This window comes from Kitasatospora sp. NPDC088861 (genome assembly GCF_044750105.1).
Lineage (GTDB): Bacteria > Actinomycetota > Actinomycetes > Streptomycetales > Streptomycetaceae > Kitasatospora.
In genome coordinates this window covers 366,973-423,428 of sequence record NZ_JBIVJF010000001.1, presented here as the reverse complement: position 1 = coordinate 423,428, position 56,456 = coordinate 366,973, and the positions used below count along the sequence as shown (strand labels likewise).

The window sequence follows — 56,456 nt, the reverse complement described above, 5'->3', positions numbered from 1 at the left end:
GCCCGGAGCCGTCGGTGTTCGGCGGTACGGTTGCGCTCCGACAGCGCACCACGTGCCCGGGCCCGGGAAGGACGGCCCGGCCGGGGCGGCGACCGCGGCAACCGGAGGAGAGGGCGCGCGATGGCGGCGGAGGAGGAGGGCCTGACCGGCCCGGGCGAGGCCTGGCCTGCACCGGAGCCGGTTCCGCGATCCGGGCCGGACGCCCGCCGGGAGCCGGCGGAGCACCGGCCCGAGCCGAAGTCCGTGCCCGAGCTGCTGCTCGGCCGCCCGCCGATGGCCCGCCCGCTGCCGACCTTCGACGCCGAGGCCGCGCCCGCCGAGCCCGGCCCGCTGTTCGTGGACTGGCTCGCCACCGCGCTGGCCGCCGGCGTGCCGGACCCGCAGGTGGTCACCCTCTCCACGGTCGACGCGGACGGCCTGCCGGACGCCCGGGTGCTGGTGCTGCGCGACGTCGACGCGGCCGGCACCGGCTGGGTCTTCTCCGCCGCCGCCGACAGCCCCAAGGGCCGCCAGCTGGCCGACCACCCGGCCGCCGCGCTGACCGTCTACTGGCCCCAGCTGGGCCGCCAGGTACGGGTCCGCGGCACCGTCGAGCGGGCCGCCGACCTGGTCGCCGCCGCCGAGTTCGCCACCCGCTCCCCGGACGCCCGGGTCGGCGCGCTGGTCGGGCGGCAGAGCGAGCCGATGGCCTCGCTCGCCGAGTACGACGAGGCCGTCGCCGTCGCCCGCCGCCGCCTGGAGGCCACCCCGGACGCCGTCGCGGCCGGGCACGCGGTCTACACCCTGTGGGCGCACGAGGTGGAGTACTGGCAGGGCGACGCGCAGCGCCGGCACGTCCGGCTGCGCTACACCCGCACCGGACCGGTCCGGACCCCGGAGTGGTCGCGCACCCTGCTGTGGCCGTGACGACCTGACGGTCCAAGGGCCCGGCCCTCGGACCGACCGTGCTGCCCTACCGCCGCCCGGTCAGCGTGGCTCCCACGCTGGCCGCCACCACACAGCCGATCCCGGCCAGCTGCGGCACGCCCAGCAGCTGGCCGAGCACCACCAGGCCGACCAGCGCGCTGACCGCCGGCTCCAGACTGACCAGCACGCTGAACACCCGCTGCGGCATCCGCCGCAGCGCGGTCATCTCCAGCGCGTACGGGATCACCGGCAGCAGCAGCGACACCCCGGCCACCGCGGCCAGCAGCCCCAGCGGCGAGGCGCCGGGCGCGGTCAGCCCGTCCCAGGCCTGGCCGAGTCCGAACGGCGCCAGGGCGAGCGCGCCGACCGTCATCGACACCGCCAGGCCCTGGAAGCCCTGGAAGGCGGCGCCGACCTTGTCGGTGAACAGGATGTACGCGGCGTAGCAGGCGGCCGCCCCGAAGGCGTAGAGCAGTCCGACCGGGTCGAGCCCGCCCCCGTCGCCGCCCTCGCCGAGCAGGGTCAGCAGGACGACGCCGCCGGCGGCGAGCAGCGCCCAGAGCAGGTGGCTGGCACGCCGGGCGAAGACCAGGGCGACCGCGAGCGGGCCGAGGAACTCGATGGTCGCGGCGGTGCCCATCGGCAGCCGGTCGATCGCCCCGGCGAACAGGAAGGTCATCCCGGCCGAGGCCACGCCCAGCAGGGCCGCCGCGGCGAGGTCGCGCGGGCGCTTGTCGCGCAGCCGGGGCCGGGTGACGGCGAGCAGGATGACCGCCGCGAAGCCCAGCCGCAGGAAGGTGGTGCCGCTGACCCCGAGCGGGCCGAACAGCGGCTTGGACAGGGCGATCCCGGTCTGCACCAGGAACATCGCGGTCAGACAGAGAAGCGGCGCCGGGATCCTCTCCGGGCGCCGCAGGACCTTCGGGAGTCGGCCGGTGGGCTGGCCGGGGGGCGCGTCGGGCGGTGCCGTGGAGCCGGGTGCCCCGCCTCGTCGCCAGCTGCCCCGCTCGCCGGCGGGCTCGCCCTGGGGGGCGGGCGGCATGGCAAGCGCCTCGGCGACGGCGGCAGCCGGCATCGGGGCGGTGGTTTCGCTGGGATGGGAGGTGGGCATATGGGCGAGTTTGCCGTAAGGAGTGATGAACGGGCAAGCTCGTTACAACTATCGGGACGGATGTGGACGGGTGCGGCCGAAAGGGTGGGCTCTCCCGGTGCGCCCGGCGTGGTTGCCGCATTCGTCCGATGGTCCGTCAGTAGCAAGGGCGGGTGCGCTATCTCCGCCCCGTGGCCCTGCTCGCCGCCTCCCTCGTGCTCCTGCTGGCCACCGACGGGACGGGCGTGAGCGCCGGGGCCGCCGCCCTACCCCGCATCCGGGCCCTCACCCTGCCCGACCGGTTCGGCCCGCCCAGGATCCACGACGACTTCACCGGCTCCGCCTTCGACGCCTGCACCGCGCCGCCCCTCGACACCCTGCGGGCCTGGCACGGGGCCTCCCCGTACGGCGCGCTCGGCATCTACGTCAGCGGCGCCCAGCGCGGCTGCGGCCAGCCCCGGCTCACCGCCGAGTGGGTGCGCCAGGCCCGCGCACTGGGCTGGCGCTTCCTGCCGGCCCACGTCGGGCTCCAGGCGCCGTGCAGCGAACTCGGCAACAAGCCGCGCCGGATCGACCCCGCCCACGCGGTCGAGCAGGGCCGGGACGAGGCCACCGAAGCCGTCCACGCGATGGGCTCGCTCGGATTCGGCAAGGGCGGCCCGGTCTACCTCGACATCGAGGCCTACCCGATGCGCGACCCCGCCTGCGGCCAGGCGGTGGTCGACTTCGCCGTCGGCTGGACCCAGGCCCTGCACGCCGCCGGCTACCGCTCCGGCTTCTACTCCAGCCTCGACTCCGGCATCGCCGACCTGGTCGCCGCCGCCCGGGCCGGCAGCTTCCCGCTGCCCGACGCCCTCTGGTACGCCCGCTGGGACGACCGGGCCGACACCGCCGACTCCGGCGCCCTAGGCTCCGACCTCTGGGGCTACCACCAGCGCGTCCACCAGTACCGCGGCAACGTCGAGGAGACCTACGGCGGCGCCGCCCTCACGATCGACCGCAACCACGTCGACGGCCCGACCGCGGGCTGACGCGTCGCCGATCCGTGATGCGGGCAACGGGGCCGGGATACTGACAGCGGGCGGGGCGGGGCGGCACAATCGGGCACGTCCGCGCGCATTACCGCCCGGTAGGTGCCGCAGGCGCAGCCGCCAGTGCCGCCAGGTCAAGGAGGACCCGTGTTCAGCACGATGCAGGACGTCCCGCTCACCGTCGCCCGGATTCTTGAGCACGGGTCCACCATCCACGGCCGGTCCACCGTCACCACCTGGGACGGCACCGGGCCGGTCGTGCGGACGTACGCCGAGGTGGGGGCGCGGGCCGCGCAGCTCGCCCACGCGCTCCGCGACGAACTGGGGGTGACCGGGGACGACCGGGTCGCGACCCTGATGTGGAATAACTCGGTCCACCTGGAGGCCTACCTCGCCGTCCCCGCGATGGGGTCCGTGCTGCACACGCTCAACCTGCGGCTGCCCGCCCACCAGCTCTCGTTCATCGTCAACCACGCCGCCGACCACGCGGTGATCGTGGACGGCAGCGTGCTCCCGCTGCTCGCCGCCGTCCTGCCGGACCTCGCCCCGACGCTCCGGCACATCGTGGTGAACGGCCCCGGCGACCGCTCGCTGCTGGCCGGCTTCCCGGGCACCGTGCACGACTACGAGGAGCTGATCGCGGGCCGGCCCACCGCCTACCCGTGGCGCGGCGACCTCGACGAGCGCGAGGCCGCCGTGCTCTGCTACACCTCCGGCACCACCGGGGACCCGAAGGGCGTGCTCTACAGCCACCGCTCGGTGTACCTGCACTGCCTCCAGGTCAACACCGGCGACAACTTCGCCTTCACCCCGCGTGACACCGCGCTGCCGGTGGTCCCGATGTTCCACGTGAACGCCTGGGGCATCCCGCACGCCGCCTTCATGTCCGGCGCCAACCTGCTCATGCCGGATCGTTTCCTCCAGCCCAAGCCGATGGCCGAGATGATCGCCGCCGTCCGGCCCACCGTCGGCGCCGCCGTCCCGACCATCTGGAGCGGCCTGCTGGACGAGCTCGACGCGGGCGACTACGACACCTCCAGCCTGCGCATGGTGGTCATCGGCGGCAGCGCCTGCCCGCCCTCGCTGATGAAGGGCTTCGAGGAGCGCCACGGCATCCGCGTGCTGCACGCCTGGGGCATGACCGAGACCTCGCCGCTCGGCTCCTTCGCCCAGCCGCCCGGTGGCCTCACCCCGGAGGAGGAGTGGCCCTACCGGGTCACCCAGGGCATCTTCCCGGCCTCCGTCGAGGCCCGGCTGGTCGGCCCGTCCGGCGAGCGGATGCCGCACGACGGCGTCGCGGCGGGCGAGCTGGAGGTGCGCGGCCCGTGGATCGCCGGGGCCTACTACGGCGGTGCCGGGCAGGACCCGCTCCGGCCGGACGACAAGTTCTCCGAGGACGGCTGGCTGCGCACCGGCGACGTCGGCACCATCACCGCCGACGGCTACCTGACCCTCACCGACCGGGCCAAGGACGTGATCAAGTCCGGCGGCGAGTGGATCTCCTCGGTCGAACTGGAGAACCAGTTGATGGCCCACCCCGAGGTGGCCGAGGCCGCCGTGGTCGCCGTCCCGGACGAGAAGTGGGGCGAGCGCCCGCTGGCCACGGTCGTGCTGCGCCCGGGTGCCACGGCCGGGCTGAGCGAGCTGCGGGCCTTCCTGGCCGGACGGATCGCCTCCTGGCAGCTGCCGGAGCGCTGGTCGATCGTCGAGTCGGTGCCGAAGACCTCGGTCGGCAAGTTCGACAAGAAGGTGATCCGCGCCAGCTACGCGGCGGACGAACTGGACGTGACGGTGCTCGGCAAGGAGTAGCCGCCCGCCCGACCGCCGAGGGCCGGCCACCCCCGTTCCAGCGGGGTGGTCGGCCCTCGGCGCGTGCCGTGTGGATCTCGCCGGGCCCTCGGCGTCAGGGCGCGGTCAGCCCGCCGCGGCGACGCCCGCCTCGCCCATCGCGCCGATCCGCCCGAGCAGGTCGACGATCCGGGACTGGACGTCGGCGCTGGTCGAGCGCTCGGAGAGGAACAGCACCGTCTCGCCGGTGCGCAGCCGGGGCAGTTCGCGCGGGTCGAGGTCCACCGAGGTGTAGACCACCAGCGGGGTGCGGTGCAGCCGGTCGTTGGCGCGCAGCCAGTCCAGCAGGCCGACCCGGCGGCGGCGGATCTGGAGCAGGTCCATCACCACCAGGTTGGGCTGCACGCTGCTGGCCCGGGCGACGGCGTCGTTCTCGTCCACCGCGTGCTCGACGTGCATGCCGCGCCGCTCCAGGCTGCTGATCATGGCGGCGGCGATGTCCGGGTCGCCCTCGACCAGCAGGACGCGCGGGGCGTGGTGCTCGCCGTCGCGCGGCGCGAGGGCGCGCAGCAGCACGGCCGGGTCGGCGCCGTACGCGGCGTCCCGGGTGGCCTGGCCGAGACCGGCGGTGACCAGCACCGGGACGCGGCTGTTGAGCGCGGCGGTGCGCAGCGACTGCAGCGCGGTGCGGGTGATCGGGCTGGTCAGCGGGTCGACGAAGAGCGCCGCGGGGAAGCCGGCGACCTGGGCGTCCACCTCCTCGCGGGAGCGGACGATCACCGGGCGGTAGCCGCGTTCCTGGAGGGCCTGCCGGGTGGCCGGATCGGGCTCGGGCCAGACCAGCAGCCGACGGGCGCTGCCGCCCTCGCCGGTCGAGCCGTTCGGGCCGGCCATGGCCGGCGGCTGCTCCTCGGTCCGGTCGCCGGCGGCGGCGGGCAGTTCGGCCATCGGGCGCGGGGCGGTCCTGGCCTCGGCCGGGACGGGCGGCTGCGGCCCGGCGGCGGGGGTCGGCGAACCGCCGAGCGGGCGCGGCGGCGCGAGTTCGGCGAGGCCGGTGCCGACCGGGCGCGGGCCGGACGGGTCCTCGGCGGCGGGCAGCGCCGGGCGGGCGGCCGGCAGCGCGGCGGGGCCGCCGGGCGCGGGCCGGTCCTCCTGCGGGGCCTGGTCGGACGGCGCGGCCGGGGCCTCCTGGCCGGGGCCGGGCGGCACGGCCAGCCGGCGACGGCGGCCGGTCGGTGGGGCGGCGGGCTCGGGCTGCGCGGGTGCCGGGCCGGTCGGCAGGGCGTGCTCCAGGCCGGGGTACACCGGGGTGTCGGTGGCGCCGGGGAGGGCGAAGCCGCCGGAGGAGTCCTCGGTGGAGGGCAGGGCGCGGCGCCGGCGGGGCTTGGCCTCGGCGCCGTCGGCGGCCGGGGCGCCTTCCGCGGCGGGCGTGCCGCCCGCCGGGGTGCCGTCGGCGGGGGCGGCACCGGTGCCGGGGCCGAGCGCGAGCGGTTCGCGCCCGCCGGTCCGGTGCTGCTGCGGGCGCTCGCCCTCGACGGGGACGGCGTAGGCGGGGCCGGAGCGGCCGTCGTCCTTGCCCCAGGGGTCGCGCTGCGCGCCGTCCGGACCGGCCAGGCCCTGGCGGCCGTACGCGGGGTCGTTGCCGGTGCCGTTCCACTGTTCGGGGACGGCCCGTTCGATCCGGGCGGGGGCGTTCGGCCACTGGTCGGCGGGGGCGCTGGGGGCGGTCCGGGTCGGCGGCGCCGGTTCCTCGGCGGCGGGGCGGCCTCGGCGGCCGCGCCGCTCGGCGGCGGGTTCCTCGGCGGGCTGCTCCGCCTCCGCGGCCGCGGCCGGGGTCTCGCGGTCGGCCTGCTCGCCGCCGTCGGCGACCGGCTCGGGGGCTTCGTCGCTGCTGGGCAGCTGCGGGATGCCCGGCAGGTCGGGCAGGACGGCGCTGTCGCCTTCCTTGGGCCGGTCGGAGCGGCCCTCGGCGGCCGCGCGCTCGGCGGCGGCCTTCGCGGCGGCCGGGTCCAACGGCAGCTCGACGACGTACGTGGTGCCGGCCTTGCCGGGCAGCTCGTGCGGCTGGAGCACGCCACCGTGGCGCTCGACCACCGCGCGGGCTATCGGCAGGTGGACGGGGCTGCCGCCGAGGCCGGGCCCGCGGATCTCGACCCGGGCGACCTCGCCGCGCTGGGCGGCGGCCAGGACGACGGTAGGCGGCTCGCCGCCGGAGGGCAGCGCGGCGGGCGCGCCGGGGGCGGCCAGGCCGGGGGAGGGGGCGGTCGGGGCGTCCAGGGCGAGGCCGATGCCGCTGACGTCGGCGACCAGGTGGGCCAGCGCCTGGGCGAGCCGGCGCTCGTCGGCGATCACCTCGACGGCGGCGGCGTGCACCGAGAACCGCACCCGGCCCGGGCCGACCAGCTCGCCGGCCGCCTCGACGGCCCGTCGGACCACCTTGTCCAGGGCGACCGGCACCCGCCGCTCGGTCGGCTTGCGGCGGTCCTTGCCGTCCTTGCCGTCCTTCGCGTCCGGGCCGTCCGCCGGGGCGGTCTCGCCGGTCTCGCCGGCCTCGGAGCGCTGGTGCGCGAGCACGCCGTCGATCAGCCGGCTGAACCGGCGGCACTCGTCGGCGAGCCGACGCAGCGTCCAGTTGGCCTCCGGCCACAGCTGCCCGGCCGGGTCGGCGGCGAGCGCGTCCAGCCGCTGGTTCAGCGCGGTCAGCGCGCCGCCGAGTTCGCTCTCCAGGACGGCGGTGAGGTGTTCGTTGCGGGCGACCAGGGCGAGTTCGCGGCTGCGGTCGGTGAAGGTCATCACCGCGCCGACCAGTTGGTCGCCGTCCCGCACCGGCGCGGTGGTGAGGTCGACGGTGACCGGGCGGCCGTCCTTGCGCCACAGCACGGTGCCGCGCACCCGGTGCTTGCGTCCGGAGGTCAGGGTGTCCAGCAGCGCGGACTCCTCCAGCGCCAGCGGTGTGCCGTCGGCCCGGGAGTGCTGGATCAGCGGGTGCAGTTCGCGCCCGCCCAGCTCGCTCGCCCGGTACTCCAGGATGTGCGCGGCGGCAGGGTTGACCAGCACGCAGCGGCCTTCGAGGTCGACGCCGAGCACGCCCTCGGCGGCGGCGCGCAGGATCATCTCGGTCTGCTTGTGCTGGCGGCGCAGCTCGGCCTCGACGCCGAGCCGGCTGGAGAGGTCGCGGACCAGCAGCAGGAGCAGGTCGCTCGCGGAGGACGGGCGGGAGCGCTCGCGGTACGAGTCGTACGAGGTGAGTCCGTAGCCGCGGCCCTCGCCGGTGCCGTCGTCGGGGAAGTCGTTGCCGGAGACCTCGACCGGGAAGCTGGTGCCGTCGGTGCGCCGGGCGGTCATCCGGACCGGGCGGTCGGGTTCGTCGCCGTCGCGGGCGGCCGGGCGCATCGAGCCGGGGATCCGGCTGGGGTCGAACTCGGGCAGGAGGTCCAGCACGCCCATGCCGACCAGCGAGGTGCCGGGCGTCTGGAGCGCCTGGACGGCTGCGCTGTTGGCGTCCACGACGGTGCCGTTGCTGTTCACCAGCAACAACGCGTCGGGCAGGGCGTCGAGTATGGCGGCGAGGCGAGCAGCGCCTCGGATCGGCCTGCTGCTCACGTCGACAGGTCTCCTCGGCTCAGGGCAGCTCCTCCGGAGACGGCAGTATCTCATTCTTCTTTGCGGCGGGGTCGACCCGCCTAGTAACGTGGGCGGTGGTTGGTGCCGAGCCCCACGGTTGTGGCATCATCTCAGGCACACGGAACGGGTCCGCTCACGCGGACGTGGTCCCTGTGGAGGAGGCTTCGCCTAGTCCGGTCTATGGCGCCGCACTGCTAATGCGGTTTCGGGGTTATTCCTGATCGAGGGTTCAAATCCCTCAGCCTCCGCAGCCGGAAAGCCCCGTCGACGATCTTGTCGGCGGGGCTTTCCCCATCCCCGGGGAGGTTCCGGGCCCACCCCGCCACCCGCCTCCCCGACCTGTCCCGCGGGCCGGGCCCGTCGGGGGCCCCGAGCGGCCTCCAGGGGGTCGGCCCGGAGGGAGGGAGCAATCGATTTCGTCCCGCGTCGCAGGTCATGTAATGTTGTCCCCGCACCGCCCCGCTGGCACCGTTCATCAGGGCGAGCGCTCATAGCTCAACGGATAGAGCACTTGACTACGGATCAAGAGGTTGCAGGTTCGAATCCTGCTGAGCGCACCAATCTCCGCAAGATCGGGTTCGCCCGTTCCTTGCGCTCATAGCTCAACGGATAGAGCACTTGACTACGGATCAAGAGGTTGCAGGTTCGAATCCTGCTGAGCGCACCAGCGAGAAGCCCCCGGCCACCGGCCGGGGGCTTCTCCCGTTTCCGGGCCCGGACAGGGCGCCGGGTGCCTGGTCCGTTCTGGATTGCGGGCCTAATGGATGAAATGCATCTGTTTCGGGTATATCCCGTCCTGTCGCTCGGATGACCGCCAAACGGGTGGGACCCGGCTATAAGCCCAGGTGTCGCAGTATGACCGGCTCAGGATCGTGATTCCTTTTTGTCAGATCTTGTGCCCAGGCTGCCCGGCACCCCGGCAGCCGACCGCGAAGGAGAGCCGGATGGGCCGACAGTTTCCCCGCACGGCCGTCGCCCTGACCGTCCTCGTGGCCGGGCTGCTGACCGGCTGGAACGCCCCACGCTCGGTGGCCCAGCAGTCCCCTGACGCCTGGTCGGGGGAGCACCGGGCGGTCCTGCCCTCCGGCCTCTCCGTCCAGCTCGAATTCGCCGCCACCCCGGGTACCGAGGTGGCCGCCGCGGCCGGCGAACTGGCCGACCGCCCCGGCGGGGGGCGTGCGGCCGGGCCGTACACGGACGGAATGCACCCCGGGAACCCCGCGCAGACCTTCAGCGTCACCGAGAACCGCCCGCAGACGGACGGATCCTGGCGCACCGTCGGAACGCTCCGGCTCGCCTTCTCCCGACCGGTCCGCAACCCCCGGCTGCACCTCAGCGGATTGGTCGCGCTCGCCACCGGGAAGTCGGGCACCACCAGCACCGCGGCCCGGCTGACCCTCACCGGCGGCTCACCCGCCGCCCCCACCCTGGTCAACCGCACCGACTGGCCCGGCTGGACGGTCGACGCCAACGCCCTCGCGCCCGTCGGAGCCGACGGCAGCTCCGACGGCGCGGCCGGCTCCGCCTCCGAGGGCACCCTGGAACTCGTCGGCACCCTGCGCACCGCGGTCTTCCGGATCGAGCAGCGCTCCACCGCCCGGGCCGGCAGCACCACCGCCCCGCCCGTCCTGCGCCAGGCCTACACCGTCACCGTCGACGAGGACCTCGGCACCGCCCCGCAGAACTACGGCAACGCCTCGCACGTGCTCTCCGACCTGTTCCTCGGCGCGGACGCCGCCAACGCTGCGCACCGCACCCGCCCCCGGTCCGCCGACGACCGGGGCACGGCCGACCGGCCGACCGGCGAGCCGCTGGTCCAGCTCGACCACGGAGCCGGCCGGCGCAGCGTCTTCGCCAGCCCGCCGCCGCCCAAGCTCCAGCCCGGCCGCGGCGAGTACCAGGGCGCCGACCCGTCGATCGGCTTCCCCACCGAGGCCGCGATCGGCCGCTACTACCGGCTCACCGTCCCGGTGGCGGTCGGCGACCAGCCCGCGACCCTGGCCGGCTGGATCGACTTCGACCACAGCGGGCGCTTCGACCCCGCCGAGCGGGTGCAGACCGAGATCCCGGCCGGCGCCGACACCGCGACCCTGGAATGGACCGTCCCGACCGGCGCCGGCTCCGGCGACACCTGGGCCCGGCTGCGGATCGCCCGCGACGCCAGCCAACTCGTCCCCTCCGGCGGCTTCGCCGACTCCGGGCAGGTCACCGACCAGCGGATCAAACTGACCGTCGGCGCCGCCCGGCCCGAGATCGCCGAACCCGTCGACGGCGCCGTCCTCGCCGAAGCCCGTCCGCGGGTCCACGGCGACGGAGCGGTCGCCGGCGCCTCGGTGGAGATCCGGGACGGTGACGCCACGGCCTGCCGGGCCCGGGTCGAGCGCGGCGGCGGCTGGTCCTGCCGGCCCGGTGAAGCGCTCACCGCGGGCCCGCACTCCCTCACCCCGGTCGAGATCACCAGCGGTGGTGTGGTGCTGCGCGGCGAGGCCGTCCGGGTCACCGTGAAGACGGCGCCGCCCGCAGCGCCCGTCCTCACCCTCCCGGAGTACACCAACGACCCGGGGATCCAGCTCACCGGCACCGGCGAGGCGGGCAGCACCGTCGCGGTCACCGACCAGGCCGCCGAACTGTGCCGCAGCGCCGTCCGGGCGGACGGCCAGTGGTCCTGCCTGCCGGTCGAGAACCTGGTGGACGGGCGCCACCTGCTCACCCCCGTCGCGGTCGACGCGGCCGGGAACCGGACGGCCGGGCAGGCGGTCGTGCTGGTCGTCGACACCGTCCCGCCGGACAAGCCGGTGCTCGGCTCGCCGGCCGCCGGGGAGACCCTGCGGGTCAGTCGGCCGACGTTCACCGGGCGGGCCGAGCCGGGCTCGAAGGTGCTGGTCACGGCGCGGGCGGGCGGCTCGGCGGCCTCGGGGCCGGCTTCGGGTTCGGTCTCGGGCGAGCGGACGGTGCTGTGCGGGGCGACGGCGGCCCTCGACGGCAGCTGGACCTGCACCGCCAACCGGGACCTGACGGACGGGCAGCAGTGGCTGGTCGTCACGGCGACCGACCTGGCGGGGAACGGGGCGGCGGCGGACGCGGTGCCGGTGCGCGTCGCGGCGGCGCCGAGCCCGTCGGCGTCGGCGTCGACTTCCGCGGTGCCGAGTTCGGGGGCGTCGGTTCCCGTGCGGCCCAGCCCCGCGGCCTCGGTGTCGACCGTGCCGACCGTGCCGAGCCCGTCGGCGTCGGCGTCGACTTCCGCGGTGCCGAGTTCGGGGGCGTCGGTTCCCGTGCGGCCCAGCCCCGCGGCCTCGGTGTCGACCGTGGCAACCGTGCCGAGCCCGTCGGCGTCGGCTTCGGTGCCGATCGGGCCGAGTCCGAGCGTGGCGGTGCCGGTGCTGCCCTCGGCCGGTGCTTCCGCGCCGGTGGCCTCCTCCGTACCGTCCCGTCCCGCGATGTCGCCCACGCCCGCGTCCACGTTCCCGTCCACGCCTTCGATCCCGGTCACCTCGTCGCCGAGCCCGGTTGTGGGGGCGGCGCCCGATGCGTCCGTGCTCGCACCGGTGCCGGTGGGCGTGCTGCCGATTGCCGTTCCGGCAGCGGCCGGGCCGTCCGCTGCTTCAGTCACCCCGACCGTCCCGACCGCCCCCACCACCACCTCCGCCGGTTCCGTCCCTCCGACGCTCCGTACCGTTCCGTCCCTGGGCGCCAGTCCGTCCCGGGCGGCCGTCGGCGTCGTGGCGTCGTCACCGTCACCGTCACTGCCACCGCCCCTGTCATCGCCTCCGTCACTGTCACCGTCATCGACGCCGGTGGCGGCCGAACCGCTCGGGTCCGCCGGGGAGAGTGCCGGGCAGCTGCCGGCGCCGCCCAGTGCGTCGCCCGTGGGGGCGGCCGCGGAGGCCTCGCAGGCGGCGGCCGCGCGGTCCACCGCGAGCGGTTGGCGCGGTGGGGTCGCCGGTGGCCTGCTGGTGCTCGCCGCCATCGGGCTGATCACCCGCCGGGTGTTCGCCCGTGATGGCGGTGTCCGGCGGCGCTGACCTGCGCTGAACCATCCCGACCATCCATTCATGTGCCTGCGCGTCAGGTCGGCTTCGGACGATTCGTCAGCAAATGTCGACACACCTCACCTCAAATGTCGCATTTGATGACGTATGAACTTAGCCTGATCTTGGCACTGCCCGTCAGATCCGGGCCGCCCGTTGCGCGACACACCGACCCCGAGGATCCGTGCATGGACGTCACCCGCGATTCTTCGCAGCGACCCGACCACCTGCCCAAGGCGCTCCCACCGGCCTTGCCGGAACGTTCCGCCTCCGGCGCCAGCCCGCTGGCCACCGCCACAGCCACCGTCACGGCCGCCAAGACGGCCAAGCTGCTCGGCCCGGTCGACGGCGGCCCCGCGACCACTCCGTTGGTCGTCGTCCCCGGCCCGGCCTCCGGCGCCTCCGCCGACCTGCGCGATCCGCTGGAGGCGGCCGCCCCGGAGACCGCCGAGATCCCGGAAGCCATCCAGGTCGGCGCCCCCGCGGCCGCCACCTCCCGCCGCCCCCCGCGCGCCGACCAGGCGGTCCGCGAGCACGGCGCCACCGCCCTGCCCGGCTGGATCGCCCTGCTGGTGGTGCTGGTCGGCGTGGCCGGCGTGCTGCTGATGCTGCTGCGCGACGGCGTCATCCCGTACTGGGACGCGCTGCCCGACCTGCGCAGCGCCGCCGCGCAGGCGAGCGGCCAGGCCGAGGTGGACGCCAAGTCGGTCGCCGCGGTCAGCGCGGTCGGCCTGCTCGTGGTGTTCGCGCTTGCCGGGCTGCTGGCCAACGCGGGCGGCGAGACCCGGGTGCTGACCCGCTGGGGCCGCTACCGGGGCACCGTCCGCCGCACCGGCCTGGTCTGGGTCAACCCGCTGCTGCGCCGGCGCCGGGTGGACGTGCGACTGCGGCACTGGCGCAGCGAGCCGGTCAAGGCGGTCGACCGGACCGGCACGCCGATCGTCGTCCGGCTGCTGATCGTCTGGCGGGTCAAGGACACCGCGCGGGCGCTGCTGGCGATCGAGGACCACGAGAGCTACCTGCGCGAGCAGGTCCAGGCGGTACTCACCCGCACCGCGTCCATCCTGCCGTGCGACAGCAACGCGGCGCCCGGGCCCGCGCTGCGTGACGGGCAGTGGTTCGCCGACGAGCTGACCAGAGCACTGGCCGCCGAGGTCGCCCCGGCGGGCCTGGAGGTCTACTCGGCGCAGCCGCTGGCGCTGGACTACGCGCCCGAGGTCGCCGAGTCGATGCGCCGCCGCCGGCTGGCCGACCTGGACGCGGGCCTGCGGACGGTGCTGGTGGACGACGCGGTCGAGGCGGCGGCGCTCGCCGTCCGGCGGCTGGAGCGCGCCACCGCCCACGAACTGGACGAGGCCGCCCGCAGTGCGCTGATGGAGCAGTTGCTGGTCGCCTTCGTCGCCCCGGCCGGAGTGGCCGCCTCGGTACCGCCCCCGGCCGCACGGGCCGGGCGGAAGGAAGGACGACCCGCATGAGGATAGCCACCGGCGCGTACGCCGATCCCGGCCTCGACCTCGACGCCGATTTCGACGCCGCCCTCGACCGGGGCCTGATCGGCTTCGAGGAGAGCACCGGCAGCATCCCCGCGATCGCGGGGTGCGGCTGCCCGAACTGCGCGGCCCGGCCGCGCACCGCCCGCCCCGCGGCGGGGACCGGCGGCAGCCGAATACACCGCGCCGTGCGAAGTACCTGCCTGGCAACCACCGTGCTGGCGGGCGCCGGCGTGGTCGGCCTGACGGCCGGTGCCGGGTCCGCGCACGCCGCGGCCGGGAAGCAGGGCTGGGACGGGTCGAAGTACTGGTTCAAGAACGGCAGCGGCGAGTGGCGGTGGACCAGCCACTACGACGTCTACGCGGGCCGCACCGGCCAGTCCGGCGGCTCGGGCGGCTCGGGCGGTGCCAGTGGCAAGGCGGCCGCCGTGTCCAACGGTTCGGCCTCCTCCGCTTCCTCCTCCGGACTGCGCCAGGGCTGGGACGGGTCGAAGTACTGGTTCAAGAACGGCAGCGGCGAGTGGCGGTGGACCAGCCACTACGACGTCTACGCGAGCCGCACCGGCCAGTCCGGCGGCGGCGCTGATCCCACTCCCGCCCGGCCCGCGGCCACGCCGTCGGCGGACCAGGCACCGGCCTCCGGCAGCATGGAGGCGGCCATCGACTACGCGCTCGCCCAGCTGGGCAAGCCGTACGTCTGGGGCGGCAACGGCCCGTCAGGCTACGACTGCTCGGGGCTCGTCCAGCAGGCCTACCGGCGCAGCGGGATCAGCCTGCCGCGGGTGGCCGACGACCAGTACGCGGCCACCACGCCGATCAGCGCGGGGCAGCTGCGCCGCGGCGACCTGGTGTTCTGGTCGGACAGCGGCCGGGCCTCCGGGATCCACCACGTGGGGATCTACCTGGGCGGTGGCAAGTTCGTCGAGGCGCCCCGGCCCGGCAAGACGGTTCGGGTCTCCACTCTCAACTCGGGCTACTACCCGACCCACTTCGGGCGGCCGTAGCGCCGGGGCGCACTGGGCCCCCGACGGCACGCCGCTGTCGGGGGCCCGAAGCGTGACCGTGGCCACCTGGTCGTCCCCGCGGATACATCGGGTGCGCAGTTCGGGCCCGATCTGCCAATGGGCCGGTGCGCCAAGCGCGTTGGCCGTCCTTTTCCGGGCCGATTCGCCGACCGCCCGGAAAATCGCCCGGATTTCGTCGACGGTGCCGGCGCGGGCCCTCAGATCGGCGGGGCCGACGGTCATCCTGCGGGTGTTACCGCCCGGGCCCGGATTGTCTGCGGAATCGAGGGCCGGGCGCGCGTACTTCTTCCGGTCCTCGTCGTCGAAGAGCCCGTCCCGGGCGGGATTCCCGGCGATGCCGCCGCCGTGGTGGATTCGGCGTTGAAGTCCCGCTCCGCGTCAGGTCGTTCGTGGACCAAGTCTGATCACTGCGGACGGCGTTCCCAACCGGGCGGGGTTCGCCGGGAACGGGCGCAGGCTGCGAACGGGCCCGGGTGGGGGCGGGTTCGCAGCCTGCGGGTGGGGCGGGGTCAGGCGGAGGCGGCGTCGAGGAGGGCGGTCTGTTCGGGGGTGAGTCGGAGCGTGGTGGCTGCCAGCAGGGGCGGGAGCTGCTCGACGGTGCGGGCGCTGGCGATGGGGGCGGCGACCGTCGGCCGCCCGGCCAGCCAGGAGAGGGCGACCGTGGCGAGGGCGACGCCGTGCTCCCCGGCGACGGTGTCCAGGGCTGCCAGCACCTTCGGGCCGCGCGGGTCGTCCAGGTAGCGGGCGGCGCCCTCGGAGCGGGCGCTGTCGACGCCGGGGCCGCCGGGGCGGTACTTGCCGGTGAGGAACCCGGAGGCGAGCGCGTAGTACGGGACGGTGGCGAGGCCGTGCTCGGCGACCACGTCGGCCAGCGGGCCCTCGAAGGTGCCGCGCGAGACCAGGTTGTAGTGCGGCTGGACGGCGACGTACTTGGCCAGGCCCTCGCGGTCGGCGAAGGCCAGCGCCTCGGACAGCCGCTCGGCGCCGATGTTGGAGGCGCCGACCGCGGCGACCTTGCCCTCGCGGACCAGCTCGTCCAGTGCGGTGACGAACTCCTCGACCGGGGTGTCGTCGTCCCGGTGGGTGTAGTACAGGTCGATCCGCTCGACGCCCAGGCGGCGCAGCGAACCCTCAGCCGCGGCCTTGATGTTGGCCGCGCCCAGACCGCCGGCCTCGGGATGCATGCCGACCTTGGTGGCGATCACGACGTCGTCGCGGTTGCCGCGGCTGCGCAGCCAGTTGCCGAGGACGGTCTCGGACTCGCCGCCGGTGTTGCCCGGGGCCCAGGCCGAGTAGACGTCGGCGGTGTCGACGAAGTTGCCGCCGGCCGCGGCGTAGGCGTCCAGGACGGCGAAGGACTGCTGCTCGTCGGCCGTCCAGCCGAAGACGTTGCCGCCGAGGGAGAGCGGGAAGACGGACAGGTCGGAGGCGCCGAGGCGGACCCGGCCCGGGGCGTCGCTGTGGTTTCCGGTCATGGTCGGATTCAACCGGATCGCACTGGGCGGCATTCCGCGTGTCGGGCGGACTTCACGAGGATGTCGTACCGCCGTTGCGCGACCGGGTGGTGGGGGTCGCGCAGGAGGGGTCCGGGGTGTCCGTGAGGTGGGCGGATTCGTTAGAGTCCGTGCCATGGCTGACAACGACTACGACCCCGCCGGCAGCACCCAGATGTTCCGGGCGTTCGTCGACGAGACCCCGGCGGCCCCGCAGGCGCCGGGCACCGTCTCCACCTACGGCCGCAGCAACAGCGGTGGTGGTGGCCGCACCGGCGTGATCGCGCTGGTCGCCGTCATCGTGCTGGCCGTGTTGGGCGGCGTCATCTGGCTGGCGGTCAAGTGATCCTCGCGCGGGTGACCCGGACGAGGGTCACCCGCGCGACGGAAACCGGTGCGTCGAGAACCGGTGCGCCGGTGCTCAGCAGGGCTTGCGCCAGGCGTCCAGGTCGAGCTTCTTCTGCATCGAACTGAAGCCGAGCGACTTGGCCTTGGCGCAGAACTGGTCCGTGCCGAGCTTGTACTCGACGTGGAAGACCGCCTTGCCTGCCTTGACGAACGGCGCGACCCGGTCGCACTCGTCGAACTGCGAGCACTCCTCGTTGACCGCGAAGTCGAAGTCCGGCAGCAGCGCCGGGATCTGGTCGAGGTCGTTCTTCAGACCGATGGCCAGGCCGCGTTCGTGGGCGAGCTGGGCCAGCATGCGGTTGTACTTGATCTGGTCGTCAGGAGTGAGCGGGAAACCGCTGTTCTGGTTGTAGGCCTCGATGGTGTCCGGCTCGATGGCGTCGAAGCCCTTGCTCTTGCACATGTCGAAGCGGGCCGCCATCAGCGGCTTGAGCTGGTCGAGCTTGCGGATGTCGAACCACTTCTCGCCCTTCCAGCCGGTGTCGGAGCCCTGCAAGGACTTGGCGAAGGCCGCGGAGTCGGGGCGGAAGTTCTCCCAGGAGCCGGCGTTGATGTAGCAGATCACCTTGCGGCCCTTGGCGTGCAGCGCGGCCACCACCGAGGCGTCGTTCTCGAAGCCGTCGATGTCGTAGACCGGGACGTCCACGGACTGGTCGACGGTGCCGCCGAGCTGCCACTGCCAGGCGAGGCCCGGGGTGGGCTGCCAGCGGGCGCCGGCGGGCTGCGGGGCGGTGGTGCCGCCGGGAGTTCCGCCTGGGGTCCCGGGGGTGCCCGGGGCGGTGGTGGCGCCCGGGGGCGTGGTGGCGGCGGGCGCGGTGGGCGAGCCGGGGGCGCTGGGCGTGCCGGGGGCCGGGGGTGTGGTGCCGGCGTCCGACGGGGTGCCCGGGGTTGCGCTGCCGTCCGGGGTGGTCGGGGCGGTGGCCGCGGGCGGGCTGCTCGGGGAGCCGTCGGCCGAGGAGCCGTCGTCGTCCGAGCCTGAGCTGCTGCACGAGGTCGCCAGCAGGGCGGCGGCGATGGTGATGGCGGCCGGCAGGAGCCGGGTACGGCGGTTCACGGTAGTCGAACTCCGGATCGGGTCAGGTCAGTTCAGCAGCGGTCAGGCCGTAGGGCAGGGTGCGCCAGGGGTTCTCCCCGGCGCCCGGTACGGCGCAGCCGACGCCGGCCCGGCGGGCGGCGATCAGCGCGGTGGCGTCCTCGGCGTGTTCGGCGGGGACGTCGTACACCAGGTGGCAGAAGCGGGAGGCCGCGTGGCGGCCGGTCCACAGCGGGAGCGTCATCGCGCGGTACGTGTCCCAGTCGCCCTCGAAGGTGACCAGCAGGTCGGCCAGGCCGACTTCGGCGTACCCCGGGTCGGGGTGCTCGCCGTGGCCGAAGACCACGGTGCCGCAGCCGGCCGCGCGCGCGGCCGTGGCCAGCCGCCGGTAGTGCGCGAGGGCGCCCGGGTGGGTGGCCACCTGGTCGAGGTAGACGCCGGTGATGTCGTGGCGTTGACGGTAGGTCAGGATGTCGGCGACCACCGCCGCGTGCGGTCGGCGGCCGTAGTCGGTGTCGGTGTAGCCGACCAATGGCACTCCGGCCGCGCGGAGTCGGTCGGCGGCCTCGGCGAAGACGTTGTCCGGGTTCTCGCCGGGCCCGTCGGCGAGGTTGAGCACGACGGCGGCGATCCGGCCCGGGTCGGCGGCGGCGACCGCCTGCCAGGCCGCCGGGTCCACCGCGGGGTGGACGTACAGCGGCACCAGCAGGCGGCCGTCGGGGATGATCCCGCCGGTCATGCGACGACCGGTGGGGAGGCGGGCTGGGCGGTGCTGAGCCACAGGTCGCGCAGGGTGTCGGCGAGGTCCGTCTCCGGGTGCCAGTCGAGCTCCCGGGCGGCGGCCGACACGTCGGCCTGCTGCCAGGAGACCGCGGCCGAGCGCTCGGAGCCCGCCCCGCTCTCGTCGATCCGGCCGGTGAAGCCGGCCGCGGCGGCCAGCCCGTCCGCGATCGCCCGGACCTGCCGGGCCTGCCCGGAGGCGAGGTTGAGCACCCGGGGGAGCGGACGGTCCGCGGCGGCGGCCAGGCCGACCGCGCGGGCGATGTCCCGGGCGTCGACGAAGTCGCGGTAGGCGGAGAGGTCGCCGACCGTGATCACGCCGTCGGCGCCCTCGGGCGCCACCCGGAGCAGCTCGGCGGCCAGCCGGCCGGGCAGCGAGCCCACCGGTGCCCCCGGGCCGACCGGGTTGAACACCCGCAGGACCACGGCGTCCAGCGCCGAGCCGGCCACCGCGAGGGAGCCGGCCAGCTTGGTCGCGCCGTACACGCCGACCGGGCGGGCGTCGGAGTCCTCGGACAGCGAGCTGCCCGCCGGACAGACGCCGTACTCGCCGGCCGAACCGATGTGCACCAGCCGGGTCTTCGGGGCGCCGAGCTGCAGCGCCTCGCAGAGCACGGCCGGGCCGCGCGCGTTCACCTCGGCGAGCTTGACCGCGCTGCCGGCCACCGCGCCGGCGAAGTTGACCACCACGTCGGGTGCCAGCGCGGCGAGTTCCTCGCCGAGCGGGCCGGCCTGGGCGGTGGCCAGGTCCAGCCGGAGGTCGTGGGCGGGCCGCCGGCCCGCGGTCAGCACGGTGGCACCGGGCAGTGACCGCAGGACGGCGGTGGCGTGACGGCCGAGGAAGCCGTCGCCGCCGAGGAGCAGGATTCTCACGCGGCCCGTCCGTCGCTCTGGGCGCCCGCGGTGGCGGGAGCCTCGGCCGTGTCGTCCGGGGCGGTGCGGGCGGCCGGGATCGGCAGCTCCGCCACGCCCTGGCCGGCGGCGGCCGACTCGAAGGGCATCAGCACCGGTCGGATGGACGAGAACTCGGCGTTCGCCCGGTCGTAGTCGTCCGGGCGGCCGATGTCCAGCCAGTAGCCGCCGAAGTCGTACGCGGCGGGCGGGGTCTTGGCGGCGAGCAGGTCCAGCACCAGCTCGTCGAAGCCCAGCGGCAGGCCGGGGGTGTACTTGGCGAGTGCCGAACGGGACACGCCGTACACGCCCATCGAGACGCGGTAGTCGATGCTCGGCTTCTCCTGGAAGCCGGTGATGCTGCCGGACTCGGCGGTCAGCACACCGAAGTCGATCTTCACCTGACGGGCGTAGGTGGCGATGGTGAGCGGCGCCCCGGACGCCTCGTGGTGCTTGAGCACCCCGGCGAAGTCCAGGTCGGTGAGGATGTCGCCGTTCATCACCAGGAAGTGCTCCGGCAGGCGGTCCTGCATGGTGAGCAGCGGGCCCATGGTGCCGAGCGGGCTGTCCTCGACGGCGTAGCCGACCCGCAGCCCCCACTGGGAGCCGTTGCCGACGTACGCGCGGATGATGTGGCCGAGGTGGCCGATGGCCAGGGTGACGGTCTTGAAGCCCGCGGCGGCGAGCTGGCGCATCACGATCTCCAGGATCGCGTGCTGGTCGCCGATCGGGACGAGCGGCTTGGGAAGCGCGGTGGTGTACGGGCGGAGGCGGACGCCCTTACCGCCGGCCAGGATCACTGCATGCATGGTGTTTCCCCCACGGAAAGGATGTGCAGGACACGAACCTTGGTTACCAGGACGGGCATTGATCGCTACGGCGGTCAGACGTTGTAGATGTCGGTCTTGTAGCGGGCCAGGTTGGCCGGGTCGCGGAAGAACTCGATGGTCTGCTCCAGGCCCTGCTCCAGGGTGAACTGGGGGGCCCAGCCGGTGGCCTCGCGCAGCCGGGTGGCGTCCGCGACCAGGCGCATGACCTCGGAGTTGGCCGGGCGGATGCGCTGCTCGTCCTCCTTCACCAGGAGGTCGACGCCCATCAGCTTGCCGACCAGGGAGACGAGGTCGCCGACCGAGATCTCGCCGCCGGTGCCGGCGTTGAAGGTCCTGCCGACCACGGTCTCGGCGGGAGCGGTGCCGACCGTGCGGAACGCGTGCGCGGTGTCCTTGACGAACGTGAAGTCGCGGGTCGGGCGCAGGTCGCCGAGGGTGATCTCGGTCTCGCCGGCGGCGACCTGGGCGATCACGGTCGGGATGACGGCGCGCATCGACTGACGCGGGCCGAAGGTGTTGAACGGGCGCAGGGTGACGACCGGGGTCTCGAAGCTGGCGTGGTAGCTGTCGGCCAGCCGGTCCCCGCCGGCCTTGGAGGCGGCGTACGGGGACTGGGTGTTGATCGGGTGGTCCTCGGTGATCGGCACGGTCTGCGCGGTGCCGTACGTCTCGCTGGTGGAGGTGTGCACCAGGCGCGGGATCTCCTGGTGGCGCACCGCCTCCAGCACGTTCAGGGTGCCGGTGACGTTGGTGTCGACGTACGAGTGCGGGGCCCGGTAGGAGTACGGGATCGCTATCAGGGCGGCCAGGTGGTAGACCGCCTCGGTGCCCTTGACCAGGCCGTTGACCGAGCCCGGGTCCCGGACGTCGCCGAGGACGATCTCGACCGAGTCCAGCACCTCCTTGGGCAGGGTCTCCAGCCAGCCGAAGGACGAGAAGGAGTTGTACTGGACCATGGCCCGGACCTGGTGCCCGTCGGCAACCAAGGACTCGACGAGGTGGGAGCCGATGAAGCCCTCGGCTCCGGTGACCGCGACGCTGCTCATGCGTGATTCGCTCTCTCGATTTTGGGAACGGCCGGACTCCCGGTGGCGACCGGCCGGTGGTGGTTCAGCTGTGCCGTGAAGCGTGTGCGGGTGAAGCGTGTTGCGGTGAAGCGCGTTGTGGAGCGTGTTCAGGTGGAGCGGGTCCAGCGGTGCACGCGAATTGGGCGTGCGTGATTTCGGTGTTCAGCGGTGCTGGGTGGTGCGGCCGAGCGCAGGCCCGGCGATGGCGGTGAGGAGCAAGGCGGCCGCCCCGCAGCCGATCAGCTGCAGGACGATCGGATCCGCACCGGTCAGCAGCCCGGCGCTCTCGGCACCCGCGGCGGCCAGACAGATGAGGGCGGTGCTCCAGCTGAACCCGAAGGCGTTCAGCAGCAGCGCCAGCCAGAGCGAGCCGCCGAGGAGCAGCATCGCGCCGAGCTGCGGCACGCCGAGCGCGGGGGCGCCGGGCCACAGCACGGTCGTGGCGGCGTCCAGCGCGGCCACGGTGGTGAGGTAGATGAACAGGCAGCCGAGCAGGATCCCGCCGGTGCGGCGGGTGAACTGTCCGCTGGTGTGACTGGTGCGCAGCGCGGCCACGGCCATCGCCCGGTAGCGGAAGAGCAGCCACTCGGCGAGGCCGAGACTGAGCGTCAGCGCGATCATGGCCGGTCCGGTCGGGGTGGCCTTCGCGCCGTGCGCGGCGCCGGTCTGCACGGCCTGGTGGATGGTCTCGCCGAGGCCGGCGATCAGCGTGAGGGTGCCGCAGGCCAGGCCGAACAGCAGGTGCGGGACCTCCTGGCGGATCGGCAGCTTCAGCTCGACGGACTCCTTCTCGCCGCCGCGGATGCAGAACAGCAGCTCCCGGGCGGCCAGGCCGACCGCCAGCACCAGCGAGACGAGCAGCACGACCGTCCGCACGACCTGCGGGACGTCCGCGGCCAGCACCACGCCCGCGCCCACCGAGGCCGGAACCAGGGCCAGCAGCAGGAACTTCTCCCGCCCCAGCACCAGCAGGACGGTGGCCGCGCCCAGGTACAGCGACTGCCCGGCGGCGAAGAAGAGCGCGCCCAGCGGCCCGCCGACCACGTACGCCGCGGTGGACGCGACCAGTGCGCCCAGCGGCGCCCCGAGGGCCAGGCAGATCGCGGCCTCGCGGCGCCGCAGCCGGCCGAGCCAGCGGTACGAGCGGTGTGCCAGCGCCTGGTTGAAGCCCCAGCTGACCAGCGTCGCGACGGACAGCGCGAGCATGCCGGAGGGCAGGCCGAACCGCATCCGGGTGGCCGCGAACAGGTTGGCGCCGAGCAGGTAGCCGAGCCCGGGCAGGGCGAACACCAGGCCGCGCACGACGCAGCGCCAGGGGTCGGCCCGCCACGGGTTGGCGAACTCGGAGCTCGGGCCGGGATAGCGGCGCTCGACCTTCTCGAACAGCTCCTCGGCGAGGGTGAACGAGTCGGGGCGGCCGTACAACAGGGCGGCCTGCTCGTCGGAAAGGCCGTCGGACTCCAGGAACGCGGCGATCTCGTACGGGTGGACGGCATCGGCGCAGATGTCGTGCAGCCGCTCGGCGAGCTCGTCCAGCGGGTCCGCGGAGAGGTCGAGCTGCTCCTCGGGCTCGGGCTGGGCCGGCAGGGCGGGGCGGCGACGCTTGAGCGGCAGGGTGCGCAGCTGCATCGTCCGCTCGGAGCCGCCCTCGTCCTCCACGAGCCGCAGGGGGCCACTCATGCTGCCACCTCGCTGCGCTCGGCGGCCGCTTCGCGGTACACGCACCTGTCGATGGTTCTCTCGCTCCGCTCGTTCACGCGCCCCCCGCTGCGCTCGGCGGCCGCTTCGCGGTACACGCGCCTGTCGCTGGTTCTCTCGCTCCGCTCGTTCACGCGCCCCCCGCTGTGCTCGGCGGCCGCTTCGCGGTACACGCGCCTGTCGCTGGTTCTCTCGCTCCGCTCGTTCACGCGCCCCCCGCTGTGCTCGGCGGCCACTTCGCGGTACACGCACCTCTCGATGGTTCTCTCGCTCCGCTCGTTCACGCGCCCACCTCGCTGTGCTGGGGCTGGGCGGCGGCGAGCTGCTGGTCCCAGTCGGTGGTGGGGGTCTGGTCGGTGACGGCCACCACGCCGTCCGGCATCCAGCGGGCGGTGCCGAGGAGTTCGGTGTAGATGCCCCGGAAGCCGTCGATGTTCTGGCGGAGCGTGAACTGTTCGATGACCCGCAGCCGGGCCTGTTCGCCCAGGCGGGCGCGCCGTTCGGCGTCGCGCAGCAGCTCGATCGCGGCGGCCGCCATCGGTTCGGGTTCGCGGGGAGGGACGACGAGTCCGGTGTCGCCGACGGCTTCGCGGACGCCGCCGACGTCGGTCGAGACGGTCGCGCGGCCGCAGGACATCGCCTCGATCAGGGTGAACGGGAAGCCCTCGCTGATGCTGGAGAGCATGACCACGTTGCCCGCCGCGTACGCGTCGGTGATGTCGGCGACGCGGCCCTCGAAGGCCACCGAGTCGGCGATGCCGAGTTCGGCGGCCAGGGCTATGCAGCCGTCCCGGTAGGCCTCGCCGCCCTTGGGGGTTCCGCCGAAGAGCCGCAGCCGCGCCTCGGGGATCTCACGGTGGACGATGGCGAAGGCCCGGATCAGCGTCTCCAGGTCCTTGATCGGGTCGACCCGGCCGGCCCAGCTGAGGGTCGGCGTCTCGGGTTCGGGCCCGGCGGGCGGGAAGGCCGCCGGGTCCACGCCGTTGTAGACGGTGCGGATGTGGGCGGACGGCGTGCCGCCGCGCTCCTCCCAGCGCCGGTTGTACCGGTTGCCGGGGGTGACCAGCGCGGCCTGCCGGTAGCTCTCCTCGGCCAGCATCCGGTAGAAGCCGAGCAGCAGCGCCTTGACCGGCCAGCGATACGGGCCGGTGCGGTAGCCGAGGTAGCGCTCGCGCAGGTAGATGCCGTGCTCGGTGAGCAGAAACGGTACGCCGTACTGCTGGGCGGCGATCAGCCCCGGCAGGGTGGCCAGCCCGCCGCTGGCGGCGTGCGCGACGCCGCCGGTGGGCGGTTCGACCGAGAGCGGCCGCAGGGCGTGCTCCAGCAGGTCGGTGGCGTTCAGGGCGTCGTGCATGGTGGGCCGGGAGACGGCGGTGGGCAGGTAGTCACGGGTCCAGACGTGCTGGAGGGTGCGCAGGGCGCGCTCGCTGCGCAGCGCCGGGCTGAGCAGCCCGCGCCGGGCGAGGTCGGCGAAGCCGTACAGCTCGGTGCCGAAGTGGGTGGTGTAGACCGGATCGAGGATGGAGTGGAGGAAGCGCTCGTACGCGTTGAGGAAGCGCCGCATCTCCTTGCCGCGGGGCGGTCCGGCCTCGGAGGCCGGGCCCCACAGCGGTGCGGTCGTGACCGACCGCACGTTGGCGGGCAGTTCCCAGGCCAGCGGTTCCTGGCCGGTACCAGTGACGGCGATGACGTCGAAGTCGACGTCCGGCATGCCTTGAACGAGCTGGTCGCACCAGACACTCACACCGCCGTGCTGGTGCGGATACGTCCCCTCGGTGAGCAGGGTGACGCGCATCTCCTGTCCCCCCTCCTGTTCCTTGCTTCGGTGTCCGGTCTGGGTGGCCGGAACGGGACCCGAGGCAGGGCCGGACCGGGCGACCGGCCTGGCCCCGCCATCGGGTGCTGCGGGCTACCGGTTGCCGGAGCGTCCGGTGGTACTGGTGCCGAGCGAGGCCGCCCCCCCGGTGGCCTTACCGCTCTTGGCGGCAGCGGCGGTGCCGCCGCTGCCGTCGGTGGCGACGCCCTTGCCGGGCACCGGGGTTCCGCTACCGGGGACCAGGGTCGGGGCGCTGGTACGACCGGTGTCGCTCGGGCCCACCGGGACGGGAGTGGCGACGCCCTGCGGGACGACCTTCTTGTCCGCCGGGGCCGGGGCCGGGACGGACTTGGCCGCGACGCCGGGGGCGACGGCGGCCGGGGCGGCCGGGGTGCCGGCCGAGGGGAGCTGCAGGGAGACGCTGCTCTGCAGGGTGCCCGGGGACACCCAACCGGAGAGCGTACCGGCGTAGGACGAACCGAAGGCGGTCGATCCGATGACCAGCTTCTGAGAAGTTCCGGTCGGCATGGTGGCCTGGACCTGAACACCGGCCGGAGCGTTGACCGTGATGGTGTTGCCGACCCGGTAGCCGGTGACCTGGCCGGCCGAGATGGCCGAGTTCCAGGCGGCGCGGCGCTGGAACTCCAGGCCGATCTCGCGCTCGCCGAGGTTCACGATCGGGGTGTTGTCGGCGTGCAGCGACCGGTAGGTGCCGAGGATCTTCTCCAGCACCGGGTAGAGGATCCGGTCCTCGGACAGGTTCGACTGGTGGATGAAGTGTGGCCGCGGGTCGTTGCTCAGCACGTGCCCGAGGTCGATCCGGGCCTCCAGCGGCACGATGTACGACTGGAATCCGGTGTTGGCGTCCAGCGGCTGCGTCAGGCAGGTGGAGTTGGCGTTGTTCTCACAGACGCCGCTGCCGCCGTTGGCCTTGCTGGTGTAGATCCAGTTGTACTCGTCGGCCTCCTCCTTCGCCGTGCCGGCGTTGTAGAAGACGTTCATCGGGTAGCGCGGCACGGTCAGCGTGGACGAGCCGACGGTCCGCTGGGCGGGCTCGCGGGAGGCGTCGCTGCCGGTGAACTTGATGCCGTTGGCGGCCAGCGCCGGCGCCAGGTTCGGGTTGTCGCTGGTCTCCTGCGGGGCGGTCAGCAGACCGGAGTGCTCGCCGGTGACCAGGGCCTGCGGGTCGACCTTCAGGCCGTTCTTGGCGGCCCAGTCGAAGTTGTCCTTGATCTGGCCCGAGATGGTGTTCTGGTCGGTCCAGACGGTCTTGCCCGAGGAGTCCTTGGTGCAGCGCCACGGCACCACGGTGACGTCCTGGACGCAGCCCAGGTACGGGTGGGTGTAGGTGTGGTTGACCCAGCGGTAGCTGTTCTGGTCGGCGATCATCTGGTTGGCCGTGGGGTCCACCGTGGTCTGGTGGTCGGCCTTCCAGTCCTCGCTGCCGCCGCCGTTGAACACCATGTCCAGGGTGAAGTTGTTGGCGGTCTGCCACTGCTTGAGGTGCTGGGCGTCGTCCGGCGTCATCCGGATCGGGCTGGCCGTGTCCGGGGTGCCGGGCGGGCAGGTGACGTCGCCGGGGGTGCACTTGAGCACGGTGTCCCAGCGGTCGTCGGCCAGGAAGACGTCGTCCACGTGGGCCGCGAAGTAGTTGCGGTCGTAGCCGAGGTGGACGCCCTGGGTGATCCAGTCGACCATGCCGCGGGCCAGCAGGCGGTACTGCTGCTGGTACTGGTTGTAGACGAACGTGACGACCAGTTCCTTGCGGCCGTCGTGGGTGTACTCGCCGACCAGCGAACCGCGCGAGGTGGTGCTCGGGATCGCGGCGTCGACCAGCGGGACGAACGAGGCGCCGGCCGGCAGGTTGGCCAGTGGCGTGGCCAGGTAACCGTAACTCTCGCTGACGGTCGGGTCGTTGTCCTCGAACGGAACGCTGCCCTTCAGGTACCCGAACGGGCCCGAAGTGCCGGCCGTGGTGGTGGCGCCCTGGAATCCGTCCAGCGTGCCGTAGTAACCGGGATTCACCGCGTAGTTCAGCCCCACCGCAGGACTGGCGAACGTGTACGCGTCGATCTGCCGGATTCCGAATGCGGCTTCGTAGCCCGCGATGGCCGTCATCTCGGCCGCACTGTTGGGGAAGGGGTTTTCGTTGGGAAGGACGATGCCCTGGTACTTCCCGCGGGGCTGGCCGTTCACCGTGTCGCTGAGGAAAGCGGAGTTGATGATGGGACGGTTGGTGTCGTTGAGGTTGACGACCTTGTACGGGGTGCCCTGGTTCTTGAGTTCGGCGGTGATCGCCGCGACCGACGGGCCTCCGTCGTCGATGACCAGGATGGTGAGGTCGATCCTGGGCGGCGTGTCGCCGTGGGCCAGGGTGGTCTGCAGGCCGCTGGCCAGCAGAACTGCCGCCGCGCACGCGGCAACTCTTCGGGTCGCTCGACCCATGGTGATCCTCCCCTTGGGTAGGCGCCTCGCTGCTCAGCGCTCGCCTGCCCTGTAGCTGTTCGCGGGCAGCAGGCTGCCCGGCGCCCATCCTGGTCGAGGGGGGCCTCTGCGAGGGACCAATTGGGCGAGAGTGCAGCGAACCTGTTACCAACGTTCATGGCGAAGCCATGAAGGCGCCGATTGTGACCGGAACCGGACCGGCCATGCAAATAATGAATTGAGAATGAAAAAGCGGAAGCTGAGAGCTACACCTGGTTACCGCCCGTGCGGCTTGGGCGGACCACCGGACACCTACACTGTCGTCGTCGCGCATGACACTCTTGCACATCTTGCCGACGCCTTGGGCAGGTTCATGCAATATCGGGCACCGCTGTGCCATGTGACAGTCCGAATATGCAATGGAGGTGCTCGTGCGGCCGATCGGCGGACCGAGTCCGGTGCAATCGGGGCCGGGCGGAAAGCGGCGCCGGAACCGGTCGAACGGCGCTGGTCGGGCGCAGTCCCGGACTGCGCGGTGCGCTCAACGACCGTGATCCCGACGGCTATTGGACGGTCGGCGGGCGGGCGCCGCGGCCCTGTGCAGTGATGGCCTGAACCATGTCATTACCGACGAGTTCGGCCCGCTGCGCGCACGCCGTCGGCGCCGACCGCGGAACTGTCCTCGCCGACTACCTGCGCACCGTCGAGCGCGCCCGTCGAACGCGCCACCGCAGTGGCCGGCCCGGGCGATGGACGACGCCGTCCTGGCAGGCTGACGCGCAGCCTGCCAGGACGGCGACGGAGGGCTTCCCTGGGCTTGTCAGCCCTCGCTGATCAGGCCCTCACGGAGCTGGGTCAGCGTCCTGGTGAGCAGCCGGGAGACGTGCATCTGGGAGATGCCGATCTCCTCGCCGATCTGCGACTGGGTGAGGTTGCCGAAGAACCGCAGCATGATGATCCGGCGCTCGCGCGGCGGCAGCTTGGCCAGCAGCGGCTTCAGCGACTCCCGGTACTCGACGCCTTCCAGCGCGAGGTCCTCGTAGCCGAGCCGCTCGGCCAGCGGTCCGTCGCCGTCCTCCTCGCTGGGGCTGGAGTCGAGCGAGCTGGCGGTGTACGCGTTGCCCACCGCGAGGCCCTCGACCACGTCCTCCTCGCTGACCCCCAGGCAGGTGGCCAGCTCGGCGACGGTGGGGGAGCGGTCCAGCCGCTGGGACAGGTCGTCACCGACCTTGGTGAGCGCCAGTCGCAGCTCCTGGAGCCGCCGGGGCACCCGGACCGACCAGCTGGTGTCCCGGAAGAAGCGCTTGATCTCGCCCACCACGGTGGGCATCGCGAAGGTGGGGAACTCCACCCCGCGCTCGGGGTCGAACCGGTCGATCGCCTTGATCAGGCCGATGGTGCCGACCTGGACGATGTCCTCCATCGGCTCGTTGCGGCTGCGGAAGCGCGCCGAGGCGTACCGGACCAGCGGCAGGTTGAGCTCGATCAGGGTGTCGCGGACGTACGTGTGCTCCGCGCTGCCCGGTTCCAGGGCGGCCAGCCGCAGGAACAGCGAGCGCGACAGCGTCCGGGTGTCCAGCCCGGAGCCGGGCGGCGCCTCGGGCCCGGGCGGCGCGGCGGCCGGGACCCGCTGGAGCGGGATCCGGTCCTCGGCGACAGCCGTACCGTTGGCCTGACCAGCGTGGATCTCCGCAGTGCCCAGCTCTCCGGACATGCGCCCACCCCCTTGTGACTGACAGTTGAACGGGGGCCGTCGCACGGAGGTTCCCGGCGGGGGCCCTCCCCCTCCATACCGGAACACGGTCCACGGCAAACCCGAACGTCGCAAGATGTCACGCGAGGGTAACGCGCTGCAATCTCAGTCTTCCCAGGAGTTGCCGGTCCGAAGCCTCGTCAGGATGCGGGAGAGCAGCCGCGAGACGTGCATCTGGGACATCCCCAGCTCGGTGCTGATCTGCGACTGGGTCAGGTTGGCGAAGAACCGCAGCATCACGATCCGCCGCTCCCGCTCGGGCAGCTGGACCAGCAGGTGGCGGACCATGTCCCGGTGCTCGACCTCGGCCAGCGCGGAGTCCTCGTAGCCGAGCCGGTCCAGCAGGGCGAGCCCGCCCTCGTGCTCCTGCGCCGCTTCCAGCGAGGCCGCGTTGTAGGCCCGCCCGGCGTCCAGGCAGGCCCGGACGTCCTCCTCGGGGATCCGCAGGCTGGCGGCGATCTCCGGCACCTTGGGGGCCCGGCCGTGCAGCACCGTCAGCTCCTCCATCGCGCCGCTGACCTGGACCCACAGCTCCTGGAGCCGGCGCGGGACGTGCATGGTGCGGACGTTGTCCCGGAAGTAGCGCTTGATCTCGCCGAGGATGGTCGGCAGTGCGTAGGTGGGGAACTGGACGCCGCGGGTGGGGTCGAAGCGGTCGATCGCGTTGATCAGGCCGATGGTGCCGACCTGGACGACGTCCTCCATCGGCTCGCTGCGGCTGCGGAAGCGGGTGGCCGCGTAGCGGACCAGGGGGATGTTCACCTCGATCAGGGCGGCCCGGACCCGCTCCCGCTCTGGGGTGCCCGGGGGCAGCTCCGCGAGCCGTTCGAACAGCACCCGGGTCAGCGTCCGGACGTCCACCGCGGGGCGGCCGCCGGGGCCGCGCAGACCGTCCGGGCGGAGCTCGCCGGCCGGGCTGATGATCGACGCCAGTACCTCGTCGGACACGTCACCCCTCCCTCAGTCGATAACGAAGGGCCCTGCGGATCGGGTGTCGCGGCTGCTTCACCACCTCGCCATGTCCGGCAAAACCGGTCATAGCATCACAAGGCGGGCGCAGGTCGGGCAAGCACCCGGCGGAGGTGTGTTGGTGCGGGGTCGGGGCTTCACCGGGCTTCCCGCCCAGGCGCCGCACGGATCGTTCCGGGGTGGAGCAAGGCGCCCCGTCCGGTGGCCGGACGGGGCGCGGCGGGCCGTCCGAGGGACGGACCCGGGTGCCTCGGGTGTCAGACCTCGATGTCGGCGATCACCCAGGTGGCGAATTCGCGCCACTGACCGGCCGCGGCCTGATGGGCCGGGTGGGTCAGGTACGCGTGCAGGGCGTCGCGGTCCTCGACCAGGCTGTTGATCGCGTAGTCGTGGGCGATGTCCCGCTCGGTGGTGTTCCAGCCGCACTCCCACTCGCGCAGCTCGGGGATCAGCGAACCCAGCTCGGCGAACGCCTTGGCGCCGGCGAGCGCGCGCTCGTCGTCCTTGCGGACGCCTTCGTTGAGCTTGAACAGGACCAGATGCCGGATCACGATTGCCGCTCCTCGCGGACGGGGACAGAGGGTCCCGCACACCGTAGCCGGTGCGCCGGGGCGGGACGACGGGCCCTACGCGACCGGACGGCTCACTTGATCAGCCCGGTCATGAAGGTGCCGACCGCCTTGGCCGCGTTCGAGATGCCCTCGAAGCCCAGTTGGACGAGCTGGGCGGAGCGGGCCGGCGAGCTGATGATCGAGTAGAGGACGAAGATGAGCAGGAGGGCCATGCCGATCTTCTTCGCCTGCGCCATCGGGTGTCGTCCTCTCCTGCTGTGGGCCGCCGCCATCCGGGTCCCCGAGCGGCCCTGCGGAAGCAGCTTATCCATCGGACGGGCTATCAAGTGTGCGACGCGTTCGCCCGGCGGGACGAAGGTCCCCGTGAGTGGGGCCTTTCTCCGGATGCCCGGAAACGTCCCGGGCGGCAGGATGGGAGACGTGCCGAGGATCTGGCAGGAATCCCCGGTGCGTGGATCCGGAGTTCCCCGCTGTGGGACCGGGCGCCGCGGCTTCCCCCCGACGCGGCGCCGGTTGTGGGACTCCGCCGGGGGAGCGGTCGTCCCCCCGAGCCGCTCCCCCTTTCCAGGCTCCGTACTCTCCGGGCGTTGGTGGTCATCAGCCCGGAGTACGGAGCCCTTTTCGCGTTCGAGGGTGCGCGGAAACGCCGAGGGCCCGTCCGGATCGGACGGGCCCTCGGGCTCTACAGCGGTAGCGGTGGGATTCGAACCCACGGTGGAGTTGCCCCCACACACGCTTTCGAGGCGTGCTCCTTTGGCCGCTCGGACACGCTACCGAGGGGAACTCTACCGGACGGGTGGCGCGGTCACGAAATCCGTATGGCCGGGCGGCCGACGGGGGAGCCGGCGGCGGAAGTCGGCGCCGGACGTCAGCGGTGGGACTCGAAGAACTCGCGCAGCTGCTCGCCGCACTCGTCGGCGAGGACGCCCCAGACCACCTCGGGGCGGTGGTTGAGCCGGCGGTCGCGCATCACGTCGAAGAGCGAGCCGGCCGCGCCGGCCTTCTCGTCGAGGGCGCCGTAGACCACCCGGTCGATCCGGGACAGCACGATGGCGCCGGCGCACATCGTGCAGGGCTCCAGGGTGACGACCAGGGTGCAGCCGCTGAGCCGCCACTCCCCGATCCGTTCGGCCGCCTGCCGGATCGCGACCACCTCGGCGTGCGCGGTCGGGTCGCCGACCGCCTCGCGCTCGTTGTGGCCGCGCCCGACCACCTCGCCGCCCGGGCCCAGGACGAGCGCCCCGACCGGGACGTCGCCGGTGGCCGGCGCCAGGGCGGCCTCGGCGATGGCGAGGCGCATCGGCGCCGCCCAGCGGTCACGGACCGGGTCGGGGCGGACGGGGGCGGGCAGCGGGGCGATGCGGGGGACGGCCTGCGGGGCGGATGCGGACTGCATGGCATCCAGTGTCGGGTATCCGGCGGTGGGCACCGGCCTGGTCACCGCCCGCTACCGGACCGCCTCCAGGACCTCGCCGCAGCCGAGGGCCTCGGCGATCTCCTCCAGGGCGTCGCCCGGGACGGCGCCCTCGCCGCTGAGGGCGAGCAGCTCCTCGGCGGCCAGGCCGAACTCGGTGAGCAGGTGGGCGTCGCCGAGCGGGCCGACCGGGACGCCGCTGCGGGCGTCCTCGTCCTGCTCCTGCGTCTCCTCGTCCTCCTCCAGCTCGACGACCAGGTGGTCCAGGTCGCCGAACTCGCTCTCACCGGCCTGGTCGACCAGCTCGTCGGTGAGGACGGAGCCGTAGGAGCTGCGGGCGGCGGCGGCGCCGTCGGACACGAAGATCCGCGGGTCCTCCTCGCCGTCCACCCGGACGATGGCGAACCAGGCGTCCTCCTGTTCGATGAAGATCAGGACGCTGTCGTCGTCCTGCGTGGAGTCGCGGGCCAGTTCGGTCAGGTCGGCGAGGGTTTCGACGTCGTCGAGCTCCGTCTCGCTCACATCCCACCCGTCCTCGGTGCGAGCAAGCACTGCAGCGAAGTACGCCACCAGGGACACTCCCAAGATCTCGGTCTCGGCTGTCGGCGCGCTCGGGCAACGCGAAAATCTGGCCGCCCCCGCGCCAGAGGCGGTCCGCTCGTTCGGACCGTCCCATCGGAATCGTGACAGAAAGCCCGCCCTTGCGGGGGGTGTTCGGCAGCGCGTCTTTGCAGGTCGTGTCGGAAGGTCCGGCCGGCGGCCGGTGTGGCGCCGGCGCCACCGCCCGGGGCCCGTCGGATCCGGACCGGCCGGTCGGCGGAGCCGCGGGGGGAGCTGCGGAGGGCGCCGCGCCGGAACCGCTTCGGATGCTCGTCAGATCCGGAAGGTTCGCATCCGCATGGCTTCGCGCATCCGCCGTTCCTTGGTCCGCCGGGGCTGGACCCGCTCCCGGAGTTCGCGGGCCTCGGTGAGCTCGCGCAGGAAGACGGCCCGCCGCCTGCGGCGGTCCGCCTCGGTCTCCGGGGGGTCCTGTGGCGGGCCGGGGCGATTGCCCGACCGGCCTGCGGGCTCGTCCGCCGAGCCGTCCCCGGCGTTCGGGTTGCTCGTCATAAGACGTGACATTCCCAGATCAGCCCGGTTGATACCACAGGAGGCGCTTCCGTCCGGACATTCGCGGGGCGCCACGGCGCGGCACGGCCGGGTGCACCCCGGCGACGGGGCGGTCGGCACGCGGCGAGTCGTACAGGCGTGCAGACCCGGGCTAACCTCGATACATGCGTCTCCACGTCGTCGACCACCCCCTGGTGGCCCACAAGCTCTCCACCCTGCGCGACGAGCGCACCGACTCGCCGACCTTCCGTCGCCTGACCGACGAGCTGGTGACCCTCCTCGCCTATGAGGCCACCCGGGACGTCCGCACCGACGAGGTGGAGATCACCACCCCCGTGGCGGTCACGCTCGGCACCCGCCTCAGCTACCCCCGCCCCCTGGTCGTGCCGATCCTGCGCGCCGGTCTCGGCATGCTGGACGGGATGACCCGACTGCTGCCGACCGCCGAGGTCGGCTTCCTCGGCATGGTGCGCAACGAGGAGACCCTGGAGGCCTCCACCTACGCCACCCGGATGCCGGACGACCTCTCCGGCCGCCAGGTCTACGTGCTCGACCCGATGCTGGCCACCGGCGGCACCCTCGTCGCGGCGATCAAGATGCTGATCGAGCGCGGCGCCACCGACGTCACCGCCGTGGTGCTGCTGGCCGCCCCCGAGGGCGTCGAGGTGATGAAGCGCGAGCTGGCCGGCCTGCCGGTCACCGTCGTCACCGCCGCCCTGGACGAGCGGCTCAACGAGAACGGCTACATCGTGCCCGGCCTCGGCGACGCGGGCGACCGCCTGTACGGCACCGCCGGCTGAGCGAATCCCCCGAACGGACGAGAGCCCCCCGGCGCGGTGCCGGGGGGCTCTCCTGTTGTCGCGCGGCACGACCGGCCTCAGCAGCTGCCGGTGGCGGTCGGGGTGGGGGACGGCTTGGTCGCGAGGGCGAGGGCGGCGGCCGCCTGGGTCTCGTCCAGCAGGGCGTTGTAGCTGTCGCCGACCACGAAGTCCACGGTGCCGTCGGTGCGGGCGTCGGCGGTGGTGGTGGCCCCGGCGATCTGCGAGCCGAGCAGGGTGGCGGCGCCGGCGCCGGCCGGGCCGGCGATCACCTGGGCGGTGCCGGGCACCTTCTTGTCCAGTTCGGCCGGGGCGTTGCCGACCTTGCCGATGGTGAAGCCGCGCTTCTTGAGCTCCTCGGCGGTCCGGCCGGCCAGGCCGCCCTTGGTGGTGGCGTTGTAGACGTTCACCGTGACGCCGGCCGGCTGCGGGATCGCGTGCGGGTCGCCCGGGGCAGCGGGGGCGCCGGAGGCGGTGGGCGCACCGGGCGTGGCGCCCGGGGAGGGGGCGGCCAGCGGCTTGCCCGACGGGGTCACGCAGGCCTGGGCGGAGGAGTTCTTGTTCTTCCCGCTGAAGATGTCGTAGAGCTGGACGCCGCCGAGGCCGATCAGGGCCAGGGCGAGCAGGCTCGCGAGCCCGGAGATCACCTTGCGGCTCTTCCTCGGGGGCCGGCCGAGTCGTGGATAGGCGTTGCCGGTGACGCGGTACTGCTTCCCCTTGAGGCCTTGGGGAGTCAACATGCTCACGGTTTGTCTCCCCCTCGTGCCAGGGCGGGGTCGGGATGACGGATCGGCTGGTGCGGGTGGATCCCGTGGTGCGGGCGGATCCCCTGGTCGCGGCCGTAGTCAGCAGCGTAGTGCCGTCAGGCTGCGAAGGTACTAAATGATCATCATCTGGAGTACGCCGGTACCCGAAAGGAGGTACCCGGGTACGCGCGGACCGCCCTCCGCCGGATGGCGAGGGGGCGGTCCAGGAGCCCGTGCAGAGGGTCCGTCATTCCATTTCGAGGACCCGGGCGTGCAGTACCTGGCGCTGCTGCAGTGCGGCCCGCACCGCCCGGTGCAGTCCGTCCTCCAGGTACAGGTCGCCGCGCCACTTCACCACGTGCGCGAAGAGGTCCCCGTAGAAGGTCGAGTCCTCGGCGAGCAGGGTTTCGAGGTCGAGTTGCCCCTTGGTGGTCACCAGCTGGTCGAGCCGCACCGGGCGTGGGGCGACGTCAGCCCACTGGCGGGTGCTCGTCCGGCCGTGATCCGGGTACGGCCGCCCATTGCCGATGCGCTTGAAGATCACACGGAAAGCCTACCGTTTGGGCGGCGGATGGCGCAGCCGCCGCGACGCCGCCACGCACTCGGGTGTGAGCTGCGGGAGGGCGATTGCGGCTGTTTGATGGGAAATGTCGCGAACATCGCCCGGTTCCGATCGGGACACGGCCCGCCCGGGACCGGGTTCCGGGCCCGCCCCGCCTCCCCGCACCGCCCAGGAGAGTGCCCCGATGTCCTCCGCCCCCACCCCGCCGGCCGTCCGGGAGATCGCCGACGGGTACGCCTTCACCGGGCCCGCCCTCGACCTCGGCGCGGTGCTGCTGGACGGCACCGCCTACCCGGACGCCCAGGTGCGCATCCCGCTCGGGGTGCTCAACCGGCACGGGCTGGTCGCCGGCGCCACCGGCACCGGCAAGACCAAGACCCTCCAGCTGATCGCCGAACAGCTCTCCGCCCAGGGCGTGCCGGTGTTCCTCGCCGACGTCAAGGGGGACGTCTCCGGCGTCGCCGCGCCCGGCGCGCCGAGCGAGCGCACCGCCGCCCGCGCGGCCGAGGTCGGGCAGCAGTGGACCCCGCAGGGCTGCCCGGTCGAGTTCTACTCGCTCGGCGGGCAGGGCGCCGGGATCCCGATCCGCGCCACCGTCACCAGCTTCGGACCGCTGCTGCTCGCCAAGGTGCTCGACCTGAACGAGACCCAGGAGTCCTCGCTCAGCCTGGTGTTCCACTACGCCGACACCAAGGGCCTGGAGCTGTACGACCTCAAGGACCTCACCGCCGTCATCGCCTTCCTCGCCTCACCCGAGGGCAAGGAGGAGCTGAGGACCATCGGCGGCCTCTCGTCGGCCACCGCCGGGGTGATCCTGCGCGCGCTCACCGTGCTGGAGAACGAGGGCGCCGGGGCGTTCTTCGGCGAGCCCGAGTTCGACACCGCCGAACTGCTGCGGACCGCCCCGGACGGCCGGGGCGTCGTCTCGGTGCTGGAACTGCCCGCCGTCCAGGACCGGCCGCGGCTGTTCTCCACCTTCCTGATGTGGCTGCTCGCCGACCTCTACCAGGAACTGCCCGAGATCGGCGACCTGGACAAGCCCAAGCTGGTGTTCTTCTTCGACGAGGCGCACCTGCTGTTCAAGGGCGCCTCCAAGGCCTTCCTGGAGGCCATCACCCAGACCGTCCGGCTGATCCGCTCGAAGGCCGTGGGCATCTTCTTCGTCACCCAATCCCCGCGCGACGTCCCCTCCGACGTGCTCGCGCAGCTGGGCAACCGGGTGCAGCACGCGCTGCGCGCCTTCACCCCGGACGACGCCAAGGCGCTCAAGGCCACCGTCTCGACCTTCCCGCGCTCCTCCTACGACCTCGGCGCGGTGCTCACCTCGCTCGGCACCGGCGAGGCCGTGGTGACCGTGCTCTCCGAGAAGGGCGCGCCGACGCCGGTCGCGGCCACCCGGCTGCGGGCGCCGCAGTCCCTGATGGGGCCGATCGAGGCGGGCGCGCTGCGGGCCGTCGTCGACGCCTCGCCGCTGACGGCGCGCTACCGGGACGCGATCGACCGGGAGTCGGCGTACGAGAAGCTGGCGGCGCGGGCGGCGCGGGCACCCAGGCCGGAGGCCGCCGCACCGGCCAGGGCGCCGAAGGAGCGGGAGCCCGCCCCGCGGCGGGAGGAGCCGAAGGGGGCGGGCGGGCTGCTCGATTCGCTGCTCAGCAACCCGACGGTGAAGTCCCTGGCGCGTTCGGCCGGGAAGCAGCTCGGGCAGGAGATCTCGCGCAGCCTGTTCGGGACGTCCAAGCGGCGGCGGTAGCGGCCGGGCCCCGCACGGTGGGGGTGGGCGCCTAGCCGGCCAGGGCGGCGCCGATCCGGTCGAGCGAGGACAGCCGCATCAGGCCGTAGTTGTAGAACTCCACCTCGGGGACGCCCAGTTCGCGCAGGGTGGCGATCTTGGCGGCGAGGTTCGCCGGACCGTCGCAGTCCGAGGCCATCGGCCGCAGGATCACCGCCATGTCCTGGGGGCGGACGCCGTGCAGGGCGAACGCGGCGATCTTCTCCCGGACGGCCTCCGGGGTCTTCGCGTAGCCGAGCGTCTCGATCTGGTCGGTCGCCTTGGCGAGCGCGGGCAGGTCGATGCCGGACAGCCAGCCCTTGCCCGGGCCGGCGCCGTCCATGAAGCTCAGCCGCATGCCGTGGCGCCGGGCCTCCTCGGTCAGTTCGGCGGCCAGCGTGGTGACGGTGGTGGTGGCGGCGTCCAGGTAGGCGGCCAGGGCGCCGTCCGCGAGCGCGCTCAGGTCCGCGGGTTCGGCGGCGGCCGCCTCGTCGGCCAGCCGGCGGCGCAGCTCGGTGCGGACGGCCTCCGCGACCTCCTCCGCCGGGACGCCCGCGCGGGTGGCGGCGGCGCGGCAGTGCGGGCAGAAGCAGATGCCGAGCAGCGCCTCGGCGCCCGCGCCCAGCTCCTCGAAGTAGCGCTCGTGGTGGTAGCCGTGGCGCAGACCGTGGAAGTGCAGGGACTCGGCCCGGATCGCGTCCACGCCGTACCGGGCCAGCTCGGTGACCAGGGTCCGTGCGTACTCCCGGACCTCCGGGTGGGCCGGGCAGAGCTCGGTGAGGTGGCGGTCGCCGAAGGCGTTGGCCGGGGCGCAGTCCGGGTGGGTGAAGCCGAGCCGGTCGTTGTGGCAGAACACCGTCCAGGCGTGCAGCTTCAGCCCCCGGCGGCGGGTCTCGGCGGCGGCCTCGGCGAAGGGGTCGCGGTCGCCGATCGCGGTGGAGGGCACGGGCGCCAGCCGACGGCCCTGCCAGCGGGCCGGATCGGGGCGGAAGTAGGCCGCGCCCGGCTCCAGGTAGCGGATCACCCGGCGGGGGTTGTGCGGGAAGACGTCCCGGGCCTCGTGGTAGACCGAGGCGAGGGTGACGCCGCCGACCCCGGCGCGGTCGGTGAGGTTGCCGAAGAAGGTGTCGGCGCCCTCGTCGAGCAGGTCGGTGGCGAAGGCGAGGACGGACGACTCCACGGTGCGGCTCCGGAGCTGGGGGCGGGTGCGCTGTCCACGCTAGCCGCAGGCGCCTGATTGGTCTATACCTGGCAATTCGAGCGGACCGGGCCCGAACGAGGGGCGGCCGGATCGGGGCGGCCGGACCGGACGGGCCCCCACTACAGTGAGCCGTGTCCGTCAGGCCGTGTCCGACAGCGCGTGCCCGTCGGACCGTGTCCTTCAGCGTCCTTCAGCGTCCTTCAGCCCGAGGCCGTTCACGGCCCGTTGAGAGGTGACCACCCCATGAGCGTTCGTCCGCCGCTGCCGTACGACTTCCTGCCGCAGGTGCCGTCCTTCCCGCTGACCAGCCAGGACATCATCGACGGCGGCACACTGGCCGGGGAGTTCAGCCACGCCGGAGGCAACCGGTCGCCGCAGCTGGCCTGGTCGGGCCTGCCCGAGGGCACCCGGAGCATCGCCGTCACCTGCTACGACCCGGACGCGCCCACCGGCTCCGGCTGGTGGCACTGGCTCGCCCTCAACCTGCCCGCCGACACGGTCGAACTGCCGCGCGGCGCCGGCTCCTCGGACGACGACCTGCCCGGCGCGGCCTCCTTCCACGGCCGCAACGACTTCCCCGGCCACCAGTACGACGGCGCCGCCCCGCCGCCCGGCGCCCCGCACCGGTACGTGTTCGCGGTGCACGCCCTGGACGTCGAGAAGCTGGACGTCTCCGCCGACACCCCGGCGGCCCAGATCGGCTTCCACCTGACCTTCCACACGCTGGGGCGGGCGCTGCTCACCGCCGAGTACGGGGTCTGAGCACGGGGGCCACGATCCGGTCGAGGTCCGGCGGCTGCCCGAGGAGGCCCGGTCGGCCGGTCGCAGGGCCGTGGCCTGGACGGTCGGGCCGGCCGGGGAACCGGCCCTCCTGGTGGTGCCGGAGCAGCACCTGGCGCCGGCCGGATCCTGGCCGCCGGTCCGGCTGCCGTTCGACGGCGAGGTGGTCGTGGCCGCGCCGCAGGGGGAGTGGCGGGTGCCGCTGTCCGGCGTCTCCTGCTCGCCCGACCACCTCGGGCTGCTGCCGGGCGGCCGGGTGCTGCTGGATCGACGCGGTCGACCGGCGGTCGACCACCCTGCCGTGCCTGGTCCGGCTGCCGGTCGGCTTCGCGGTCCACGGCGGTCAGGGCGTCTTCTTGTCCAGTGGCGGCGAGTTGACCTGGTACCAGCTGATCGGCGAGGAGTGGAAGCAGACCCGGCGCCGGCAGCTGAGCGTGCCCGGCGCGCTCGACCGGGTGCGGGCGCACGGCCGGGACGGCGCGCTGTGGTTCCGCGCGGGGGACTGTCTGGTACCGGATCGAGGCCTAACCGTCTGCGCGGGTGGCCCGGTCGGCGCGGGCGGCCAGGGTGCGCAGGTGGGTGATCAGCTCCGGGGGCTCGTGCACGTCGAACTCGCAGTCCAGCGTCAGCAGCCGCACCGCCGTCCACTCCAAGGAGTCCGTGCGGGAGCGCAGCCGACAGCGGTGCTCGTCGATCGGCTCGATCTCGGAGTCCCCCCGGTCGAAGTGCCGTCGGACGTTCGCGGCCGGGGCGTGCACGGTGGCGATCACGGCGCGGGCCGGTGACTGGCGGCGCAGCTTGCCCGCCACGTACGCGGCGGCGTCCTCGGCCGGGAGCGGGCGCGGGGTGAAGTGGGCGCCGGTGGCGCGGGGTTCGCTGAGCCGGTCGACGCGGAAGAGCCGCCAGTCGTCCCGGTCCAGGTCGTAGCCGACCAGGTACCAGCGGCGGCCGGCCGAGACCAGCCGCTCGGGTTCGACGTTGCGCCTGGTCTCGGCGCCGTCGCCGGCCCGGTAGGCGAAGCGCAGCCGTTCCCGGTTGGTGACGGCGCCGGCGAGCACGGTGAGGTCGTCCGGGTCGACGGTCGGGCCGTCGCCGGTGAGCAGCGGCACGGTGGCGGTGTTGAGCGCGCCCACCCGGTGCCGCAGGCGGCCCGGCAGCACCTGGAGCAGCTTGCCGAGGGCGCGGACCGAGGCCTCCTCGATGCCGACCACCGCGTGCCCGGCGGCCGCCCGCAGTCCGACCGCGATGGCGACGGCCTCCTCGTCGTCCAGCAGCAGCGGCGGCATCGCCGTCCCCGCGACCAGCCGGTAGCCGCCGACCGCGCCCATGGTGGCCTGCACCGGGTAGCCGAGGTCGCGCAGCCGGTCGATGTCGCGCCGGATCGTCCGGGGGCTGACGCCGAGCCGTTCGGCGAGTTCGCTGCCGGGCCACTCGCGCGGGGTCTGCAGCAGGGACAGCAGGTTCAGCAGCCGTGCGGGGGTGTCCGTCATGCCGTCCAGGATGCCGGACAACTGGGACAGGATCTGACCTATATGCCCCGTACCCTCGTGGACGTGCCGACGAGCAGTGCGAGCAGGACGAGCAGGACGAGCAGGACGAATGAGGAGTACCGAATGAAGACCGCGGACGCGGACCGACGGAGGTGGATCGCGCTGGCGATCGTGATGGTCGCCTCCTTCATGGACCTGGTGGACGTCACCATCGTCAACATCGCCATCCCCAGCATCCAGGAGGACACCGGCGCCTCCTTCAGCGCCATCCAGTGGGTCACCGGCGGTTACGCGCTGGCCTTCGCGATCGGGCTGATCACCGGCGGCCGGCTGGGCGACATCTACGGCCGCAAGCGGCTGTTCCTGATCGGCATCGGCGGGTTCACCGTGGCGTCCGCGCTGTGCGGCCTGGCCTCCGGCCCCGAGATGCTGGTCGGGATGCGGGTGCTCCAGGGCGGCACGGCGGCCATGATGGTGCCGCAGGTGCTGTCGATCATCCACGCGACCTTCCCGGCGGAGGAGCGCGGCAAGGTGTTCGGCATGTTCGGAGCGGTGGTCGGGCTGGGCGCCGTCTCCGGGCCGCTGATCGGCGCGCTGCTCACCGAGTGGGACCTGTTCGGCCTGGCCTGGCGCCCGATCTTCCTGATCAACCTGCCGGTCGGCATCGCCGGGCTGCTGCTCGGGCGCCGCTTCATCGACGAGTCGAAGGCCGAGCGGGCGCTCAAGCTGGACCTGGTCGGGGTGGCGCTGGCGAGCGTCGGCCTGCTGATGCTGATCTACCCGCTGACGCACGGGCGGGAGGCCGGCTGGCCGCTCTGGGGCTACCTGTCGATGGCCGGCAGCCTGGTGGTGTTCGCGCTGTTCGTGGCGTACGAGAAGGCCAAGACGCGGCGGGACGGCTCGCCGCTGGTCGAGCTGTCGCTGTTCCGGGTGAAGAGCTTCGCGGCCGGTATCGGCGTGCAACTGGCCTTCGGGGTGGTCTGCGGGATCTTCTTCCTGGTCTGGACGCTGTACATGCAGCTGGGCCTCGGCTGGAGCCCGCTCAAGGCCGGTTCCACCGGCATCCCGTTCTCGCTCGCCGTCTCGGCCGCGGCCGGGCTGTCCGTGCAGAAGCTGGTGCCCCGGTTCGGGCGCCGGGTGCTCCAGACCGGCGCGCTGGTGATGGCGGCGGGTGTGCTGACGTACATCTGGGAGGCGGACCGGTACGGGACGGCGATCGCGCCCTGGCAGATGGCGCTGCCACTGGTGGTGATGGGCCTGGGGATGGGCCTGATCGTCGCGCCGATCACCGACGCGATCCTGGCGGAGGTGCCGCGCGCGCACGCCGGTTCGGCGTCGGGGCTGATCAACACCGTCCAGCAGATGGGGAACGCGCTGGGGCTCGCGCTGGTGTCGGTGGCCTTCTTCGGGGCGATGGACGACGTGGTCGCGCCGGAGGCGATGGGCACCGCGTTCGGCGGGGCGTTCGTCCACGCGATGTGGTGGGTCGCGGGGGCGCTGCTGGTGGTGTTCCTGCTGATGTTCGCGCTGCCGCGGCGCAAGGCGGTCGCGCAGGCCGACGCGGATGCGGTGGGTGCGGGGGATGCGGGGGATGCGCAGGCGACGGCGGGTGCGGCGGATCCGACGGACGAGCGGGAGCCCGTCCTGGCCTGACGGGCACTGGTGAGGGCCCCGGTCGCGCGGTGCGACCGGGGCCCTCGGCGCATCCTGGGAGGGCCGTGGACCGTACGGCGGTGGACTCCTCGGCGGCTCGGCAACGGCTCCCGGCCGGCCGGGCGATCGGCTTTCAGCGCGCCCCGGCCGTGCTCACCGCCGTCGTCCGGGGCGTGGTCTTCGCCGCGGACTTGGCCTCCTTCGCGGCGCGCTTCATCTCCTGCTTGAACTCCCGGACCAGGTCGAGGGATTCGGGCCCGGTGATGTCGGCGACCGAGCGGTGCGCGCCCTCCTCGCCGTACACGCCGGCCGCCTCGCGCCAGCCCTCCGGCCGCACGCCGTACTGCTTGCCGAGCAGGGCCAGGAAGATCTGCGACTTCTGTTTGCCGAAACCGGGCAGGGCGTTGAGGCGGCTGAGCAGCTCCTTGCCGGTGCGGGTGTCCTTCCAGAGTGCGGCGGCGTCGGCGTCGTACTGCGCCACCAGGAACTGGCAGAGCTGCTGGACCCGTTTGGCCATCGCGGCCGGGTAGCGGTGCACGGCGGGCTTCGCGGACAGCAGGGCGACGAACTCCTCCGGGTTGTACACGGCGATCTCCCGGGCGTCCAGGTCGTTCCGTCCGAGCCGCTGGGCGATGGTCAGCGGACCGGTGAACGCCCATTCCATCGGCACCTGTTGGTCGAGCAACATGCCGACGAGCGCGGCCAGCGCACTCCGTCCGAGCAGTTCGTCGGCCTCGGGCTGCTGTGCGAGCCGGACGGTGACGTTCATGGGCTTGCCCTCCTCGGAGTTGACGTCGGGTCGGCGCCCAGTCTGGTGGACGGGGCGGGGGCGGGGGCGGTCAACACGCCCGTAGCAGGGGAAGTCTTGGAGTTCCAGGGCCTTGGCGCAGCTGGCTTGTTCGTTGGCGGAGCGACCGCCTGGGATACCAGCTCCGGCGGTCGGGAGAGCCGACGGAATACTTTTTGCCCGCTTCGGGTGGCGAGGAGGCGGGCGGCGCGGGCGGGCTGGAGGGAGGTAGGTCATCTTGTATGACTGTTTCTGTTGCGCCGGTGCGGCGACCTGCCGGCGGGTCATTCTTGGTGCAATCGACGCGTCCAGAAAGGCTCGCCCGCCGTGACCCAGCCGTTCGAACTGCCGTCCTTCTACGTGCCGCACCCGGCACGCCTCAACCCCCACCTGGACGAGGCCCGGGCCCATTCCTCCGTCTGGGCACGGGAGATGGGCATGCTGGAGGGCTCCGGCATCTGGGACCAGGCCGACCTGGACGCCCACGACTACGGTCTGCTCTGCGCCTACACCCACCCCGACGCCTCCGCCGAGGCGCTCTCGCTGGTCACCGACTGGTACGTGTGGGTCTTCTTCTTCGACGACCACTTCCTCGACATGTTCAAGCGCACCAACGACCGCGAGGCCGGCAAGGCGCACCTCGACCGGCTGCCGCTGTTCATGCCGGCCGACCCGGCCACCCCGATGCCGGAGCCGGAGAACCCGGTCGAGGCGGGCCTGGCCGACCTGTGGCGGCGCACCGTGCCGGTGATGGGCGAGGACTGGCGGATCCGCTTCGCCGAGAGCACCCGCAACCTGCTCAACGAGTCGCTCTGGGAGCTCGCCAACATCAACGCCGGCCGGGTCTCCAACCCGGTCGAGTACATCGAGATGCGCCGCAAGGTGGGCGGTGCGCCCTGGTCCGCCCAACTGGTCGAGTACGCGGCCGGCGCCGAGGTCCCGAAGGAGGTCTCCGGCTCGCGCGCGCTGCGGGTGCTGATGGACGCCTTCTCGGACGGCGTGCACCTGCGCAACGACATCTTCTCCTACCAGCGGGAGGTGGAGGACGAGGGCGAGCTGAGCAACGGCATCCTGGTGCTGGAGAAGTTCCTGGAGTGCTCCACCCAGGAAGCCGCCGAGGCGGTCAACGACCTGCTCACCTCGCGGCTCCAGCAGTTCGAGAACACCGTGTTCACCGAACTGCCCGTGCTGTTCGCCGAGACCGGGCTCGCTCCCGAGGGCCGCGCCCGGGTGCTGGCGTACGTCAAGGGCCTCCAGGACTGGCAGTCCGGCGGCCACGAGTGGCACATGCGCTCCAGCCGGTACATGAACGGCGGTGGTGCGGCGGCCGGTTCGGGCGGCGGCGTCGCGGCGGGGACGGGCGGCGCGCTGCCCGGCACCGGCAACTGGTGGGACCCGTTCGCGATCGGCGGGGTGGGCACCTCGGCGCTGGACATCCTGCGCAGCGGGGCGATGGGCGGCGGTGGACCTGCGGCCGGTCCGGCCGGTTCGGGCGGCCCGGGCGGCGTCGGACCGGCCGTTCGGCGGGCCCGGTCGCACGGCCACGTGCCGTACCAGGCCGTCGGGCCGTCCCAACTGCCGGAGTTCAAGCTGCCGTTCGAGGCCACGCTGAGCCCGCACCTGGACGGCGCGCGGGACCGGGTGATCGAGTGGGCCGCGCGGATGGGCCTGCTGGAAGAGCAGCCCGGCATCCCCGGATCCGGCATCTGGGACGCCGAGTCCATGCGGGACTACGACCTCCCGCTCTGCGCGGCCGGCATCCACCCGGACGCCACCGCCGACCAACTCGACGTCTCCTCCGCCTGGTTGGCCTGGGGCACCTGGGCCGACGACTACTACCCGGTGGTCTTCGGCCGCACCCGCGACCTGGCCGGCGCCAAGCTCGCCACCGAGCGGCTCCCGCTGTTCATGCCGGTGGACGGCAGCCCCGCGCCCGAGCCCGCCAACGCCCTGGAACGCGGCCTCGCCGACATCTGGGAGCGCACCGCCGGCCCGATGACGGCCGACGCCCGGCGGAAGTTCCGCCAGACCGTCGAGGACATGACCGCGAGCTGGATCTGGGAGCTCAACAACCAGGTGCAGAACCGGATCCCGGACCCGGTGGACTACCTGGAGATGCGCCGCGCCACCTTCGGCTCCGACCTCACCATGAGCCTGTGCCGGCTCGCCCACGGCCAGGTCGTGCCGCCCGCGGTGTACGAGCACGGCTCGATGCGCTCGCTGGAGAACTCGGCCGCGGACTACGCGTGCATGATGAACGACCTGTTCTCGTACCAGAAGGAGATCGAGTACGAGGGCGAGGTGCACAACGCCGTCCTGGTGGTGCAGAACTTCTTCAACTGCGACTACCCGTCGGCGGTCCGGATCGTCGACGACCTGATGCACTCCCGGCTGGACCAGTTCCAGCACGTCGCGGGGAAGGAACTCCCCGTCCTGTACGACGACTTCGCGCTGGAGCCGGAGGCGAGGGAGCTGCTGGACGGGTACGTGGAGGAGCTGGAGAACTGGCTCGCGGGCATCCTGGTCTGGCACCGAGACTGCCGCCGGTACCGCGAGGAGGACCTGCTGCGGCACTTCGGCGCGGAGCGGGAGCTCAAAGCGGGGGCGGCGGTGAAGGAACTGCCCGGGCCCGCCGCCTTCCCGGTCGGCCCGACCGGCCTGGGCACGGCCTCGCTGCGCGTGCCGCGAGCCGGTGCGGCCCCGGCCGCCGGGGTGGCGGCCCTGGGCTGACCGGCGGGCGGACCAGCCCACGGCGCACCCGTGCGGGCCGATCCCGCGCGGGTGCGCCCGGTACTGGCTAGGGTGGCCGGACGGGGGCCGGGTGCGCTCCGGATCGCGGGCGCACGTCGCCAGGCGAGAGGGCGGAGGAGATGGCAGCGCCACCTGAGGGCACGCCCTGTTGGGTCGACGCGATGTTCACCGATCCGGAGGGCGCGAAGGCGTTCTACGGTGACGTCCTGGGCTGGACCTTCGGCGAGAGCTCGTCGGAGTACGGCAACTACACGCAGGCGTACTCGGACGGCAAGGCGGTCGCCGCGATCGTGCCGTCGATGCCCGGCGCGCAGGCGCAGTCCGCCTGGTGCCTGTACCTCGCCTCGCCGGACGCCGCCGCCACCGCCGGGCGGATCCGCGCCAACGGCGGCGAGGTGGTCATGGGGCCGATGCAGATCGGCGACTTCGGCACCATGGTGATCGCCAGGGACCCGGGCGGGGTCGTGTTCGGCGTCTGGCAGGGCGACCGCCACCAGGGCTTCGAGAAGCAGGGCGAGCCCGGCGCGTACAGCTGGGCCGAGGTGGTGACCCGCGAGCCCGCGAAGGCGGACGCGTTCTTCCCCGCGGTCTTCCCGTTCGGCGTGAAGCGGATGGACGCCGAGGACTTCGACTACCGGATGTTCCAGGTCGACGGCCGCCCCGTGCTGGGCCGGATGGGGGCGGAGGGCGACTTCCTGCCGCCCGAGGCGCCCTCGTACGTGAGCGTGTACTTCGCGGTCGACGACACCGACGCCGCGCTCGAACGGCTGCGGGCGCGCGGCGGCACGGTGCACTTCGGGCCGATGGACAGCCCGTTCGGCCGGTTCGCCGCTGTCGGCGACCAGCAGGGCGCGGCCTTCGGGATCATCGACCTCGGCCGGACCTCGGGCGAGCCGCCCGAGGTTGCGGACGCCTGAGGGGGAGCGGGAGGAACTCGTCGAGCCGCTGGACGGACACCGCGATCTGCCGCGCTGGACGGGGCGAAGTCAACGGCTGAGGTCGCCCGGGGCCGAGGGGTGTCCGGGGCCGAGGAGCGTCCGGTCCTGAGGTCCGGCTGATGCCGAGGCCCGCCCCGGCGGCCCGATCGCTCAGAGCTCGACGCCGAGCAGCTCGCGCAGTGCGCGGTCGCCGTCCGGGGTGACCCGCAGGGCCCGGCCGGAGCCGATCCGCTCCACCCAGGACCGGTCCAGCGCCGTCCGGCAGAGCGCCGCGCCCAGCGCCCCGCCGAGATGGCTGCGGCGCTCCGTCCAGTCCAGGCAGCTGCGCACCACCGGCCGCCCGCCCCGGCGGCCCGCCCGCTCGGGCAGCTCGATCGCCTGCGCGGCCAGCCAGGCCCGGCCGCGCCCGGTGACGGCGAGCCCGGCGTCGTCGGTGAGCAGGCCGCGGGCGAGCAGCGCGTCCGCGACGGCCACGCCGAGGCGGCCGGCCAGGTGGTCGTAGCAGGTGCGGGCGCGGGCCTCGGCGCTCTGCCGGGTGGCCTCGCGCAGGCCGTGCGGGGTGGGCCGGTCGCCCTGGTCGGCGAAGGCGGTGAGGTCCTCGATCAGGGTGGCGACCTCCGGGGTGGCCAGCCGGACGTACCGGTGCCGCCCCTGCCGCTCCTCGGCCAGCAGCCCGCCGGTGATCAGCCGCGACAGGTGCTCGCTGGCCGTGGACGGCGCGACGCCCGCATGCCGGGCCAGCTCGCCGGCCGTCCAGGCGCGGCCGTCGAGCAGTGCGGTGCAGAACGCGGCGCGGGTGGGGTCGGCGAGCAGGGCGGAGAAGGCGGCGAGCGACATGCCTCCATGGTCGCCCCGGCACGGTTCGGCGCGGGCCGAACCGTCGGCGGCGCGGGGTGGGACGGTCGGGGGCGGCGCAGTTTGGCGCGGGCCGAACCGTCGGCGGCGCGGGGCGGGGCGGTCGGGGGCGGCACGGTTCGGCGCGGGCCGAAACGAGCCGGAGCCAGGATGGCCGGTATGGGCGATCCCACGGTGTTCTCCCGCCGCGGCGAGGTGACCGCAGCCCTGGACGACTCGCCGGGCACCGGCTGGGGCTTGCGCCGACTCGTCCACCACGTCGTCGGGTCCGCGTTCTGCGCGGGCGCCGTCGGCGACCACTCCCCGGAGGTGACCCGATGACCCCCTTCGCCGCCCTGCACCACCGCCCCGGCCGGCCGCTGCTGCTGCCGAACGCCTGGGACCACGCCTCGGCAGCGGCCCTCGCCGCCGAGGGCTACGCCGCGATCGGCACCACCAGCCTGGGCGTGGCCGCCGCCGCCGGCCTGCCCGACGGCGTGGCCGTCACCCGCGCGGAGACCGTGCGGCTGGCCCGCCGGCTGGGCCGTAGCGGGTTCCTGCTGAGCGTGGACGCCGAGTCCGGGTTCAGTGATGATCCGGAGGAAGTCGCCTGCCTGGCCGTCGAGTTGGCGCAGGCCGGGGTGGTCGGCATCAACCTGGAGGACGGCCGGGCGGACGGCACCCTGGCGCCGTCCGCCGTCCTCGCGGCGAAGATCGCGGCGGTGAAGGCGGCCGTGCCGGAGCTCTTCGTGAACGCCCGTACCGACACCTGCTGGGCCGGGCGCCACGACCCCGGGCCGGAGACGGTCCGCCGCCTGAAGGTCTATCAACAGGCGGGCGCGGACGGCGTGTTCGTCCCGGGGCTGGCCGATCCGGCCGCCATCGTGGCGCTGGTCGAACGGCTGGCCGCCCCGCTCAACGTCCTCTGGACGCCGACCGGTCCGGGCTTCGCCGAGCTTGCCGCGCTGGGGGTGGCCCGGGTCAGCCTCGGCTCGCTGCTGTACCGCTCCGCGCTGGCGGCGGCGGTGGCCACGGCGGCGGCCGTCGGTGCGGGCGATGAGGTCGGTCCGGTGCCGGGCTACGCCGAGGTCCAGGCGTTGAGCGGAAAGTGACGGTGCGTCATCTGTCGGGTCGGTCCTGCCGGGTGGCCTCGATGCCGGCCAGGATCAGCCGGACGCCGTTGGTGAAGCCGCTGTCGCGGCCGCCGTCGGTCGCTGAGCCGACCTCGGTGGTGTAGAGGTGGTGCAGGCGCGGGAAGTCCCGGGTGGCCTCGATGACGGCGGGCACGAGCTCGTCCATCCAGCCCTGCTCGTCCCGGCCCTGCCGGGCCAGCGCGCTCAGCCAGGCGGCCTCCACGCTGGCCGTCCCGATGACGTAGCCGAGCAGGGCCCCCATCGCGTCGTTGGCCTCCGTCGGGGTGAAGCCGGCCGCATCCAGGAAGGTGAGCAGGGCCTCGGAGAGGCGCATCCAGTTGGGCCCGAAGTAGACCAGCCCCAGGTCGCCGATCACCGACACCATCCACGGGTGGCGCAGGACGACCTCACGCGTGCTGGCCGCGCACTCGGCGAGGGTGGTGCGCCAGTCCGCCGGGTCCGTGTCGGTGACCGTGGGGATCCGGATCTTGCCGAACACCTCGTCGACGACCAGGGCGAGCAGTTCGTCCTTGTTGGCGACGTGGGTGTACATCGAGGTGGCGCCGGCGTTGAGGCGGGCGCCGAGCTTGCGCATGCTCAGGGCCTCGATGCCGTCGCCGTCCAGGATGGCGAGGGCCTCCGCGACGATCTGGGTCCGGCTGAGCGCGGGCTGCTCGCGCCGGGGGCGCTCGGGGCGGCTCCACGGTGTCCCGGGCACGCCCTTCGACCTGGCCGTCATCCGGCCCTCCTCTCGGTCTTCGCCCGCCTGTGCTCGGCTCGGCTGTTCCGTTCAGCATAAGCCGCACCGCACACTGTTCGGCTTTGCGAACAGTGTGCGGTCTCCGTACAGTGTGCGGAGCGGAGCGCGCCGCCCCCGTGGGGACGGGGTGCGGCGTGCCCGCGACGACTTCCGTCCGGCTGCGGCCGGCGCGCTCACTTCGAAGGGGGACTGCGGTGGACCGTCAGCCGCGTCGCTGGCTCATCCTGGTCGTGCTCTGTCTCAGCAGCCTGGTGCTGGTGGTCGACAACATGGTGCTCACGGTGTCCATCCCGCCGATCGCGGAGGACCTCAAGGCCGGGGCCCAGGACATCCAGTGGATCATCGACTCGTACATCCTGGTCTTCGCCGGGCTGCTGCTCACCTCGGGCAGCCTCTCCGACCGGTTCGGCCGGCGGAAGGTGATGATCATCGGGCTGGTGCTGTTCGGCGCCGCCTCCCTGGTCGCGGCCGTCGCCGACAGCCCCGGCCAACTCATCGCCGGACGCGTGCTGATGGGCGTGGGCGGAGCCCTGGTCATGCCGAGCACGCTCTCCATCCTGATCACCGTCTTCGACGACGAGGAACGGCCCAAGGCGATCGCCGCCTGGAGCGCGGTGGCCATGATCGGCCTGGTCGGCGGGCCGGTGCTCGGCGGTGCGCTGATCGCGCACTTCTGGTGGGGCGCGGTCTTCCTGCTCAACGTGCCGGTCGCGGCGGTCGCCATCATCGCGGCGGTCGTGCTGATGCCGGAGTCCAAGGGGCCGTGGCGTCGGCCCGACCTGCCCGGCATGGTGCTCTCGATGGCCGGGATGACCGCGCTGGTCTGGTCGATCATCGTGTTGCCCCGGGACGGCATCACCAGCCCCGGCACGCTCGGCACGCTCGCCGTCGGGGTGCTCGCGCTGGCCGGGTTCGCCGTCCGCCAGGTCCGGACCGACTCGCCGATGGTCCCGCTCGGGCTGTTCCGCAACCGGGTGTTCACCGGCGCCAGCTTCTCGCTCGTCCTGCTGACCTTCGCCACCGGCGGCCTGATGCTGGTCCTCACCCAGTACCTGCAGTTCGTGCTGAAGTTCTCGCCCACCGACACCGGCCTGGCGTTCATCCCGCTGGCCGTCGCCTCGCTGGTGTTCAACGCCGTCGGTGCCACGCTCGGCAGGAAGGTCGCCCCGCGGGTGCTGACCTCGGTCGGCATGCTGGTCATCGCGGCCGGGTTCGGGCTGCTGGCCACGCTCTCGGTCGGCGACGGCTTCGTCAAGGTCGCCCTGGCCATGCTGGTGCTGGGCGCCGGCTCCGGCCTCGGGATGCCGGCCGCGTCCAACGCGCTGATGGGCGCGATCCCCGGCGAGCACGCCGGCGTCGGCTCCGCGCTCAACGACACCATCCAGCAGTCCGGTTCCGCGCTGGGCGTGGCCATCCTCGGCGCCGTCCTGTCCAGCACCTACACCGGCGCGATGCCCACCGACGCGCCCACGGCGGGGAAGCACGCGATCACCGACGCGCTCGCCCTCGCCGCGAGCACCGGGGACGGCGGACTGGCCGCCGCCGCCCGCGACGCGTTCAACACCGCGGCCTCCGTCACCTTCACGGCGGGCGGGATCTCCGTCCTGGCGGCCGCGGGGCTGACGCTGGTGCTGATGCGGGACGGCCGGAAGGCCGCTCCGGTGGCGGGCCCGGTCGAGGACGCGGCGGAGGCGGAGGCGGAGGCGGAGGTCGTCCAGCGGGTGGGCTGAGCCTGCTCGCCCTGCCTTGCCCTGCCCGCCCCGGCCCTGCCCGCCCCGTGCGGCCGGGGCCGTCGGCGTGCCGCCGGTGTGTCGCCGCCCCCCGGCGACCCCCGGCGGCGGTGCGTAGCCTGGGCCCCATGTCCCCCGAGTACGCGGAGTGGGCGTCGAGGCTGCCGGGAGCGGTCGTGTGGAGGCGCCGGGCCGTCGGGAGCACGGGCGGCGGCGCGGCCGGACTCGTCCTGCCCGACGGCTGCATGGACCTGCTCTGGACCGAGGGCCGGCTCCTCGTCGCCGGGCCGGACACCCGCGCCTTCCAGCTCGGACCGGGGCTGCGCGGCCCGTGGGCGGGAGTCCGCCTCCCGCCCGGCGCCGCCCCCGCCCTGCTGGGCGTGCCCGCGTACGAACTGCGCGACCGGCGGGTCGACCTGGCGGACCTCCGGCCCGGCGCCGAGGTGCGCCGCCGTACCGGACGCATCGACGCGGCGCCCGACCCGGCCGTGGCCCTGGAGGAGTTGGCGCTGCGCCTGGCGGCCGACGCGCGGCCGGTGGACCCGCTCGTCCGGGCGGTCGCCGATGCCCTGGCGGCCGGCCGCTCGGTCGCGGCGACCGCCGAGGCGGTCGGCCTCGGCGCGCGGCAACTGCACCGCCGCTCACTGACCGCCTTCGGTTACGGCCCCAAGACCCTGGCCCGGATCCTCCGCTTGCAGCGCGCCCTCGCGCTGGCCCGCTCCGGCGTGCCCCTCGCCGAGACGGCGGCCCGGACGGGCTACGCCGACCAGGCCCATCTAGCGCGTGACGTACGGGAGTTGGCGGGAGTGCCGGCGACCGTCCTGCTGCCCCGTTGACTCAGTCCGCGGCGTCCGGCAGCGGCGCGAACAGGTCGACGCCGTTGCCGTCCGGGTCGTGCACCACGGCGTACCGCTGACCCCAGAAGGCGTCCCACGGCTTCAGCTCGCCGTGGTACCCGGCGCCGACCAGGTCCTCGTAGACCGCGTCCACCTGGGCGGGGTCGGCGCACCGGAACGCCAGTGCCGTCCGGCCGCCGCCCGCCGGCGGACGCCAGTCCGGGTGGAACGAGCGGATGGTGGAGTCGGGGTCGAGGGCCAGGCGCAGCCCGCCCGGCAGCACGGCCTCGACGTGCGGCTCCTGCTCGGCCCCGTCGGGGAACGCGAGTCCGAGCCGCCGGTAGAAGGCGATCGAGGCGGCCAGGTCCGAGACGGCGAGGCCCACGACGGCGAACTGCGGTGCTGGTGTGCTGTTCATGCCCGTCACGGTAGGCGGCGCCCGGACGCCCCGTCTTGAACGAATCGGACGGTCTCCCGGCTGGTCTGCACACTGGCCGAGTCGGGCATGACCGGGGTAATGATTCCGGTGACCCGATCCCGGCGCGCACCACCGTTGCCGACGACCCCCTGGGAGGGATGCCTGATGCTGTACCGCAGTGTCGGAGTTGACGGACCGAAGGCCAGTGCGCTGTGCCTCGGCGCCATGACCTTCGGCACCACCGTGGACGAGCAGACCGCGACGGCGATCCTGGACCGGTTCACCGAGGCCGGCGGGACCTTCGTCGACACCTCGAACAACTACGCCTTCTGGGCCCCCGGCGGGACGGGGTACGAGAGCGAGGAACTGCTCGGCCGCTGGATCGCCCGCCGGCGCAACCGCGACGAACTGGTGCTCGCCACCAAGGCGGGAGCCCGCCCGGTGCCCGAACTCCCCTTCCCCGCGCACATGGAGGGGCTGTCCGCCGCCGCGCTGCGCAACGCGGCCGAGGGCAGCCTGCGCCGGCTCGGCACCGACCGCGTGGACGTCTACTACGCCCACGTGACGGACCCGTCCACCCCGGTCGAGGAGACCCTCGGGGCCTTTGCCGAGCTGGTGGCCGAAGGAAAGGTCGGCCGGCTCGGCTGCAGCAACCACAGCGCCGCGGACCTGGCCACCGCCAACGAGCTCGCCGAGCAGCGGAGTTGGCCAGGCTACCGGTGCGTCCAGCAGCGCCACAGCTACCTCCGGCCGCGGCCGGACGCGGACTTCGGCATCCAGAAGCACGCCGACGAGGAGCTGCTGTCGTACGTCGCGCGGCGGCCGGAGCTGCTGCTGCTGGCGTACTCCCCACTGCTCGGCGGCGCGTACTGCCGGCCCGACCGGCCGCTGTCCGAGAAGTACCGGTGGCCGGTGGTGCAGGCCCAGTTGGCCGCCCTGGCCGAGGTGGCGAAGGAGGCCGGGGCCACCGTCAACCAGGTGGTGCTCGCGTGGCTGCTGGGCCACCCGGTGCCGACGATCCCGGTCGTGGGCGCCAGCTCCGTCGCCCAGCTGGACGAGAGCCTGGCCGCCCTGGACCTGGTGCTCGACGAGGACCAGCGCCGGCGGCTGGACACCGCGGCCTGACCGCGGCGTCCGCCTCGAACCGGCTGCGCGCCGTCAGTCCTGAGCGCCGTCAGCCCTGCGCGCGGACCGCCCGCCACCGGTTGGCGGTGGTCTCGCTCACCGTGTAGAAGAACTCCGACTTGAACTCGGCGCCGTCACTGAGCGCCTCCACCCAGCTCATCGGCCAGTTCCGCCGGCCGTAGTGCTTGTGCACGACCCGGGTGAACGCGGACAGCACGCCGCGCAGCCGCTTCCGGTCCACGTCGAGCAGCTCGACCAGGGACGTGTAACTCACCCGCTCGCCGGGCTGCTTCGCCAGGATGTCGAGCACCCCGGTCACCGCCTGCACCGAGTCCAGCGGATCGGCCGTCAGCCGGCGCAGATCCTGCACGGTCCACTCGACGAACGGCCACTCGCCGTCCTCCTGCGGCCCCCCCTCGGCCGGCGCCGCCACCGCGGGCCCCGCAGCGGCTCCCGAGAGCTCCGCGAGGAACGCGTACACCTGCGTGACGTACTGAGCCGGCACCGGCACCGAGATGAACTGCTGGTTGTCCTGCGTCATGTTTCTTCCCCTCCGACGTGTCGCCTATCTGGCGGCAGGACAGATACTTGCACGTCATGTCTCCATGTGTCCAGGTACTAACCTGGACTAGATTGGTGATTGAGTTGCTATTAATTCCATCTTCTCGCGCTCGCCGCCTGTCGGCAGTCGAGAGGAGGCGGCGCGAGGTGTCGCCTCGGTGCACGGGTCGAGGACGGCGATTCGGCCCGAGTGTGCCCGAGTCCGGTGTTCGTGGCCTGCGGGGCAGACGCGAATCTGTCCGCCATTGCTCGGCGACTGCCGGAGGTGCGTGGCGGTGGTCGGCGGCGTGGTCCTCGACTTCCGACTCTCGCGGTCCGTCTCCGGGCCGGTCAGTGCATGCAGCGGCGATCGGAAGAGGCAACGGGCAACTCGGCCGGATCGCCCCTTGGCGGGCATGGCGCGTGCCAAAATCCTTTTCGGAGCGGCGGGGCGCTCCGACCACTCACCGGGATTGCTCAGTTTCAGACATCACCATGGAGGTGCTTGGCATGGCCATGCCCTTAGGATTCGGCTGGGAACTGCGCCGACTGCGAGGCGAGGCCGGATTCACCCTTGGGGATCTTGCCCAAGAGGTCAACTACAGCAGGAGCCACCTCAGCCGAATCGAACGCGGCGAGAAACGACCTTCCATGGACTTGGCCCGACGCTGCGACACGTTGTTCGGAGCAGGCGGGCGCTTGCAGAGGTTGGTCGGTCGTTACCCGTCCAAGCGCGTTGAACGGATGCGCAGGGCAGGCAAGTCGATGGCACGCCGCAGCCCGCTCACGGTTGGAGCGGCATCACTGATCGGCTTCGGTTCGGTGGACGGTGAACGGGTAGACCGACCAGAAGGCGTGTCACTCACCGGGCCGTTTCTAGCGCAGCTTGACCAGATGCGACAGCTAGGCCAGGTTACCGAGCCGACCGCTCTTCTCGACCTGCTCGAGGCCCAAACCCGCACTGTTACCAAGCTCGCTGTTACGAGCGGCTCGCGCGACGGAGCACGGCTCTTTGTGCTTGCCGCCCACTTCGCCGACTTCACGGGTTGGATGGCGCAGGAGGCCGGCGACAACGAGTCGGCCCTCGGCTGGACCGCCAGCGCCGTCGAACTCGCGCAGGCAGGGGGTGATCGTGACCTGGCCTTCTACGCTCTCGTCCGGCGTGCGCTCGTCACCTTCTACGACGCTGATGCCGAGCAGACCATCGCCCTCGCGAGCCGGGCGCAGGAGAGCCGACTGCCATTCCGGATCCGGGGGCTGGCTGCCCAGCGCGAGGCGCAGGGACATGCCCTGATCGGGGACGAGCACTCTTGCATGCGGAGTCTTGACCGGGCTCGGCACCTGCTCGACTCGGCCTCAGGCAGGACCGGCACCGGACCGGTAATCGGCACCTCCCATTTGACGGATCCGGCGGCCATGGTGACCGGCTGGTGCTTGTTCGATCTAGGACGTCCCCGGGAGGCCGCTGAGGTCTTCGATCGGGAGTGCCTGGGCATTGCGCCACAGGCACTTCGCACCCGGGCCAGGTACGGCCTGCGACGGGCGCTGGCACACGCTGCGGCCGGCGAAATCGAGCACTCCTGTGAAATCGCGGGTGAACTGCTCGACATGGTCATCGCCGTGCGCTCCGCCACGGTGACCGCGGACCTTCGGCGGCTGGCCAGGGAGTTGGCGCGATTTCGCACCAACCGATCCGTGCGTGATCTCCAACCCGCCCTGGCCAGGGCACTGCACACCATTCAAGCCTGACAGCACATCAAACGGTTCGGCCGCTGCAGCGGGGACTCGTGCCTGCGTAACCGGCAGGCCGGCGCGGCCGTTCCGTTGCTGGACCCAAAGACGTACCTCCGGGGAGGAGATCCGCCATGCCTGACATCTTTATCAACTACCGTACCGGAGACGAGGAAGGCACCGCCACGTTGCTCGAACGGGAGCTCTCCCGGCGCTTCGGCAGCGATCGGGTATTCCGGGCCAGTAAGTCGATCGAAGCAGGTCAGAAATTTCCGCAGGCACTGATCACCGCCGTTCGACGCAGTAGCGTTCTGTTGCCCGTAATCGGTCTGCGCTGGATGGAAGCGTCGAGCGCGGACGGAAGCCGGGCGCTTGACAACCCTGAGGACTGGACTCGCAGGGAGATCATCGAGGCGTTCGAGTCCGGTGCTCTGATCGTCCCTGTCTTGGTTGATCGCGCGCCTCGCTTGAAGCGCGCGGACCTGCCCCTCGTGCTGTCCGGATTGGCGGACCATCAGTACAGGCGACTGGACCTGCGAAATGCGGAAGCTGACCTCACCCGCATCGGGAACGACTTGGCCGCCCTCGTTCCGCAGCTGGCCGCTGCCGACCGCC

The 56,456-nt window shown here is 73.1% G+C and carries 47 protein-coding genes, 4 tRNA genes and 1 pseudogene (1 of these 52 running past the window's edge); 23 read left to right on the top strand and 29 right to left on the bottom strand.

All coding sequences use genetic code 11. The features are described from left to right. The first annotated feature begins 120 nt into the window (after window positions 1-120). Entirely contained in the window at window positions 121-906 is a 786-nt protein-coding gene (locus tag ACIP37_RS01800) for a pyridoxal 5'-phosphate synthase (RefSeq protein WP_363579776.1), read from the top strand. Window positions 907-952: 46 nt separating this feature from the next. Here the strand turns inward: ACIP37_RS01800 and ACIP37_RS01795 are convergent, their stop codons facing one another. After that, the gene (locus ACIP37_RS01795) at window positions 953-2,017 is read right to left on the bottom strand and encodes an EamA family transporter (RefSeq protein ID WP_363627852.1); all 1,065 of its coding nucleotides are present in this window, start codon (window positions 2,015-2,017) and stop codon (window positions 953-955) included. 152 nt (window positions 2,018-2,169) lie between these two features. Here ACIP37_RS01795 and ACIP37_RS01790 point away from each other — a divergent pair, with 152 nt between their 5' ends. Together ACIP37_RS01790 and ACIP37_RS01785 are read left to right on the top strand one after the other, a co-directional pair. After that, window positions 2,170-3,027: a glycoside hydrolase domain-containing protein gene (locus ACIP37_RS01790; RefSeq protein WP_400843097.1), complete on the top strand. Its 858-nt coding sequence runs from the start codon at window positions 2,170-2,172 to the stop codon at window positions 3,025-3,027. Between the two features lie 147 nt (window positions 3,028-3,174). Next, entirely contained in the window at window positions 3,175-4,836 is a 1,662-nt protein-coding gene (locus ACIP37_RS01785) for a long-chain fatty acid--CoA ligase (RefSeq protein WP_363627850.1), read from the top strand. A 105-nt stretch (window positions 4,837-4,941) separates the two neighbouring features. On the opposite strand, the gene ACIP37_RS01780 is transcribed toward ACIP37_RS01785, so the two are convergent. After that, window positions 4,942-8,418 (bottom strand): PAS domain-containing protein, encoded by a 3,477-nt coding sequence (locus tag ACIP37_RS01780; protein WP_363627849.1) that lies wholly within the window; start codon window positions 8,416-8,418, stop codon window positions 4,942-4,944. A gap of 178 nt (window positions 8,419-8,596) precedes the next feature. Between ACIP37_RS01780 and ACIP37_RS01775 the strand changes: the two genes are divergently transcribed. From ACIP37_RS01775 to ACIP37_RS01750, 6 genes are all read left to right on the top strand, one after another. Beyond that, a tRNA-Ser gene (locus tag ACIP37_RS01775) sits at window positions 8,597-8,687 on the top strand. Window positions 8,688-8,923: 236 nt separating this feature from the next. Next, window positions 8,924-8,999: transfer RNA gene (locus ACIP37_RS01770), tRNA-Arg, on the top strand. 31 nt (window positions 9,000-9,030) lie between these two features. Then, window positions 9,031-9,106 (top strand) — tRNA-Arg (locus ACIP37_RS01765). Window positions 9,107-9,383: 277 nt separating this feature from the next. Beyond that, on the top strand, window positions 9,384-12,461 hold the full coding sequence (locus tag ACIP37_RS01760; RefSeq protein ID WP_400843094.1) for an Ig-like domain-containing protein: 3,078 nt from the start codon (window positions 9,384-9,386) through the stop codon (window positions 12,459-12,461). 194 nt (window positions 12,462-12,655) lie between these two features. After that, on the top strand, window positions 12,656-13,942 hold the full coding sequence (locus ACIP37_RS01755) for an SPFH domain-containing protein (RefSeq protein ID WP_363627847.1): 1,287 nt from the start codon (window positions 12,656-12,658) through the stop codon (window positions 13,940-13,942). After that, complete coding sequence (locus ACIP37_RS01750) at window positions 13,939-14,961, top strand: C40 family peptidase (protein ID WP_363627846.1); 1,023 nt, start codon at window positions 13,939-13,941, stop codon at window positions 14,959-14,961. The genes ACIP37_RS01755 and ACIP37_RS01750 overlap by 4 nt, the downstream gene beginning before the upstream one ends. Before the next feature lie 530 nt (window positions 14,962-15,491). Here the strand turns inward: ACIP37_RS01750 and ACIP37_RS01745 are convergent. Beyond that, window positions 15,492-16,457 carry an aldo/keto reductase gene (locus ACIP37_RS01745; protein WP_363579767.1) on the bottom strand — a complete coding sequence of 322 codons (966 nt, stop codon included), beginning with the start codon at window positions 16,455-16,457 and terminating at the stop codon, window positions 15,492-15,494. Window positions 16,458-16,611: 154 nt separating this feature from the next. On the opposite strand from ACIP37_RS01745, the gene ACIP37_RS01740 reads away from it, so the two are divergent. Continuing rightward, the gene (locus ACIP37_RS01740) at window positions 16,612-16,821 is read left to right on the top strand and encodes a hypothetical protein (RefSeq protein WP_350876437.1); all 210 of its coding nucleotides are present in this window, start codon (window positions 16,612-16,614) and stop codon (window positions 16,819-16,821) included. Between the two features lie 75 nt (window positions 16,822-16,896). Here the strand turns inward: ACIP37_RS01740 and ACIP37_RS01735 are convergent, their stop codons facing one another. The 17 genes and pseudogenes from ACIP37_RS01735 to ACIP37_RS01655 form a co-directional block, all read right to left on the bottom strand. Next, window positions 16,897-17,937: an endo alpha-1,4 polygalactosaminidase gene (locus ACIP37_RS01735; RefSeq protein ID WP_363579766.1), complete on the bottom strand. Its 1,041-nt coding sequence runs from the start codon at window positions 17,935-17,937 to the stop codon at window positions 16,897-16,899. Between the two features lie 22 nt (window positions 17,938-17,959). Further along, window positions 17,960-18,655, bottom strand: a complete 696-nt coding sequence (locus ACIP37_RS01730) for a spherulation-specific family 4 protein (RefSeq protein ID WP_363579765.1) — start codon at window positions 18,653-18,655, stop codon at window positions 17,960-17,962. Then, entirely contained in the window at window positions 18,652-19,569 is a 918-nt protein-coding gene (locus tag ACIP37_RS01725; protein WP_363627844.1) for an NAD(P)-dependent oxidoreductase, read from the bottom strand. The genes ACIP37_RS01730 and ACIP37_RS01725 overlap by 4 nt, the downstream gene beginning before the upstream one ends. A 125-nt stretch (window positions 19,570-19,694) precedes the next feature. After that, window positions 19,695-20,396: pseudogene (locus ACIP37_RS01720) on the bottom strand (NDP-sugar synthase); the annotation flags it as partial. Window positions 20,397-20,470: 74 nt separating this feature from the next. Then, complete coding sequence (locus ACIP37_RS01715) at window positions 20,471-21,463, bottom strand: SDR family NAD(P)-dependent oxidoreductase (RefSeq protein ID WP_363579763.1); 993 nt, start codon at window positions 21,461-21,463, stop codon at window positions 20,471-20,473. A gap of 183 nt (window positions 21,464-21,646) precedes the next feature. Further along, the gene (locus ACIP37_RS01710; RefSeq protein WP_363579762.1) at window positions 21,647-23,164 is read right to left on the bottom strand and encodes a hypothetical protein; all 1,518 of its coding nucleotides are present in this window, start codon (window positions 23,162-23,164) and stop codon (window positions 21,647-21,649) included. Then, window positions 23,161-23,466 carry a hypothetical protein gene (locus tag ACIP37_RS01705; RefSeq protein WP_400843091.1) on the bottom strand — a complete coding sequence of 102 codons (306 nt, stop codon included), beginning with the start codon at window positions 23,464-23,466 and terminating at the stop codon, window positions 23,161-23,163. Before ACIP37_RS01705 ends, ACIP37_RS01710 begins: the two co-directional genes overlap by 4 nt. Beyond that, window positions 23,463-24,977: a GT4 family glycosyltransferase PelF gene (gene pelF, locus ACIP37_RS01700; RefSeq protein WP_350876425.1), complete on the bottom strand. Its 1,515-nt coding sequence runs from the start codon at window positions 24,975-24,977 to the stop codon at window positions 23,463-23,465. The genes ACIP37_RS01705 and pelF overlap by 4 nt, the downstream gene beginning before the upstream one ends. 114 nt (window positions 24,978-25,091) lie before the next feature. After that, window positions 25,092-27,443: a hypothetical protein gene (locus tag ACIP37_RS01695; RefSeq protein WP_363579760.1), complete on the bottom strand. Its 2,352-nt coding sequence runs from the start codon at window positions 27,441-27,443 to the stop codon at window positions 25,092-25,094. 799 nt (window positions 27,444-28,242) lie between these two features. Next, window positions 28,243-29,136 carry an RNA polymerase sigma factor SigF gene (locus ACIP37_RS01690; RefSeq protein WP_363579759.1) on the bottom strand — a complete coding sequence of 298 codons (894 nt, stop codon included), beginning with the start codon at window positions 29,134-29,136 and terminating at the stop codon, window positions 28,243-28,245. A gap of 144 nt (window positions 29,137-29,280) precedes the next feature. Beyond that, window positions 29,281-30,063: an RNA polymerase sigma factor SigF gene (locus tag ACIP37_RS01685; RefSeq protein WP_244293642.1), complete on the bottom strand. Its 783-nt coding sequence runs from the start codon at window positions 30,061-30,063 to the stop codon at window positions 29,281-29,283. A gap of 338 nt (window positions 30,064-30,401) precedes the next feature. Then, window positions 30,402-30,695 carry a Dabb family protein gene (locus ACIP37_RS01680; protein WP_063348630.1) on the bottom strand — a complete coding sequence of 98 codons (294 nt, stop codon included), beginning with the start codon at window positions 30,693-30,695 and terminating at the stop codon, window positions 30,402-30,404. Between the two features lie 92 nt (window positions 30,696-30,787). After that, window positions 30,788-30,952, bottom strand: coding sequence for a hypothetical protein (locus ACIP37_RS01675; RefSeq protein ID WP_167745863.1), 165 nt, complete (start codon window positions 30,950-30,952; stop codon window positions 30,788-30,790). A gap of 452 nt (window positions 30,953-31,404) precedes the next feature. Further along, window positions 31,405-31,491 (bottom strand) — tRNA-Ser (locus ACIP37_RS01670). Window positions 31,492-31,584: 93 nt separating this feature from the next. Further along, a complete protein-coding gene (gene tadA, locus ACIP37_RS01665; protein ID WP_363627840.1) occupies window positions 31,585-32,112 on the bottom strand; it encodes a tRNA adenosine(34) deaminase TadA in 528 nt (175 codons plus the stop codon). Between the two features lie 51 nt (window positions 32,113-32,163). Then, window positions 32,164-32,700: a tRNA adenosine deaminase-associated protein gene (locus ACIP37_RS01660; RefSeq protein WP_363579757.1), complete on the bottom strand. Its 537-nt coding sequence runs from the start codon at window positions 32,698-32,700 to the stop codon at window positions 32,164-32,166. A gap of 303 nt (window positions 32,701-33,003) precedes the next feature. After that, window positions 33,004-33,240, bottom strand: a complete 237-nt coding sequence (locus tag ACIP37_RS01655) for a hypothetical protein (protein WP_063348632.1) — start codon at window positions 33,238-33,240, stop codon at window positions 33,004-33,006. Between the two features lie 164 nt (window positions 33,241-33,404). On the opposite strand from ACIP37_RS01655, the gene upp reads away from it, so the two are divergent. After that, window positions 33,405-34,040, top strand: coding sequence for a uracil phosphoribosyltransferase (gene upp, locus ACIP37_RS01650; RefSeq protein WP_350876411.1), 636 nt, complete (start codon window positions 33,405-33,407; stop codon window positions 34,038-34,040). Window positions 34,041-34,117: 77 nt separating this feature from the next. On the opposite strand, the gene ACIP37_RS01645 is transcribed toward upp, so the two are convergent. After that, window positions 34,118-34,798 (bottom strand): LytR C-terminal domain-containing protein, encoded by a 681-nt coding sequence (locus ACIP37_RS01645; RefSeq protein ID WP_363579930.1) that lies wholly within the window; start codon window positions 34,796-34,798, stop codon window positions 34,118-34,120. 253 nt (window positions 34,799-35,051) lie between these two features. Further along, a complete protein-coding gene (locus ACIP37_RS01640; protein ID WP_063348635.1) occupies window positions 35,052-35,348 on the bottom strand; it encodes a type II toxin-antitoxin system VapB family antitoxin in 297 nt (98 codons plus the stop codon). Between the two features lie 202 nt (window positions 35,349-35,550). Between ACIP37_RS01640 and ACIP37_RS01635 the strand changes: the two genes are divergently transcribed. Next, on the top strand, window positions 35,551-37,116 hold the full coding sequence (locus ACIP37_RS01635) for a helicase HerA-like domain-containing protein (RefSeq protein WP_363619500.1): 1,566 nt from the start codon (window positions 35,551-35,553) through the stop codon (window positions 37,114-37,116). A 31-nt stretch (window positions 37,117-37,147) separates the two neighbouring features. On the opposite strand, the gene ACIP37_RS01630 is transcribed toward ACIP37_RS01635, so the two are convergent. Then, window positions 37,148-38,314, bottom strand: a complete 1,167-nt coding sequence (locus ACIP37_RS01630) for a hypothetical protein (protein WP_363579755.1) — start codon at window positions 38,312-38,314, stop codon at window positions 37,148-37,150. Between the two features lie 264 nt (window positions 38,315-38,578). Here ACIP37_RS01630 and ACIP37_RS01625 point away from each other — a divergent pair, with 264 nt between their 5' ends. Then, window positions 38,579-39,097, top strand: coding sequence for a YbhB/YbcL family Raf kinase inhibitor-like protein (locus ACIP37_RS01625; RefSeq protein ID WP_363627839.1), 519 nt, complete (start codon window positions 38,579-38,581; stop codon window positions 39,095-39,097). Between the two features lie 542 nt (window positions 39,098-39,639). Here ACIP37_RS01625 and ACIP37_RS01620 read toward each other — a convergent pair. Then, window positions 39,640-40,605, bottom strand: coding sequence for a YafY family protein (locus tag ACIP37_RS01620; protein WP_363627901.1), 966 nt, complete (start codon window positions 40,603-40,605; stop codon window positions 39,640-39,642). Window positions 40,606-40,728: 123 nt separating this feature from the next. On the opposite strand from ACIP37_RS01620, the gene ACIP37_RS01615 reads away from it, so the two are divergent. Beyond that, window positions 40,729-42,258, top strand: a complete 1,530-nt coding sequence (locus tag ACIP37_RS01615) for an MFS transporter (protein WP_363579753.1) — start codon at window positions 40,729-40,731, stop codon at window positions 42,256-42,258. 133 nt (window positions 42,259-42,391) lie between these two features. Here the strand turns inward: ACIP37_RS01615 and ACIP37_RS01610 are convergent, their stop codons facing one another. After that, window positions 42,392-43,027, bottom strand: coding sequence for an HhH-GPD-type base excision DNA repair protein (locus ACIP37_RS01610; RefSeq protein ID WP_350876398.1), 636 nt, complete (start codon window positions 43,025-43,027; stop codon window positions 42,392-42,394). Between the two features lie 345 nt (window positions 43,028-43,372). Here ACIP37_RS01610 and ACIP37_RS01605 point away from each other — a divergent pair, with 345 nt between their 5' ends. Then, the gene (locus tag ACIP37_RS01605) at window positions 43,373-45,775 is read left to right on the top strand and encodes a germacradienol/geosmin synthase (protein ID WP_400843086.1); all 2,403 of its coding nucleotides are present in this window, start codon (window positions 43,373-43,375) and stop codon (window positions 45,773-45,775) included. A 140-nt stretch (window positions 45,776-45,915) separates the two neighbouring features. Next, on the top strand, window positions 45,916-46,713 hold the full coding sequence (locus tag ACIP37_RS01600) for a VOC family protein (protein WP_363627837.1): 798 nt from the start codon (window positions 45,916-45,918) through the stop codon (window positions 46,711-46,713). 171 nt (window positions 46,714-46,884) lie between these two features. On the opposite strand, the gene ACIP37_RS01595 is transcribed toward ACIP37_RS01600, so the two are convergent. Then, the gene (locus ACIP37_RS01595) at window positions 46,885-47,571 is read right to left on the bottom strand and encodes an ArsR/SmtB family transcription factor (protein ID WP_400843082.1); all 687 of its coding nucleotides are present in this window, start codon (window positions 47,569-47,571) and stop codon (window positions 46,885-46,887) included. Between the two features lie 177 nt (window positions 47,572-47,748). Here ACIP37_RS01595 and ACIP37_RS01590 point away from each other — a divergent pair, with 177 nt between their 5' ends. Further along, window positions 47,749-47,910: a hypothetical protein gene (locus ACIP37_RS01590; RefSeq protein ID WP_400843079.1), complete on the top strand. Its 162-nt coding sequence runs from the start codon at window positions 47,749-47,751 to the stop codon at window positions 47,908-47,910. Beyond that, entirely contained in the window at window positions 47,907-48,680 is a 774-nt protein-coding gene (locus tag ACIP37_RS01585) for an isocitrate lyase/phosphoenolpyruvate mutase family protein (protein WP_400843076.1), read from the top strand. Before ACIP37_RS01590 ends, ACIP37_RS01585 begins: the two co-directional genes overlap by 4 nt. Before the next feature lie 7 nt (window positions 48,681-48,687). Here the strand turns inward: ACIP37_RS01585 and ACIP37_RS01580 are convergent, their stop codons facing one another. Next, on the bottom strand, window positions 48,688-49,440 hold the full coding sequence (locus tag ACIP37_RS01580; RefSeq protein ID WP_400843073.1) for a TetR/AcrR family transcriptional regulator: 753 nt from the start codon (window positions 49,438-49,440) through the stop codon (window positions 48,688-48,690). A gap of 215 nt (window positions 49,441-49,655) precedes the next feature. Between ACIP37_RS01580 and ACIP37_RS01575 the strand changes: the two genes are divergently transcribed. Beyond that, window positions 49,656-51,191 carry an MFS transporter gene (locus ACIP37_RS01575; protein WP_400843070.1) on the top strand — a complete coding sequence of 512 codons (1,536 nt, stop codon included), beginning with the start codon at window positions 49,656-49,658 and terminating at the stop codon, window positions 51,189-51,191. A 128-nt stretch (window positions 51,192-51,319) separates the two neighbouring features. Beyond that, window positions 51,320-52,027 carry a helix-turn-helix domain-containing protein gene (locus ACIP37_RS01570; RefSeq protein ID WP_400843067.1) on the top strand — a complete coding sequence of 236 codons (708 nt, stop codon included), beginning with the start codon at window positions 51,320-51,322 and terminating at the stop codon, window positions 52,025-52,027. Window position 52,028: 1 nt separating this feature from the next. Here the strand turns inward: ACIP37_RS01570 and ACIP37_RS01565 are convergent, their stop codons facing one another. Beyond that, window positions 52,029-52,445: a VOC family protein gene (locus ACIP37_RS01565; RefSeq protein WP_363579744.1), complete on the bottom strand. Its 417-nt coding sequence runs from the start codon at window positions 52,443-52,445 to the stop codon at window positions 52,029-52,031. A gap of 165 nt (window positions 52,446-52,610) precedes the next feature. On the opposite strand from ACIP37_RS01565, the gene ACIP37_RS01560 reads away from it, so the two are divergent. Continuing rightward, a complete protein-coding gene (locus ACIP37_RS01560) occupies window positions 52,611-53,570 on the top strand; it encodes an aldo/keto reductase (RefSeq protein ID WP_400843064.1) in 960 nt (319 codons plus the stop codon). 49 nt (window positions 53,571-53,619) lie between these two features. Here ACIP37_RS01560 and ACIP37_RS01555 read toward each other — a convergent pair whose 3' ends face one another. Continuing rightward, a complete protein-coding gene (locus tag ACIP37_RS01555; RefSeq protein ID WP_363579742.1) occupies window positions 53,620-54,111 on the bottom strand; it encodes a hypothetical protein in 492 nt (163 codons plus the stop codon). Between the two features lie 509 nt (window positions 54,112-54,620). On the opposite strand from ACIP37_RS01555, the gene ACIP37_RS01550 reads away from it, so the two are divergent. Beyond that, window positions 54,621-55,859, top strand: coding sequence for a helix-turn-helix transcriptional regulator (locus ACIP37_RS01550; protein ID WP_400804033.1), 1,239 nt, complete (start codon window positions 54,621-54,623; stop codon window positions 55,857-55,859). 116 nt (window positions 55,860-55,975) lie between these two features. Further along, window positions 55,976-56,456, top strand: partial view of a toll/interleukin-1 receptor domain-containing protein gene (locus ACIP37_RS01545; protein WP_363627828.1) — the 5' portion only. The gene runs 311 nt beyond the window's last position; only the first 481 of its 792 coding nucleotides appear in the window; its start codon is at window positions 55,976-55,978; the stop codon falls past the right edge of the window.

Bases quoted from the DNA above. Each gene is read 5' to 3' on its own strand.
- ACIP37_RS01675 (WP_167745863.1), bottom strand. From the start codon at position 30,952: ATGGCGCAGGCGAAGAAGATCGGCATGGCCCTCCTGCTCATCTTCGTC.
- ACIP37_RS01570 (WP_400843067.1), top strand. From the start codon at position 51,320: ATGTCCCCCGAGTACGCGGAGTGGGCGTCGAGGCTGCCGGGAGCGGTC.
- ACIP37_RS01625 (WP_363627839.1), top strand. From the start codon at position 38,579: ATGAGCGTTCGTCCGCCGCTGCCGTACGACTTCCTGCCGCAGGTGCCG.
- ACIP37_RS01590 (WP_400843079.1), top strand. From the start codon at position 47,749: ATGGGCGATCCCACGGTGTTCTCCCGCCGCGGCGAGGTGACCGCAGCC.
- ACIP37_RS01695 (WP_363579760.1), bottom strand. From the start codon at position 27,443: ATGGGTCGAGCGACCCGAAGAGTTGCCGCGTGCGCGGCGGCAGTTCTG.
- pelF (WP_350876425.1), bottom strand. From the start codon at position 24,977: ATGCGCGTCACCCTGCTCACCGAGGGGACGTATCCGCACCAGCACGGC.
- tadA (WP_363627840.1), bottom strand. From the start codon at position 32,112: ATGCAGTCCGCATCCGCCCCGCAGGCCGTCCCCCGCATCGCCCCGCTG.
- ACIP37_RS01740 (WP_350876437.1), top strand. From the start codon at position 16,612: ATGGCTGACAACGACTACGACCCCGCCGGCAGCACCCAGATGTTCCGG.
- ACIP37_RS01620 (WP_363627901.1), bottom strand. From the start codon at position 40,605: ATGACGGACACCCCCGCACGGCTGCTGAACCTGCTGTCCCTGCTGCAG.
- ACIP37_RS01645 (WP_363579930.1), bottom strand. From the start codon at position 34,798: ATGTTGACTCCCCAAGGCCTCAAGGGGAAGCAGTACCGCGTCACCGGC.
- ACIP37_RS01715 (WP_363579763.1), bottom strand. From the start codon at position 21,463: ATGAGCAGCGTCGCGGTCACCGGAGCCGAGGGCTTCATCGGCTCCCAC.
- ACIP37_RS01690 (WP_363579759.1), bottom strand. From the start codon at position 29,136: ATGTCCGGAGAGCTGGGCACTGCGGAGATCCACGCTGGTCAGGCCAAC.
- ACIP37_RS01595 (WP_400843082.1), bottom strand. From the start codon at position 47,571: ATGTCGCTCGCCGCCTTCTCCGCCCTGCTCGCCGACCCCACCCGCGCC.
- ACIP37_RS01760 (WP_400843094.1), top strand. From the start codon at position 9,384: ATGGGCCGACAGTTTCCCCGCACGGCCGTCGCCCTGACCGTCCTCGTG.
- ACIP37_RS01555 (WP_363579742.1), bottom strand. From the start codon at position 54,111: ATGACGCAGGACAACCAGCAGTTCATCTCGGTGCCGGTGCCGGCTCAG.
- ACIP37_RS01750 (WP_363627846.1), top strand. From the start codon at position 13,939: ATGAGGATAGCCACCGGCGCGTACGCCGATCCCGGCCTCGACCTCGAC.
- ACIP37_RS01560 (WP_400843064.1), top strand. From the start codon at position 52,611: ATGCTGTACCGCAGTGTCGGAGTTGACGGACCGAAGGCCAGTGCGCTG.
- ACIP37_RS01635 (WP_363619500.1), top strand. From the start codon at position 35,551: ATGTCCTCCGCCCCCACCCCGCCGGCCGTCCGGGAGATCGCCGACGGG.
- ACIP37_RS01710 (WP_363579762.1), bottom strand. From the start codon at position 23,164: ATGAGTGGCCCCCTGCGGCTCGTGGAGGACGAGGGCGGCTCCGAGCGG.
- ACIP37_RS01745 (WP_363579767.1), bottom strand. From the start codon at position 16,457: ATGACCGGAAACCACAGCGACGCCCCGGGCCGGGTCCGCCTCGGCGCC.
- ACIP37_RS01655 (WP_063348632.1), bottom strand. From the start codon at position 33,240: ATGACGAGCAACCCGAACGCCGGGGACGGCTCGGCGGACGAGCCCGCA.
- ACIP37_RS01610 (WP_350876398.1), bottom strand. From the start codon at position 43,027: ATGAACGTCACCGTCCGGCTCGCACAGCAGCCCGAGGCCGACGAACTG.
- ACIP37_RS01730 (WP_363579765.1), bottom strand. From the start codon at position 18,655: ATGACCGGCGGGATCATCCCCGACGGCCGCCTGCTGGTGCCGCTGTAC.
- ACIP37_RS01800 (WP_363579776.1), top strand. From the start codon at position 121: ATGGCGGCGGAGGAGGAGGGCCTGACCGGCCCGGGCGAGGCCTGGCCT.
- ACIP37_RS01550 (WP_400804033.1), top strand. From the start codon at position 54,621: ATGGCCATGCCCTTAGGATTCGGCTGGGAACTGCGCCGACTGCGAGGC.
- ACIP37_RS01585 (WP_400843076.1), top strand. From the start codon at position 47,907: ATGACCCCCTTCGCCGCCCTGCACCACCGCCCCGGCCGGCCGCTGCTG.
- ACIP37_RS01600 (WP_363627837.1), top strand. From the start codon at position 45,916: ATGGCAGCGCCACCTGAGGGCACGCCCTGTTGGGTCGACGCGATGTTC.
- ACIP37_RS01795 (WP_363627852.1), bottom strand. From the start codon at position 2,017: ATGCCCACCTCCCATCCCAGCGAAACCACCGCCCCGATGCCGGCTGCC.
- ACIP37_RS01755 (WP_363627847.1), top strand. From the start codon at position 12,656: ATGGACGTCACCCGCGATTCTTCGCAGCGACCCGACCACCTGCCCAAG.
- ACIP37_RS01580 (WP_400843073.1), bottom strand. From the start codon at position 49,440: ATGACGGCCAGGTCGAAGGGCGTGCCCGGGACACCGTGGAGCCGCCCC.
- ACIP37_RS01615 (WP_363579753.1), top strand. From the start codon at position 40,729: ATGAAGACCGCGGACGCGGACCGACGGAGGTGGATCGCGCTGGCGATC.
- upp (WP_350876411.1), top strand. From the start codon at position 33,405: ATGCGTCTCCACGTCGTCGACCACCCCCTGGTGGCCCACAAGCTCTCC.
- ACIP37_RS01565 (WP_363579744.1), bottom strand. From the start codon at position 52,445: ATGAACAGCACACCAGCACCGCAGTTCGCCGTCGTGGGCCTCGCCGTC.